This is a genomic window from Telluria sp. PB2R4 (genome assembly GCF_059685695.1).
The window spans coordinates 230,687-288,357 of sequence record NZ_JCASIC010000001.1; the positions used below are offsets into that span (position 1 = coordinate 230,687).

45 protein-coding genes and 2 pseudogenes (2 of these 47 running past the window's edge) are annotated in these 57,671 nt (G+C 65.8%); 25 read left to right on the forward strand and 22 right to left on the reverse strand.

Features of this window, described 5'->3' with window-relative positions; all coding sequences use genetic code 11:
- The 7 genes and pseudogenes from AC56LU_RS01035 to AC56LU_RS01065 all read right to left on the reverse strand — a co-directional run.
- A pseudogene (locus tag AC56LU_RS01035) lies at positions 1-167 on the reverse strand (IS3 family transposase) (its annotated part extends 40 nt beyond the left edge of the window); the annotation flags it as partial.
- A gap of 242 nt (positions 168-409) precedes the next feature.
- A complete protein-coding gene (gene pcp, locus AC56LU_RS01040; protein WP_497173730.1) occupies positions 410-1,060 on the reverse strand; it encodes a pyroglutamyl-peptidase I in 651 nt (216 codons plus the stop codon).
- Positions 1,061-2,527: 1,467 nt separating this feature from the next.
- Positions 2,528-3,283 (reverse strand): FadR/GntR family transcriptional regulator, encoded by a 756-nt coding sequence (locus AC56LU_RS01045; protein WP_497173731.1) that lies wholly within the window; start codon positions 3,281-3,283, stop codon positions 2,528-2,530.
- A 31-nt stretch (positions 3,284-3,314) separates the two neighbouring features.
- The gene (locus tag AC56LU_RS01050; protein ID WP_497173732.1) at positions 3,315-4,658 is read right to left on the reverse strand and encodes an MFS transporter; all 1,344 of its coding nucleotides are present in this window, start codon (positions 4,656-4,658) and stop codon (positions 3,315-3,317) included.
- Positions 4,655-5,731 carry an alpha/beta fold hydrolase gene (locus AC56LU_RS01055; protein WP_497173733.1) on the reverse strand — a complete coding sequence of 359 codons (1,077 nt, stop codon included), beginning with the start codon at positions 5,729-5,731 and terminating at the stop codon, positions 4,655-4,657. Before AC56LU_RS01055 ends, AC56LU_RS01050 begins: the two co-directional genes overlap by 4 nt.
- 11 nt (positions 5,732-5,742) lie before the next feature.
- Positions 5,743-7,959 carry a TonB-dependent receptor gene (locus tag AC56LU_RS01060; RefSeq protein WP_497173734.1) on the reverse strand — a complete coding sequence of 739 codons (2,217 nt, stop codon included), beginning with the start codon at positions 7,957-7,959 and terminating at the stop codon, positions 5,743-5,745.
- A gap of 74 nt (positions 7,960-8,033) precedes the next feature.
- Positions 8,034-9,512 (reverse strand): FAD-binding oxidoreductase, encoded by a 1,479-nt coding sequence (locus tag AC56LU_RS01065; RefSeq protein WP_497173735.1) that lies wholly within the window; start codon positions 9,510-9,512, stop codon positions 8,034-8,036.
- Positions 9,513-9,690: 178 nt separating this feature from the next.
- Between AC56LU_RS01065 and AC56LU_RS01070 the strand changes: the two genes are divergently transcribed.
- On the forward strand, positions 9,691-10,434 hold the full coding sequence (locus AC56LU_RS01070) for an alpha/beta fold hydrolase (RefSeq protein ID WP_497173736.1): 744 nt from the start codon (positions 9,691-9,693) through the stop codon (positions 10,432-10,434).
- Positions 10,435-10,467: 33 nt separating this feature from the next.
- On the opposite strand, the gene AC56LU_RS01075 is transcribed toward AC56LU_RS01070, so the two are convergent.
- Positions 10,468-13,929, reverse strand: coding sequence for an indolepyruvate ferredoxin oxidoreductase family protein (locus tag AC56LU_RS01075; protein ID WP_497173737.1), 3,462 nt, complete (start codon positions 13,927-13,929; stop codon positions 10,468-10,470).
- Between the two features lie 137 nt (positions 13,930-14,066).
- Here AC56LU_RS01075 and AC56LU_RS01080 point away from each other — a divergent pair, with 137 nt between their 5' ends.
- Positions 14,067-14,537 carry an Lrp/AsnC family transcriptional regulator gene (locus AC56LU_RS01080; RefSeq protein WP_497173738.1) on the forward strand — a complete coding sequence of 157 codons (471 nt, stop codon included), beginning with the start codon at positions 14,067-14,069 and terminating at the stop codon, positions 14,535-14,537.
- Here AC56LU_RS01080 and dalD read toward each other — a convergent pair.
- A complete protein-coding gene (gene dalD, locus AC56LU_RS01085) occupies positions 14,500-15,909 on the reverse strand; it encodes a D-arabinitol 4-dehydrogenase (RefSeq protein ID WP_497173739.1) in 1,410 nt (469 codons plus the stop codon). The genes AC56LU_RS01080 and dalD overlap by 38 nt on opposite strands.
- A gap of 113 nt (positions 15,910-16,022) precedes the next feature.
- Between dalD and AC56LU_RS01090 the strand changes: the two genes are divergently transcribed.
- The 6 genes from AC56LU_RS01090 to cueR all read left to right on the forward strand — a co-directional run bounded on the left by AC56LU_RS01090 (position 16,023) and on the right by cueR (position 23,077).
- Entirely contained in the window at positions 16,023-16,667 is a 645-nt protein-coding gene (locus AC56LU_RS01090; RefSeq protein WP_497173740.1) for a TetR/AcrR family transcriptional regulator, read from the forward strand.
- Positions 16,660-17,538 carry an alpha/beta hydrolase gene (locus AC56LU_RS01095; protein WP_497173741.1) on the forward strand — a complete coding sequence of 293 codons (879 nt, stop codon included), beginning with the start codon at positions 16,660-16,662 and terminating at the stop codon, positions 17,536-17,538. Before AC56LU_RS01090 ends, AC56LU_RS01095 begins: the two co-directional genes overlap by 8 nt.
- Complete coding sequence (locus tag AC56LU_RS01100; RefSeq protein ID WP_497173742.1) at positions 17,535-18,548, forward strand: carbohydrate kinase family protein; 1,014 nt, start codon at positions 17,535-17,537, stop codon at positions 18,546-18,548. Before AC56LU_RS01095 ends, AC56LU_RS01100 begins: the two co-directional genes overlap by 4 nt.
- A 4-nt stretch (positions 18,549-18,552) precedes the next feature.
- Positions 18,553-19,719 (forward strand): FMN-dependent L-lactate dehydrogenase LldD, encoded by a 1,167-nt coding sequence (gene lldD, locus AC56LU_RS01105; protein ID WP_497173743.1) that lies wholly within the window; start codon positions 18,553-18,555, stop codon positions 19,717-19,719.
- A 398-nt stretch (positions 19,720-20,117) separates the two neighbouring features.
- Positions 20,118-22,595 carry a heavy metal translocating P-type ATPase gene (locus AC56LU_RS01110; RefSeq protein WP_497173744.1) on the forward strand — a complete coding sequence of 826 codons (2,478 nt, stop codon included), beginning with the start codon at positions 20,118-20,120 and terminating at the stop codon, positions 22,593-22,595.
- Positions 22,596-22,615: 20 nt separating this feature from the next.
- Positions 22,616-23,077 (forward strand): Cu(I)-responsive transcriptional regulator, encoded by a 462-nt coding sequence (gene cueR / locus AC56LU_RS01115; RefSeq protein ID WP_497173745.1) that lies wholly within the window; start codon positions 22,616-22,618, stop codon positions 23,075-23,077.
- Between the two features lie 73 nt (positions 23,078-23,150).
- On the opposite strand, the gene AC56LU_RS01120 is transcribed toward cueR, so the two are convergent.
- From AC56LU_RS01120 to AC56LU_RS01135, 4 genes and pseudogenes are all read right to left on the reverse strand, one after another.
- Positions 23,151-23,345, reverse strand: a complete 195-nt coding sequence (locus AC56LU_RS01120) for a heavy-metal-associated domain-containing protein (RefSeq protein ID WP_497173746.1) — start codon at positions 23,343-23,345, stop codon at positions 23,151-23,153.
- A 113-nt stretch (positions 23,346-23,458) separates the two neighbouring features.
- Positions 23,459-24,556 (reverse strand): annotated as a pseudogene (ftsZ, locus tag AC56LU_RS01125) (cell division protein FtsZ); the annotation flags it as partial.
- A complete protein-coding gene (locus tag AC56LU_RS01130) occupies positions 24,528-24,788 on the reverse strand; it encodes a hypothetical protein (RefSeq protein WP_497173747.1) in 261 nt (86 codons plus the stop codon). The pseudogene ftsZ and the gene AC56LU_RS01130, both read right to left, overlap by 29 nt.
- Positions 24,789-24,852: 64 nt before the next feature.
- Positions 24,853-26,490, reverse strand: coding sequence for a glycoside hydrolase family 43 protein (locus tag AC56LU_RS01135; RefSeq protein WP_497173748.1), 1,638 nt, complete (start codon positions 26,488-26,490; stop codon positions 24,853-24,855).
- Between the two features lie 484 nt (positions 26,491-26,974).
- On the opposite strand from AC56LU_RS01135, the gene trhA reads away from it, so the two are divergent.
- From trhA to paeA, 5 genes are all read left to right on the forward strand, one after another.
- On the forward strand, positions 26,975-27,592 hold the full coding sequence (gene trhA, locus AC56LU_RS01140; protein WP_497173749.1) for a PAQR family membrane homeostasis protein TrhA: 618 nt from the start codon (positions 26,975-26,977) through the stop codon (positions 27,590-27,592).
- A 251-nt stretch (positions 27,593-27,843) separates the two neighbouring features.
- Positions 27,844-28,467, forward strand: coding sequence for a phasin family protein (locus AC56LU_RS01145; protein WP_497173750.1), 624 nt, complete (start codon positions 27,844-27,846; stop codon positions 28,465-28,467).
- 288 nt (positions 28,468-28,755) lie between these two features.
- On the forward strand, positions 28,756-29,349 hold the full coding sequence (locus AC56LU_RS01150; RefSeq protein WP_497173751.1) for a hypothetical protein: 594 nt from the start codon (positions 28,756-28,758) through the stop codon (positions 29,347-29,349).
- Positions 29,350-29,520: 171 nt separating this feature from the next.
- Positions 29,521-30,384, forward strand: a complete 864-nt coding sequence (locus AC56LU_RS01155; protein WP_497173752.1) for an ADP-polyphosphate phosphotransferase — start codon at positions 29,521-29,523, stop codon at positions 30,382-30,384.
- Positions 30,385-30,478: 94 nt separating this feature from the next.
- Complete coding sequence (gene paeA, locus AC56LU_RS01160) at positions 30,479-31,801, forward strand: polyamine export protein PaeA (protein ID WP_497173753.1); 1,323 nt, start codon at positions 30,479-30,481, stop codon at positions 31,799-31,801.
- On the opposite strand, the gene AC56LU_RS01165 is transcribed toward paeA, so the two are convergent.
- The 6 genes from AC56LU_RS01165 to AC56LU_RS01190 form a co-directional block, all read right to left on the reverse strand.
- Positions 31,780-32,358, reverse strand: coding sequence for a cytochrome b (locus tag AC56LU_RS01165; RefSeq protein WP_497173754.1), 579 nt, complete (start codon positions 32,356-32,358; stop codon positions 31,780-31,782). The genes paeA and AC56LU_RS01165 overlap by 22 nt on opposite strands.
- 83 nt (positions 32,359-32,441) lie before the next feature.
- Entirely contained in the window at positions 32,442-33,008 is a 567-nt protein-coding gene (locus AC56LU_RS01170; protein ID WP_497173755.1) for a YceI family protein, read from the reverse strand.
- Between the two features lie 246 nt (positions 33,009-33,254).
- Positions 33,255-33,854, reverse strand: coding sequence for an NAD(P)H:quinone oxidoreductase (wrbA, locus tag AC56LU_RS01175; RefSeq protein WP_497173756.1), 600 nt, complete (start codon positions 33,852-33,854; stop codon positions 33,255-33,257).
- A gap of 130 nt (positions 33,855-33,984) precedes the next feature.
- Positions 33,985-34,638, reverse strand: a complete 654-nt coding sequence (locus AC56LU_RS01180; RefSeq protein WP_497173757.1) for a DUF1294 domain-containing protein — start codon at positions 34,636-34,638, stop codon at positions 33,985-33,987.
- 110 nt (positions 34,639-34,748) lie between these two features.
- Positions 34,749-36,443: a PQQ-dependent sugar dehydrogenase gene (locus AC56LU_RS01185; RefSeq protein WP_497173758.1), complete on the reverse strand. Its 1,695-nt coding sequence runs from the start codon at positions 36,441-36,443 to the stop codon at positions 34,749-34,751.
- 8 nt (positions 36,444-36,451) lie between these two features.
- The gene (locus AC56LU_RS01190) at positions 36,452-39,550 is read right to left on the reverse strand and encodes a glycoside hydrolase family 2 TIM barrel-domain containing protein (RefSeq protein ID WP_497173759.1); all 3,099 of its coding nucleotides are present in this window, start codon (positions 39,548-39,550) and stop codon (positions 36,452-36,454) included.
- A gap of 190 nt (positions 39,551-39,740) precedes the next feature.
- Between AC56LU_RS01190 and AC56LU_RS01195 the strand changes: the two genes are divergently transcribed.
- On the forward strand, positions 39,741-40,706 hold the full coding sequence (locus AC56LU_RS01195; RefSeq protein ID WP_497173760.1) for a Bug family tripartite tricarboxylate transporter substrate binding protein: 966 nt from the start codon (positions 39,741-39,743) through the stop codon (positions 40,704-40,706).
- Positions 40,707-40,718: 12 nt separating this feature from the next.
- Here the strand turns inward: AC56LU_RS01195 and AC56LU_RS01200 are convergent, their stop codons facing one another.
- Entirely contained in the window at positions 40,719-41,522 is an 804-nt protein-coding gene (locus AC56LU_RS01200; protein WP_497173761.1) for a ThuA domain-containing protein, read from the reverse strand.
- 180 nt (positions 41,523-41,702) lie between these two features.
- On the opposite strand from AC56LU_RS01200, the gene AC56LU_RS01205 reads away from it, so the two are divergent.
- Together AC56LU_RS01205 and yddG are read left to right on the forward strand one after the other, a co-directional pair.
- Positions 41,703-42,998, forward strand: a complete 1,296-nt coding sequence (locus AC56LU_RS01205) for a glycoside hydrolase family 28 protein (protein WP_497173762.1) — start codon at positions 41,703-41,705, stop codon at positions 42,996-42,998.
- A 13-nt stretch (positions 42,999-43,011) separates the two neighbouring features.
- The gene (gene yddG, locus AC56LU_RS01210; RefSeq protein WP_497173763.1) at positions 43,012-43,905 is read left to right on the forward strand and encodes an aromatic amino acid DMT transporter YddG; all 894 of its coding nucleotides are present in this window, start codon (positions 43,012-43,014) and stop codon (positions 43,903-43,905) included.
- 3 nt (positions 43,906-43,908) lie between these two features.
- On the opposite strand, the gene AC56LU_RS01215 is transcribed toward yddG, so the two are convergent.
- Positions 43,909-44,067, reverse strand: a complete 159-nt coding sequence (locus AC56LU_RS01215; protein WP_497173764.1) for a hypothetical protein — start codon at positions 44,065-44,067, stop codon at positions 43,909-43,911.
- A gap of 254 nt (positions 44,068-44,321) precedes the next feature.
- Here AC56LU_RS01215 and AC56LU_RS01220 point away from each other — a divergent pair, with 254 nt between their 5' ends.
- Together AC56LU_RS01220 and AC56LU_RS01225 are read left to right on the forward strand one after the other, a co-directional pair.
- Positions 44,322-45,827, forward strand: coding sequence for a family 43 glycosylhydrolase (locus AC56LU_RS01220; protein WP_497173765.1), 1,506 nt, complete (start codon positions 44,322-44,324; stop codon positions 45,825-45,827).
- A 71-nt stretch (positions 45,828-45,898) separates the two neighbouring features.
- Positions 45,899-48,115 (forward strand): NADP-dependent malic enzyme, encoded by a 2,217-nt coding sequence (locus tag AC56LU_RS01225; protein WP_497173766.1) that lies wholly within the window; start codon positions 45,899-45,901, stop codon positions 48,113-48,115.
- A 1-nt stretch (position 48,116) separates the two neighbouring features.
- Here AC56LU_RS01225 and AC56LU_RS01230 read toward each other — a convergent pair whose 3' ends face one another.
- Entirely contained in the window at positions 48,117-48,956 is an 840-nt protein-coding gene (locus AC56LU_RS01230; RefSeq protein ID WP_497173767.1) for an alpha/beta fold hydrolase, read from the reverse strand.
- Positions 48,957-49,086: 130 nt separating this feature from the next.
- Between AC56LU_RS01230 and AC56LU_RS01235 the strand changes: the two genes are divergently transcribed.
- From AC56LU_RS01235 to AC56LU_RS01265, 7 genes are all read left to right on the forward strand, one after another.
- The gene (locus AC56LU_RS01235) at positions 49,087-49,908 is read left to right on the forward strand and encodes a LysR substrate-binding domain-containing protein (RefSeq protein ID WP_497174201.1); all 822 of its coding nucleotides are present in this window, start codon (positions 49,087-49,089) and stop codon (positions 49,906-49,908) included.
- Between the two features lie 146 nt (positions 49,909-50,054).
- The gene (locus tag AC56LU_RS01240) at positions 50,055-52,952 is read left to right on the forward strand and encodes a TonB-dependent receptor (protein ID WP_497173768.1); all 2,898 of its coding nucleotides are present in this window, start codon (positions 50,055-50,057) and stop codon (positions 52,950-52,952) included.
- An 84-nt stretch (positions 52,953-53,036) separates the two neighbouring features.
- The gene (locus tag AC56LU_RS01245) at positions 53,037-54,389 is read left to right on the forward strand and encodes an MFS transporter (protein WP_497173769.1); all 1,353 of its coding nucleotides are present in this window, start codon (positions 53,037-53,039) and stop codon (positions 54,387-54,389) included.
- Between the two features lie 42 nt (positions 54,390-54,431).
- Positions 54,432-55,382, forward strand: coding sequence for a glycoside hydrolase family 43 protein (locus AC56LU_RS01250; protein WP_497173770.1), 951 nt, complete (start codon positions 54,432-54,434; stop codon positions 55,380-55,382).
- Between the two features lie 12 nt (positions 55,383-55,394).
- The gene (locus AC56LU_RS01255; protein ID WP_497173771.1) at positions 55,395-56,483 is read left to right on the forward strand and encodes an aldose epimerase family protein; all 1,089 of its coding nucleotides are present in this window, start codon (positions 55,395-55,397) and stop codon (positions 56,481-56,483) included.
- Positions 56,480-57,367, forward strand: a complete 888-nt coding sequence (locus tag AC56LU_RS01260; protein ID WP_497173772.1) for an SMP-30/gluconolactonase/LRE family protein — start codon at positions 56,480-56,482, stop codon at positions 57,365-57,367. The genes AC56LU_RS01255 and AC56LU_RS01260 overlap by 4 nt, the downstream gene beginning before the upstream one ends.
- Before the next feature lie 151 nt (positions 57,368-57,518).
- Positions 57,519-57,671 carry the beginning of an IlvD/Edd family dehydratase gene (locus AC56LU_RS01265; protein WP_497173773.1) on the forward strand. Its footprint extends 1,590 nt past the window's final position, so 153 of the gene's 1,743 nt are visible here — the first part of the coding sequence; its start codon is at positions 57,519-57,521; the stop codon falls past the right edge of the window.

Below are 57,671 nucleotides of genomic sequence, written 5' to 3' on the forward strand. Positions count from 1 at the left end.
CGCATGACGTCACGCAGGCGGGCCGTAGGCATCAAGCACTCCATAGTGCAGCGGCCCACCTCAGTTCCCTCACGTCGAAGTTGGCGCCATACTTTGTCGGCACCTTAATCCTGCAGGTTTGCTTGCCAAACTCGCTCAATGTTGACGCTCAGCACTTCGTCAAGCTGGCACGGCATGCTTGATGACTTAGGGGAATACTCGGGTTGCTTCTTCATCGCTCCGTTCTCCAAAACAATGGAGCTTCTACAAAATCCGGGGGGGCGATTCAGGCATCGATGCTGTGTCTTGCCATCACATTATGTAGGAACGTGAAAACGTCCGGAACGAGCGCATTGGTAGTTCATGTTGAACATTATCAAGGCTTTGGTTGGTAAGATCATTATCTTTCACCGCTGGCATCAAGCATCGATTAGTGAGTGGCACCGCCGCTTTCGACGACATCATGTTCCTGTGCCAGCGCAACCGTTACCGCTATTTCAATACTTGCAACGATATCTTCCAGTCTCATCGACACCGGCTTGTCTGGATGCGCAGCGGCTTGTTCTGGGAACAGCGGCACATGGATGAAACCTGCCTTCAAGCCGCGTTCCGCCACGTGATTCATTAGGCCGTAGAACACGTGATTGCAGACAAAGGTACCGGCTGTCTGTGAGACACCTGCCACGAGTCCGCGCCCGCGCAACGCGCGCACGATAGCCTTAATGGGCAAGGTAGAAAAATATGCTGCCGGACCGCCGGCCACGACCGGAATATCGACGGGCTGCCGACCAGCGTTATCGCGGATAGACGCATCGTCCACGTTGATCGCAACGCGCTCTACCGAAATGCCGGGACGCCCACTAGCTTGTCCGACCACAATGACGAGATCCGGATTATGTTGGTCCACCGCGCGTGTGAGAGTCTCGATAGCTTCCCCAAACACACAGGGCAGCTTGAGCACCTTCGTTTGGTAGCCCTCATCCGTGCTGCGCCCGAACAGGCGTACCGCCTCCCAGGCCGGGTTAATGGCCGCGTGATTGAACGGCTCGAAGCCGGCAAGCAGCACTGTCTTGTTCTTCATTTGTTAATTAGGTAGCTCAACTGGACAATTTTCGCCGCCGTCTACGGCAGCTTGATTTGTATCCCGACGCGGATCGAGCGTCTTTGCGTGAATGTCTTTATGCTGTCCAATTGCAAATCGGGGGGCTTTTTAGCTGCCGAACTTGATGGAGTGTTTCGGTAGCTTCCAAGCCTGGTAAAGGCAAGGATAACAGTGGGTGAATTTTGTTATCAGTACGAAAATCGTGATTCTAGCCCGAGTGTGTCGACTACAATTTCAGTACAGTCGTGCTATGGCAGCTGTACTGGACGACTAGTTGGATCTCACGCCACCAATGTTAAGTAGGCATCAAAGACTGCTGCAATGGATTTTACAGATTCGACTAAAAATGCACTGACGGGATAACGCTACCTTACTTAGCGTATGGTAAGTGGGGATTGTCTGAAAACCGAGACGGTGGGATCGAGCTAATGGTGCAAACGGCCCTAGCGAAAACATCTAATCCGCTATCGTACTGCCGGCACGTTCAAGACCGTCCGGATCGTGTCCCATGAGGTAGGAGCGCGGAGTGCGTACAGATTTGAAAATCGCAATTTTTCGCAGAAGAGCTGGTGGACACCGCAGGACCCGGATGCACCGATTCCTGATGCTTTTTAGATTTACAGGCGTGGCCTTTTCCCAGTCCGGCAGGGAGGTAACCATATCCGAGTTTATCAAGCTCAACGCACTGAGATGCATGGGCGTGATCCCCCCGACTACGATCCGGTTTTCGACGAAAATAAACCTCGTCAAAGCCGTCGTAGCCGCACTACCTCCACCCAAAAAACAAGGCATTGCGCGTTACTGGGTGGTGATGATACCTTTGCTCAAGGCTGTACTAATACTCAACGTAGCGCCAACTTGTCGTGTGGGTAGGAGTGTGGGTAATCGATAAAATCGACATTCTTCATAGGAGAGATGGCGGACACCGTCGGATCCGTACAACGAGGTCGCCGGAAGCCTGTCGGCAGGTGCTCCTAGCGATTTGGCACGCTGGACAGTTGACGTTATGGCCAAGCGGTAGCTCTTCACTTGTCATGGTATCGTTCATGGTATTGATGGACATCCATGCCAAAAGCAAGAGTAGAATCAAAGCGTTAGCTCATCTATTGATGATCGAGTGGGAGTTAATCGCGCCGTTCAGTATTCGGAAAGCCAAACGATTTTGAAAAAATACGCTCTCATTTCAGGGGCGTTTTATTCGAGGGCGAAGACAGGAAGATACAGGGAAACGGGCTCAAAGGCATCTTGGGGTATCGCCTAGCGCTGTCTGGCCCGTTACTATCGTTATAAAGCAGATGCACGTTGCTAAACTCCATTGAACCTAGCCCGGCTCTCAATAGGAAAAACCGGCTTCGGAGACGGGAGCTGAGCATGGGGGAATGCCCTCCCACGGCGCCACAGTCTACCTGACCTCAGCGATCGCTCGACAACGCGACTAGCCCTTGATTAACTGTTGACGGCGGTTGCCGGGACGTCCCGTGCCTCGCCGCTTTCGCGCCGCGCCACATGGACGATCGAGATGTCGAAGTGGTAGGTCATGGCCGAAACAGCCCCCATGGCGTCGCCGGAGCAGATGCGGTCGACCACGGCTTCGTGCGCGTCGATCACGCGCGTCAGTTCGCTCTCGCTGCGGCGGTCGTCGAAGTGGATGCTGGACGACGCCTCGACCGGCGTGCGCAGCGCGGCCAGCAGGATGCTGTTGAGCGGATTGCCGCTGGCTTCCGCGATCACGGTGTGGATCGCGGTGTCGCAGGCGACCCGGCGGGCATGGTCGGAGCCCGCCGAGCGCATCTGCGCCACCAGCTCGCGCAGCTGCTGGCGCTGCTCGGGCGTGGCGTAGCGCGCCGCCAGCTGGGCTGTCTGCAGCTCGATCGCGCGCCGGGTTTCGATGACGTGCGCCACGCTCACCTGGGCGGTGGTGAGTGCATAGTCGAACACCTGGGCCAGCACGTGCGGGTCGATGGCCTTCAGTCGCGGCTTGCGCCCGCCCTCGATTTCCAGGATCCCGAGGGCGGCCAGCGTGCGGTAGGCTTCGCGCACGCTGCCGCGGCTGACCTTCAGCTCCAGCCCGATCTGCACTTCGCTTGGCACCATGTCGCCGGGCCGCAGCTGCTCGCGGTTGACGAGCGCCAGCAGGTGGCGAGCCACCTGGGCCGACAGGGTGGGGCGTTCGAGCGAGTGGAGCGGGGCGAGCTGGTTCATCGTTGCAGCCTAACTATTATGGCAAGCGCTGTCAAACGGCAGCGGGTAAGGCCGGGTAGACCTTGCCGATGCGGCGCGACAGGGTCCAGAAGAACAGCCCGGTGAAGATGTTGATCAGCGCGACCAGGGTCATCGACAGGCGCAGGCCGCTGACATCGCCGTTCGAGGCGAACGCGTCGCTCAGCACGCCGACCAGCACCGGTCCGAGCCCCTGGCCGATGACGACACCGACCACGCCGATGATCGCCACCGCCGTCGCACGGGCCTGGGGCGAGACCAGATCCTGCACGGTGCCGAACACGGGTCCGGCGAGGGTCCCGGCCGACAGGAAGGCCAGGCAGAGCAGGCCCATGGCGGCGATCGGGTTCGGCACATAGAAGCTGCCGATCAGGGGCAGCAGCACGCCCCAGCTGATGAAGGCCGAGTAGCGCGCTCCCCAGGTACGCGAGCCTTTCGCGTATTTCACCGTGAGCTGGCCGCCGACCAGGGCGCCGATACCGCTGGACAGGCCGATCGCCAGGCCGAGCCCCAGGCCGATCGCCATCGGGCTCATGGCGAAGGCACGCTCGAAGTAGCTCGGCAGCCAGGACGCCACCGCGCCGGCCAGGCCGACGAATGCAAAGGCGAACACCAGCATGAAGAAGCAGCGCAGGTCGCCCAGCTGGGTCCAGACGCTCGGTTTGCCACCAGCTTCCAGGGCGGAGGGCGGCGGCTGGTCCACGCGCAGCGGCTCGCGCACGGTGAAGTGGAAGATCAAGGCCATGACCATGCCGGCCACGCCCAGGATGATGAAGCCCATGCGCCAGCCGACGGTCTGCACCAGGATGCCGCCGCCCAGCATCCCGCCCAGCATGCCGAGGTAAACGCCCGAGAAGTGGGCGCCGTAGGCGCGCCCGCGCAGCTCGCGCGGGTAGTAGTCTCCCAGCATCGAGTGCGACGCAGGCACGCAGCCGGCTTCGCCCACGCCCACGCCGATGCGCGCGGCCAGCAGGAACATGAAACTGGTGGCCATGCCGGAGATGCCGGTCATGAAGGTCCAGACCACGAAGCTGAGGAAGATGATCCACTTGCGGTTGCCGCGGTCGGCCATGCGCGCCAGCGGGATCGACACCAGGCCGCCCAGCAGCGCGAAGGCCAGGCCCGTCATCAGGCCGAGCTGGGTGTCGCTGAGCAGGAATTCCTTCTTGATCGGCTCCATGAACATGGAGATCACGACCTTGTCGACCGAGCACATGAAGCCCACCACGGCGAGCGCCACCAGCACATAGGTGCGGTAGGCGTCGCTGAACTGGCGGGGCGCGGCCGGCACGTCGCCGGCCGGCAGGACGGGGGCGTCCATCGTATCGGTCATCGCCGTATTCATCGTGGACTTCATGCGGCCACCTCGGTTTTCAGTGCGTTGAATCCGGACGGCGCCCAGGCTGCGGGGTCCGTGTCCATGAAGCGGCGCAGGTCGTCGGCCCACAGCGCGGCGTCGGCGCCGGAGGCGAAGTGCCCCTTTTCGCTGTCCAGTTCCACGTAGGACCAGCTGCCGGTATGCGGCAATGCCGCCACCTTGCGCGCCAATGCGGGCGAGAACATCGGGTCGGTGCGCGAGATCACGTACATCACCGGCGCGCGGATGGCGCCGAGCTGCGCGCGCACGTCGAAGGTCTCGGCGGCGCGCATCAGCACCACCAGCGACATCGGGTCGAACGCCTCCGCCCATTCGCGCGCCAGGCGGTCGACTTCCTGGGCGCGCGCGGTCGGATCGGGAATGCGCTGCTGCAGTTCGACTTCGACGCCATACTTGTTCAGGGTATCGGTGCGCATCGCCACGAGGGTGTCGAACATGGCGTCACGGTCGCCCGCGACCCACGCTTCCCAGCCGGGCGTAGCTGACAGCGACGCGAGGATCGCGTCCGCGGTGCCGGGCGCGCCCGGGTGCCATGGCGCGCCGACGGCCGCGGCCACCCGCTCGACCATGTCGGGGTAGCTCACCGCCCACTGGAAGGACTGGTAGGCGCCGAAGGACGGCCCGACCACGGCCGCCAGCTTGCGCACGCCGAGCGCATCGAGCAGCGCCTTCTGCACACGGATGATGTCTTCCGCGGTAATTGCGGGGAAGTCGGTGCCGTAGGGGCGCCCGGTGGCCGGATCGATGCTGGCCGGCCCGGTCGAGCCGTAGCAGGAACCCAGCATGTTCGGGCACACCACGAAGTAGCGCTCGGTGTCGATCGGCTTGCCCGGGCCCACCAGTTCGCTCCACGAGCCTTCGGCCACGTTGGCGTCGCGGTCCAGCATCGTGGGGCCGGTGGTGTAGCCGTGCAGGACCAGTACCGCATTGGTCCCGTCGGCGTTGAGCCGGCCCATGCTGCGGTAGGCGGTGGTGGGCGCGGGGAGGACCGCGCCGCCGGCCAGGACCAGGTCCGGGCCGGTGTGGTAGTGCAGGATGGCGTCGTCGTGCATGGCGGTTCCGATCAGAAGCGGTAGCTCAGGTCCGCGCCGAAGGTGCGCGGCGCGATGTAGGCGCCGCCGAACGGGCTGCCGGTTGGGGCGAGGCTCTGCGACTTGAGGTAGGTGATGCCGTCGTCGTCGGTCAGGTTCTTGCCGTAGAAGGCCAGGCGCCAGTTGCCGTTCTCGATGCCGGCGCTCAGGTTCACGGTGGTGTAGGACGGCACGTCCTTGGCGGCGCGCTGGCTGAAGTCGGAGCGGCGCTCGCCGGTGTAGTTGACGGTGCCGCCGGCGTAGCCGGTCCAGCCTGCGGTGACCGGGAACTGGTAGTTGGCGCCGATCGAGGCGGTCGTTTTCGGCACGAACGGCAGGCGGTCGCCATCCAGGCCGCCGGCGGCCGGTGCGTTCTCGGTCAGCTCCGCTTGGGTGTAGCCGAGCGAGCCGCGCAGCGACAGGCCCTTGACCGGGAAATAGGACAGGGCCAGTTCGGCGCCGCGGCTGCGCGCCGAGCCGCCATTGACCAGGAAGTTGAAGCCGGCGGCGCTGGTCTGGATCTGGATGCCGTCCCAATCGGTCGAGAACAGGGCCGCCTCGATCGACAGGCGGCCTTCGTCGATCACCGACTTGTAGCCGATTTCATAGCTGGTCAGGGTGTCCGGCGCGAAGGTCAGGGGCGCGAGCGTGGCTGAGGTCGGAGGCACGGCGTTCGGGCCGCCCGGACGGAAGCCGGTCGCCACGCGCGCATACATCGCGGTGGTCGCGGACGGCTTGTAGCGGGCGGTGGCCAGGTAGGTGGTCTTGCTTTCCTCGGAACCGGAATCGAAGATCACCGGGGTCGGGCCCACCAGCAGGCCGCTGTAGTTCTGGGCATAGACCTGTTTGTCGCGGCCGTGGCGGATACCGGCCAGCACGTCGAACTGCGGCGTGATGGCGTAGGTGGCGTTGGCGAACACCGAGTACTCCTTGTACTTGCTGTCGATCGAGGCCTTGACGATGCTCGGCAGCGGGATATCGGCGCCAGTCGTGGTCGAGAACGGGCGGAAGCCGGGAATGCGGTTGCCGCTGTCTTCGTTGGTGTAATACAGGCCGCCTTCGTATTCGAGACGGTCGTCGAAGGCGGTCGAGCGCAGGCGCAGTTCCTGCGACACCCGGTGGGTGTTGGTGTACTGGGTCGAGGCGATGCCCAGGTTCGGAATCCCGAAGGCCGCGCCCAGCGCGACGCCGTAGCCGAAGCTGCCGTCCGCTCCCTGCGCGGCATCGACGTTCTGCACCGTGGTCGAGGACACCAGCTCGAAGTCGCCGAGCTGGCCGTTGAGGGTGATGTTGCCGACTTCCAGGCTGGCGGAGGACAGCTCGTCGGTGAAGCGCTTCTGGGTCAGCTCGCCGTGCAGCGGGCGCAGGGACATGGGGTCAAGGTCGACGATGGTGTTGCCGGTGGATTTCACCTTCTGCGTCAGCGCGAAGGCGCTCAGCTTCCAGTCGTTGTTGACCAGCCAGTTGAAGGCGATGCGGCCGCCTTCGACCTTGGCTTCGTTGACGTCCTTGCGGCCGCTGGTCTGGTCAATGTAGCCGGCATCGGTGCGGCTGAACGCCGACACGCGCAGCGCCATGTCCTGCTCGCCGAACGGGATGTTCAGCGCGGCGCGGGCATTCTTGCCATTGCCGCCGCCTTTCACGGAATTGGCGCCCAGGGTGACGCTGCCGCGCATGCTCCTGAAGTCGGGCGGGGATGTCACGTAGCGCACCAGGCCGCCCATGGCGCCGGCGCCGTACAGGGTGCCTTGCGGGCCCTTCAGGATCTCGACGCGCTGCAGTTCGGCCGGGTCGATGTCCGGGGTGACCGCGCTGCCGGCGGCGTAGGCGTTCACCGAGCCGATCGGCGCTTCGTCGATGTAGAAGGCGGTGGTGGACGCCGGCTGGTTCACGCCCGTACTGATGCCGCGCAGCGTCACTTGCGTGAAGCCCTGGCGGTACGAGGACAGCGACATGCCCGGCACCTGGGCCACGTAGTCTTCCAGGCGGACCTTGCCGTCCTTGGCCAGCTGCTCGGTCTTGACCGAGGTGACCGAGGCCGGCACGTCGATCGCCGCCTGCGCGCGCTTTTGCGCGGTGACGATGACCTTGTCGATGCCGTCGTCGCTCTGTGGCTGCTGCTGGGCCGAAGCGGGTAGGGCGGCCAGCGCGCACAGGAGCGAGACGGCGGCGGCGGTGGCGGTACGGGCAAAGCGCGGTGCGTGGTGCATGAGTGTCTCCAATTTTATGGATCTATATAGTTATGGTGTTACCTGGTACTGCGGTGTTACCGGGTTTGTAGCGTTCAACCGACACTTGCACATGGATACGATCTTGCGACATGCAAGCGCAATTTGAACGCGTGGGCAGGGGACCTGCCCACCCTACGAAAGATTTTTCCAGGGTTGAGGATCCCGTTCGGGTCCCACGCCTGCTTGATCGACTGCATCAGGCCGACGACCTCGCCGCCATATTCGAGCAGCAGCTTGGATTTCTTGCCCATGCCGATCCCGTGCTCGCCGGTGCAGGTGCCGCCGACCGAAAGGGCGCGGTCCACCATCGCCGCGTACACGCGGTCGACGGCCGCATGTTCTTCCGGGTTGTCCGGCATCGGCATGAACAGCACGTGGAAGTTGCCGTCGCCGACGTGGCCGAGGATCGGGGCGACCAGGCCCTCGGCATCGATCATGGCGCGCGCTTCGGCCACGCTCTGGGCCAGCGCCGACATCGGCACGCAGATGTCGGCCACCACGCTCACGCAGCCCGGGCGCAGGGCCAGGGCGGCGAAATAGGCCAGGTGGCGCGCATGCCACAGGCGCGAGCGGTCTTCGGGGCGCGTCGCCCATTCGAAATTGGTGCAGCCATAACCGGCGCAGACTTCCTGCGCCAGTTCGGCCTGCTCCTTGACCGCCAGCGGGGTGCCGTGGAATTCCAGGAACAGGGTCGGCAGCTCGGCCAGGCCCAGGTGCGAGTGCTGGTTGCAGGCGCGTACCTGGTGCTCGTCGAGGAATTCGATGCGCGCAAACGGCACGCCCGACATCGACAATTCGGTGACCGCATCGACCGCCGCTTCGAGGCTGGGAAAGGCGCAGCTGGCCGCGGCCACTTCGGCCGGCAGCGGATGCAGGCGCAGGGTGATTTCGGTGATGATGCCCAGCGTGCCTTCGGAGCCGGTGAGCAGGTGCACCAGGTCGTAGCCGGCCGAGGATTTGCGGGCGCGGCTGCCGATCCGCACCAGGCGGCCGTCGGCCAGCGCCACTTCCAGGCACTGGACGTTGTGCGCCATCGAGCCGTAGCGCAGGGTGGTGGTGCCGGAGGCGCGGGTCGAGACCATGCCGCCGATGGTGGCGTTGGCGCCGGGGTCGACCGGGAAGAACAGGCCGGTGCCCTTCAGGTGGGCGTTGAGGGCCTCGCGGGTGATGCCCGGCTGGACCACGCAATCGGTGTCTTCGGCATTGATGGCGATGACCGCGTCCATGCGCGACATGTCGATGCACACGCCGCCGAACGGCGCGCTGACGTGCCCTTCCAGCGAGCTGCCGGCGCCGAAGGCAATGACCGGCACGCGGTTCTGGTTGCACAGGGCCAGGATCGCACAGACTTCCTGCTTGTCGAGCGGCCAGACGACGACGTCCGGGGCCATGCTGGTGGCCAGGCCTTCGCCGCGCGCATGCTGTTCGCGTACGGCTTGCACGACGCTGACCCGGTCGCCGTAGCGTTCGCGCAGCGGCGCGATGACAGACTCCACGGGGCCGAACGGGGTAAAAGGGTGTCTCGAAGTCATTCTGCGTCCTTAATGAGGATCTGTTCGTCAGTATGGTCCGAGAATACGCCGAGCTGTTAAACCTATCAAACATGTTTAACACGTGGCGGCGAAGATACAGGGTGCGAGGGGTGATTTAGCCTCGGTATCACCCGACCTGTATGATATGTTTTTCATATAAAACAAATGGGGAGACACCATGCATACCGACCAACCCGCCGTCATCCTCGTCCACGGGGCTACCATGAACGGACGCTCCTGGGATCCGGTGCGCCGCCTGATCGACCCGCGCCTGCGCGTGCTCACGCCCGACTTGCCAGGCCACGGCGCGCGCCAGCACGAGGCCTATACGCTGCAGGGCGGAATCGATACGGTGGTCGCGGCGGCGCGCGAACTGGGCGACGCGCCTTTCATCGTGGCGGGCGACTCGCTCGGCAGCTACACGTCCCAGGCGGCGGCCGCGGCGCTGCCCCAGGACCGGCTCAAGGGCCTGGTGCTGGGTGGGGCCAGCCACGAGTTCCGCGGCGCGCCGGTGTTTCCCTACCTGGTCAAGTCCCTGAGCTTCCACGTCATGCTGGCCCTGTTCGGCGAACGCAAGCTGGTCGAGGGCAAGATTCCCGCCACCTTGCGCGAATTCGGCATGAACGACCTGGATGCCGACGCCGCAGTGGCGGCCGGGATCAGCCTGAAGGTGTTTCCGCAGGCCGTCGCGGCCCTGCGCGGCGTGGACTTTCGCAGCAAGCTCGCCGCGATCACCCAGCCGACCCTGTTCATCAACGGCGACGACGATACCGACCACGTACGCGGCGAGGCGCGCTATGTCGCCGCCGCCCAGCAGGGCAGCGTTGCGCGCCTGCCTGATTGCGAGCACGGCGTGAGCCTGCGCCGCAGTGCCGATTACGCCGAACTGCTCAACGGCTTCGCGCGCCGGGTCCTGCCGTAGGACCCGGCCGCCGCCTCGGGTGCCTCAGGTGCCTCAGGTGCCCGTGCGCAGGCTGGCCTGGGGCGCTGCCAGCAACTCCGCCTGTTTGTTCCAGTAGGCCTGCATCGCTGCTTCCTTGACTGGCCCGAAACCGCGAACCTCCTGCGGCAACTGCGCCAGCAGCAGCGCCTGCGCCAGTCCATCGCGATCGAGCGTGGCGCAGGTGCTGGCGATGACTGCCAGGTAGTCTTCGGCGAGGCGCCGTTCCGCGCGGCGCTCGTCGGTGTGGCCGAAGGGATCGAAGCGGCCGCCACGCAGGAACTTCAGGCGCGCCAGCAGCGTAAAGGCCGGCAGGATCCAGGGACCGAACTTGCGCTTTTTCGGGCGGCCCGTGGCCGGGTCGATGCGCGAGAGCAGCGGCGGCGCCAGCCACAGCGAGATCCTGCGCGTGTCCGAGAACTGCGCTGCCAGCGAAGCCTTGAATTCGGCGCTGCCGTACAGGCGCGCCACTTCGTACTCGTCCTTGTAGGCCATCAGGCGGTAGGCGTTCTCCGCCACGCTGCGGGCGAAAGCCTCGCTGGCAGGCGCAATGCGTGCCTCGGCGCCGCGGGCCAGCTCCACCAGCGTGCGGTAGCGCGCCGCATAGGCATCGTCCTGGTAGGCCGCCAGCTCGGCCGCGCGTGCGGCAAGCAGTTCGTCCAGGCTCTGCGGGGCCGCCGGGGCGCCGGGTGTGCTTGCCTCAAGCAGTGCGGCCGGGTCGGCCGCGGCGATCCGTCCCCAGGCAAAGGCCCGCTTGTTCAGCGCCACCGCAGCGCCATTGAGTTCGATCGCCTGCTCGATCGCCGCCTGCGACAGCGGCACCAGCCCGCGCTGCCAGGCATAGCCCAGCATCAGGGTGTGCGCGGTCACGGTGTCGCCGAACAGCGACTGGGCCAGGCTGCTTGCGGACACGCCATGGAAAGCGTTCGGCATGCAGTGCTGGCGCACCCGGTCGAGCATCAGGCTGGTCGGCTGGGTGGCGTCGCGCTGGCGCACCACGGCGGAAGTCGGGGTCTGGTCGGTGTTGACGATGCTGGCGGTGCGCGTGGGCGAGAGCCGCGCCAGGTTGTCGCTTGCGGCGGCGACAACGATGTCCGCGCCGAGCAGCAAATCGGCCGCGCCCGGCCCGACCCGCACCGCGCCGATCTGCTGCGCCGTGGCGGCGATACGCACCTGGCTGACCACGGCGCCGTTCTTCTGCGCCAGGCCGGTGAAATCGAGCACGGTGGCAGCCTTGCCCTCGAGGTGGGCGGCAGCGCCCAGCAAGGCGCCCATGGTCAGCACGCCGCTGCCGCCGATGCCGGTGACGACCACGTTGAAGCTGTCGGCAAGTGCCGGCAGCCGTGGGAGCGGCAGGGTTGGAACCAGGCGCGCCTCCAGCGTGCGCAGGCGCGCATCGTCTGGTTTACGCAGGCGCGCGCCTTCGATCTCGATGAAGCTCGGGCAGAAGCCCTTGGCGCAGGAGACATCCTTGTTGCAGGCGCTCTGGTTGATCTTGCGCTTGCGCCCGTAATCGGTTTCCAGCGGTTCGATCGCGATGCAGTTCGACTGTACCGAGCAGTCGCCGCAGCCCTCGCAGACGCGTTCGTTGATGAAGATGCGCTTGTCCGGATCCGGCAACTGCCCGCGCTTGCGGCGGCGGCGCTTTTCGGACGCGCAGGTCTGCTCATAGACGATGGCGCTCACGCCCGCGACGGTCCGCAGTTCGCGCTGGACCGCGTCGAGCGTGCTGCGCTCGTGCACCGTGACCCCCGGCGCCAGGTCCGTGGCATCGCGCCAACGGGCGGGATTCTCCGACACCAGGGCGATGCGAACCACCCCTTCCGCATGCAGCTGGCGCGTGATGCGCGCCGGATCGATGGCGCCCTCGGCCGCCTGGCCGCCGGTCATCGCCACGGCGTCGTTGTACAGGATCTTGTAGGTGATATTGGCCTTGGCGGCCACGGCGGCGCGGATGGCCAGCAGGCCGGAGTGCTGGTAGGTGCCGTCACCCAGGTTCTGGAACAGGTGCCCGGTGGTGGAGAAGGGCGCCGCGCCGAGCCACTGCGCGCCTTCGCCGCCCATCTGCGAGAAGGTGGTGGTCTTGAGCTCGGGCTGCGCCAGCGCCATCACATGGCAGCCGATGCCGCCGCCGCTGCGCGAACCTTCCGGCGTGCGGGTCGAGGTGTTGTGCGGACAGCCGGAGCAGAAGTAGGGGGCGCGGATCGGGATCACCGCCCCCGGCCTGGCCGCGCGCGGCCGGTCGATCGCGGCCAGGCGCTCGCGCAGCAGCGGCAGCGCGTCGCCGAAGCGCGCGGCCAGGGCGCGCGCCACGATCAGCGGCGTGAATTCGGAAACCTCGGGCAGCACGGGGCCGTCCTTGGCACCCTTACCGCTGACGCGCGGCCGCGCCGCGCCTTCCAGGCCATACAGCGCGTCCTTCAGCTGCGCCTCGACATTGCTGCGTTTTTCTTCCACCACCAGCACTTCCTCGTGGCCGCCGGCAAAGGCGCAGGCGCCGTCGGTTTCGAGCGGCCAGCTCATGGCCACTTTATAGACCGAGATACCCATCGCGGCCACCTCGTCCGTGGACAAGCCCAGGTCTGCGAACGCCTGCATCAGGTCCTGGTGCGCCTTGCCCACCGTGACGATGCCGAAGCGCCGCTGCGCCGCCTCCACGACCGTGCGGTCGATGCGGTTGGCGCGCGCCCACGCCCGCGCGGCCGGCAGCCGTTCGTCGATCAGGCGGCGCTCCAGTTCGGCGCGCTGGCCGGGCCAGGCCAGCTTCGGATCCCAGTTGTAGCCATGGTCAGGCGCCGGACCCGCCGGCGCCACGAACACGGGCGCATCCGGCAGGTCGAAGGTGGCGGCGGTTTCCACCACTTCGGCGATGGTCTTCAGTCCCACCCACAGCCCGCAATAGCGCGACAGGGCAATGCCCGCCAGGCCCAGCTCGATGACTTCGCGCACGCTGGCCGGCTGCAGGACCGGCATCGAGGCCGCATGATAGATGCCGTCGGTCTGGTGCGGATACATCGAGGACTGCGCCGCGTGGTCGTCGCCCGATACGGCCAGCACGCCGCCCAGCGGCGAGGTGCCGAGCATGTTCGCGGTGCGGAACACGTCGCCGGTACGGTCCACGCCCGGGCCCTTGCCGTACCAGATGCCGAACACGCCGTCCACGCGCCCCGGCCCGAAGGCGGTATGCATCTGCGCGCCCCACAGCGCGGTGGCGGCAAGGTCCTCGTTCAGGCCCGGCTGGAACACGATGTCGTGGGCGGCGAGATCGTCCTGCGCCTTCCACAACTGCTGGTCGTAGGCGCCCAGCGGCGAGCCGCGGTAGCCCGATACCAGGCCGGCCGTCGAGAGACCGTTGGCGCGGTCGAGGCGGCGCTGCAGCATGGGCAGCAGTACCAGCGCCTGTATCCCCGTGAGGAATACCTGGCCCTGCGCCTGCTGGTAGATGCTGGCGCGCGGCGCCTTGCGTGAAAGTTCCATCGTCTGTCCCCGTAATGCTTGTTGTCGAATGAGAGAAATTTTAGAAGCAAGGGCGGAGCGATTGGGACTGAAAACGGTTAGACTTGTGCTCTTCTTTAGAGCTTATTGCTACACCCGGATAGAAACAGTAGGCGGATATGACCAAGGAAATCGACATCGACAGGATCGACCGTAAAATCCTGCGCCAGCTCGCGCAGGACGGCCGCATCGCGTGGAGCGAACTGGCCGACCTGGTCGGCCTGTCGCTCACGCCCACCCTGCGCCGGGTGCGCCGGCTGGAGGAAGCAGGGTATATCCAGGGCTATGTGGCCAAGCTGGATGAGGCCCGGCTGGCGGGCCGCATGAGCGTGCTGGTCGCGGTGACCTTGACCTCGCAGTCGGAGGAAACGCTGGCCCGCTTCGAAGAAGCCATCGTCGCCGCGCCCGAGGTGATGAGCTGCTTCCTGATGACGGGCGACGCCGACTACAGCCTGCGCGTGGTGGTGCCGGACCTGGAGACCTATCACCAGTTCCTGACGCGCACGCTCACCCGCATCCCGGGCGTGGCCCACATCAAGTCCGGCTTCGCCCTCAGGACGGTGCTGAACCGGGCATCGGCGCTGGTTTGAGCGCCACCCTGTCCTGGGCCGCGCGCACGGCCTGCACCAGCACGGGTGAACCGGCCAGCTCGCCCCACACTGCCGGCTCCGCACAGAAAGCCGCCACCAGGTCGCCGGCGCCGCACACACGCTGCACGAATCCCTCGTCGAGCGCTGCGTCGCGGTAGTCGGCCTGCACCAGGCCCGCCCGCCAGCGGCACAGGAAAGCCAGGTACAGCGCCGGCAGCGGCGCCACCGCCTCCAGCCCGAGGCCCCGCGCCATGCGTTCGCGGATGGTCGGCACGATAAAGCCCGGCAGCTTGGCCAGGCTGTCGGCCAGCACCCGGTCCACGGTGTCGCGCACGGCGTCGCCGGCGAAGCGCGCGATCACGGCATCGCGGTAGGCTTCCAGGTCCACCGGACTCGGACGCAGGCAATCGAACACGGCGCCGGTCACGTAATCGTGTACCAGGGCGCGGATGCGCGCATCGCGCATGCCTTCATGGATGGTTCTAAAGCCCAGCAGGGCCCCGGCCCAGGCGATGCAGCTATGGCTCGCGTTCAGGATGCGGATCTTGGCTTCTTCGAACGGCGCCACCGATTCCACCATGCGCGCACCCACACCTTGCCAGTCCGGGCGGCCGTTGCAGAAGTCGTCTTCGATCACCCATTCGATATAGGATTCGCTCATCACCGCGGCGGGATCGTCGCGCCCCGTGGCGGCCAGCACACGGGCGCGCAGTTCCGGCGTCGCACGGGGCGTGATGCGGTCCACCATGGAATTCGGAAAGCGGGTGTGCCGTTCCATCCACGCCAGGAGATCGGCTTCGCCCGCCAGCGTGAGGAACCGGCGCAAGCCCTGGCGCACCCGGTCGCCGTTGTGACGCAGGTTGTCGCAGCACAGCAGGGTCACCGGGCCCGTATCGGCGGCGCGGCGCGCGCGCAGGATCGCGGCCAGCACGCTGTAAATGGTGGCACCCGGTTTGCCATTGCGCGCTTGCGCCAGGCTGTCCTGCAGGTCTTGCGAGGACAGGTCCAGCTGGCCGTCCGCCCCCAGGAAGTAGCCGGCTTCGGTGACGGTGAACGAGATGATGCGCGTGGCGGCATCGGCGCCGGCGGCGAGCACTGCGTCCAATGCCGGTTCATGGGCGAGGACGGCCGAGATGGCGCGGATGGTGCGGTAGGCATAGGCGCCATCGGGTGTGACGGTTTCCAGCGTATAGGCGCAACCCTGGGCCCGCATCGCCTCACCGGGATCGAGCGGATCGGGACGGATGTTCGCCGCGACGATGGTCCACCCGGCCTGGTCACGATCGATCAGCTCCTGCAGGTAGGCGGCCTGGTGCGCGCGGTGGAAGGCGCCCAGGCCAAGGTGAAGGATGACGCTGTCGTGTGCTTGCATGGGTTGCAGGGTCCTGTTGGATAGGTATGGAAGTTTTTCTTGTGATTCGGCGATATATCTGCCAATCTACTACAAACCTGTATGACAGGTTGTAAAAAATGAGGAGACAAGCCGTGGATCTAATCCGGGATTCCAGGAGCAAGTCGGAAACGACCCGCGCAGCGATCATCGAGCACGCGCTTGGCGTGGCCAGCCACGACGGTCTGGAAGCGCTGACGCTCGGCACATTGGCCGATTCCATGAAGATGAGCAAGAGCGGCGTGTTCAGCCGCGTCGGCTCGCGCGAGACCCTGCAGCTGGCCGTCCTGGCGAACTACCGCCAGCGCTTCGAAGCCGAGGTCTTGCATCCGTCGCAGCGCATGGCGCCCGGCCTGCCGCGCCTGCGGCGCCTGTTCGACATGAGCCTGAAGCAGGTCGAATCCGGGCAGGCCACCAATTCCGCGGGCTGCTTCTATATCAGCTGCGCCGCCGAATACGACGACCGGCCGGGCGCGGTGCGCCATGCGCTCACCGACAGCGTCAACGCCTGGCGCGATGCGTTCGAAGAGGGTGCGCGCCAGGCGGTGCTGCTGGAGCACCTGGCCGGCGACCTGGACCCGGGCCAGCTGGTCTTCGAAATCTACGCCTTGCTGCTCGCCGCCCAGCACGACACCCGCCTGCTCGAGCAGCGCAGCGCCACGGCGCGGGCCCGGGCCGGCTTCGAACGCCTGCTGGCGCGCTGCGGCGCGCAGCCCCGCGGAGAACCCAGCCATGCCTGACTCGCCGCTGCACCAGATGCTGCGGGACGCCATGCCCGGCATGCCCGAATGCGACCTGCCGCGTTTCGCGGCAGCGCTGACGGTCGACGAACCGTATGCCGCGCCGCCAGTCGACGCCGCCGTGCCGGAAGGCCGTTTGCTCGCGCGCCGGCACCGCTCCACGCAGGTCTACCCCGGCGTCGAACGCGCCTACACGCTCTACGTGCCGGTCCAGTACGACGCCAGCGAGGAAGCCAGTCTGATGGTGTTCCAGGACGGCAGCCGCTACCTCGGTCCGGAAGCGAATGCCGCGCGCGTGCTGGACGCCATGATCGCCGACGGCGGCATGCCGCCCACCATCGCCGTGTTTGCCGAGCCGGGCGAGCAGGGCCCCGGCCTGCCGCTGTATGGCGGCAGCGGCAACCGCAGCGTCGAATACGATGCCATCGGCGACGCCTATGTGCGCTTCCTGCTCGAAGAACTGCTGCCGGAAGCGTTGGCCGGCTACCGCGTCTCGAGCGACCCCGCGCAGCGCGCGATCGCCGGTATCAGTTCGGGCGGGCACTGCGCCTTCAATGCCGCCTGGGAGCGCCCGGACGCTTTTGGCAAGGTGCTCACGCACTGCGGCAGTTTCGTCGACATCCGCGGTGGGCGCGCCTGCGCGAGCCGCGTGCGGCGCGAGCCGGTCAAACCCTTGCGCGTGTTCCTGCAAAGCGGCGCGCACGACCTCGACATCCTGTACGGCAGCTGGCTGTTGGCCAACCGCGAGATGGCCGCGGCGTTCGCCTACCGCGGCTACGACCATCGATTCGTGGAAGGCGAGGGCGGGCATTCGCTCAGGCACGGCGGCGCGATCCTGGCCGAGACCCTGCGCTGGCTGTGGCGCCCATGAGCGGCGCGCTGCACGGCTTGCCCGTGTTCGTTGCCGCTGGCGAGGCGCTGACCGACCTGGTCACGACCGGCGCCGACAGCTGGCGCAGCCACCCGGGCGGCGCGGTATGGAACGCCGCGCGCGCCATGGCCCACATGGGCGTGCCGAGCGCCTTTGCCGGCGCGGTCAGTGCCGACCTGTTCGGCGCGGCGCTGGAAGAGGCCAGCCGCGAGGCCGGGCTGGACGCGCGTTTCATGCAGGTGCTGGCAAAGCCGCCGTTGCTGGCGATCGTCCATGCGCTCGACCCGCCCAGCTATTTTTTCGTAGGGGCCGACAGCGCCGACCTGCATTTCGACCCTGCGTTGCTGCCGGCGGGATGGATGGCGGCGGTGCAGTGGGCCCACTTCGGCGGCATCAGCCTGGCCCGTGAACCCCTGGCATCCACCCTGCTGGCGCTGGCGCGGCAGCTGAAGAAACGCGGCGTGCGCATCAGCTACGACCCGAATTTCCGCCAGCTGATGAACGAGCGCTACGACCCGACGCTAACGGCGATGGCCGCGCTGGCCGACCTGATCAAGGTGGCCGACGACGATCTGCGGGGCTTGTTCCGCTGTGACGACGCCGACGCCGCCTTTGCGCGGCTGCGGGACATGCAGCCGCAGGCCCTGTTCCTGTTTACCCGCGGCGCGGCGGGGGCCTCGTTGTTCCAGGGACGCGACGCGTGGACCGCGCGCCCGCCGGCGATCGAGGTCATCGATACGGTCGGCGCCGGCGACGCCAGCCTGGCCGGGCTGCTGGCCAGCCTGATGCTGCACCCGGGCCGGACTGGCGAAGAACACCTGGCGCGCGCGGTGGCGGCAGGTGCGGCCGCCTGCATGCTTGCAGGCGCCGCGCCGGTCACGCAGGAGCAGGTGGAAAGCCTGGCCAGGCGCACCGAGGTCAGTGCCGACCCGCCGCTGCCGGCCAGCCCGTTCGCAGACAATGCACACCAAACCACTTATCCAGGCAAGGCTGCCGGCCTTGCAGACTGATCCCATGCTCATTTCATCCGCTACCGATTTCCGCGCTGCGGCGCAGCGCGTCCTGCCGCCTTTCCTGTTCCATTACATCGACGGCGGCGCCGGTGCGGAGGAGACGATGCGTGCCAACGTCGATGACCTGCAAGCCGTCAAGCTTCGCCAGCGCGTACTGCGCGGCTCGGAGGCGCTCGACCTGGGCGTCGAGTGGTTCGGCCAGCGTTATGACTTGCCGATCGCGCTCGCCCCGGTCGGACTGACCGGCATGTATGCGCGGCGCGGCGAAGTGCAGGCCGTGCGTGCAGCGGACCGCTGCAACATCCCCTTTATCCAGTCGACGATGTCGGTGTGTTCGCTGGCCGAAGTCGCGGCCCAGGCCGCGAAACCGCAGTGGTTCCAGCTATATGTGCTGAAGGACCGCGGCTTCATGCGCGACGTCATGCAGCGCGCCAGCGACCTCGGCGCGTCGACCCTGGTGTTCACGGTCGACACGCCATTGCCGGGCGCGCGCTACCGCGACGCGCACAGCGGCATGAGCGGCCCGAATGCCGGCATGCGGCGCGTTTTCCAGGCCATGCTGCGTCCACGCTGGGCGCTCGATGTGGGTCTGTTGGGCCGCCCCCACGACCTCGGCAACATTTCGGCCTACCTCGGCGGCGCCACCGGACTCCAGGACTTCATGGGCTGGATCGGCGCCAACTTCGATCCGGGGATCAGTTGGGAGGATCTCCAGTGGATCCGCGACGAGTGGAAAGGAAACCTGGTTATCAAGGGCATTCTCGATGTGGACGATGCGCGCGATGCGCTGGCGTTCGGCGCCGATGGGATCGTCGTGTCGAACCATGGAGGACGGCAGCTCGATGGCGCCCTGTCGACAGCCCGGGCGCTGCCGTCGATCGCCGCCGCCGTCAAAGGCCGGATGACCGTCTTCGTCGACGGCGGCGTCCGTACCGGCACCGATATATTCCGCATGCTCGCGCTGGGTGCCGACGGCATCCTGATCGGCCGCGCCTTCGTCTACGCGCTGGCGGCGCAAGGGCAGGCCGGGGTCGAACGCCTGCTGGCGATCATGGAGAAGGACATCCGCACCAACATGGTGCTGACCGGCGTGACGACACTACACGACATCGGGCCGGATTTGCTGGCGGCAGGCGCAATCCCTCCTTGTCACGGAACCGGCTCCTGAACCGAGCCCGATGACGCAAGGCCGGAGCTTCGTCCCGTATGCGGCGGGCGCGCTGTTCTTCGCCGTCGCCATGGTCTTTACCCATACCTTCGCCTTCGGTTTGCTGCCGTCGCTCGATCCGAGCGGACGCGCGCCGTTATCCGGCCGCGAACGCGTCCGAAGTCGATACCGAATCGTTTGCATAGTGGTACCGGGAAACGGTACGGAATTGGCCGGACACGGCAGCGTCGCGATGGAAGTCATGGCTGGCCACACGGTCAGCCTGCCTCCGCTGAACAGGGCTTCCAGGGCCTGCGCTCACCTTGCGAGCTGACAAACCGCCAACCCTCGCTTGACATTCCAACGATGGTAAGGTGTAGCCTGTCTGTATGTGGAAAATAATGTACAGGGAGGTAAAGATGAGTAGCCCAGGCAACAGCGCCACGCCGGTCAGCCTGCCGATCGAAGGCATGACCTGCGCCTCGTGCGTCGGCCGCGTGGAAGCGGCGTTGCGCAAGGTCGCCGGGGTCGGCAGCGTTGCCGTCAACCTCGCCACGGAACGGGCCGAAGTCCGTCCCGGCGGCGATGCGCCGCTCGACCGCGCCGCCCTGGTCAAGGCCATCGAGAACGCCGGCTACGACGTGCCCGCCCAGACCATCGAACTGGGCATCGAGGGCATGAGCTGCGCGTCCTGCGTCGGCCGCGTCGAACGCGCCCTGCAGGCCGTGCCGGGCGTGCTGGAGGCCAGCGTCAACCTGGCCACCGAGCGCGCCACGGTGCGCGGGGTGGCGGCGCCGGAAGCGCTGCTGGCGGCGGTCGACAAGGCCGGCTACGACGCCCGGACGCTCGACGCCATGGTGCGCGGCGACGACGCTGCCGACGACAGGAAGGAACAGGAGAGGCTGGCGCTCAAGCGCGACCTGCTGCTGGCGAGCGCGCTCGCGCTGCCGGTGTTCGTGCTGGAGATGGGCGCGCACCTGGTTCCTGCCATGCACCACTGGGTGATGGAGAACATCGGCCGCGGCCCGAGCTGGATGCTGCAGTTCGTGCTGACCACGCTGGTCCTGCTGCTGCCCGGCAGGCGCTTCTACACCAAGGGCTTCCCGGCGCTGCTGCGGCTGGCGCCGGACATGAACTCGCTGGTCGCGGTCGGTACATTGGCCGCGTATGCCTATTCGGTGGTGGCCACCTTCCTGCCGGGCCTGCTCCCGGCCGGCACCATCAACGTCTACTACGAAGCGGCGGCCGTGATCGTCGCCTTGATCCTGCTGGGACGCTTCCTGGAAGCCCAGGCCAGGGGCCGCACCTCGCAGGCGATCCAGCGCCTGGTCGGCCTGCAGGTCAAGGTGGCCCGCGTGCTGCGCGACCGCCGCGTGGCCGAGGTGCCGGTCGGCGAGCTCGCCCTCGGGGACCTCGTCGAGGTGCGGCCGGGCGAACGGATCCCGGTCGACGGCGAAGTTACCGGCGGCGACAGCTACGTCGACGAATCGATGATCACCGGCGAGCCGGTCCCGGTGCGCAAGACCGCAGGCAGCGCCGCGGTGGGCGGCACCGTCAACCAGAACGGCGCGCTGACCCTGCGCGCCACGGCCGTCGGCGGGCAGACGGTGCTGGCCCAGATCATCCGCCTGGTCGAGCAGGCGCAGGGTTCGAAGCTGCCGATCCAGGCCGTGGTCGACAAGGTCACCATGTGGTTCGTGCCGGCGGTGATGACCGCGGCCCTGCTGACCTTCCTGGCCTGGCTGGCCTTCGGTCCGTCGCCGGCGCTGACGTTCGCCCTGGTGAACGCGGTGGCGGTCCTGATCATCGCCTGCCCGTGCGCGATGGGGCTGGCGACGCCGACCTCGATCATGGTCGGCACCGGCCGCGGCGCCGAACTGGGCGTGCTGTTCCGCAAGGGCGAGGCGCTGCAGCTGCTCAAGGATGCGCGCGTGGTCGCCCTGGACAAGACCGGCACACTCACCGAGGGGCGGCCGGCCCTGACCGATCTCGAAGTGGCGCCCGGCTTCGAGCGCGCGCAGGTGCTGGCCCATATTGCCGCGGTCGAGTCGCGCTCGGAGCACCCGATCGCGCGCGCGATCGTCGAGGCCGCCGAGCGCGAGGGGATCGCCGTGCCGGCGCCCGCCGCCTTCGATTCGGTGACCGGCATGGGCGTGCGCGCCGACGTGGACGGCCTGGTCGTCGAGGTCGGCGCCGACCGCTACATGCGTTCGCTGGGACATGGGGTGGACGGCTTCGCGGCAACCGCCGAACGGCTGGCCCGGGAAGGCAAGTCGCCGCTGTACGCGGCAATCGGCGGGCGCCTGGCTGCGATCGTCGCGGTGGCCGACCCGGTCAAGACCGGCACGCCGGCCGCGATCGGGGCGCTGCACGGGCTCGGATTGAAGGTGGCCATGATTACCGGCGACAACGAGCGTACCGCCAGGGCGATCGCGGCACGCCTGGGCATCGACGAGGTGGTGGCTGAAGTGCTGCCCGCAGGGAAGGTCGAGGCGGTGCAGCGCTTGCGGAGCGCGCACGGACGCGTCGCTTACGTGGGCGACGGCATCAATGATGCGCCGGCGCTGGCCGAGGCCGACGTCGGCCTGGCGATCGGCACCGGCACCGACGTGGCGATGGAAGCGGCCGACGTCGTACTGATGTCCGGCAGCCTGCAGGGAGTGCCGAACGCGATCGCGCTGTCGAAGGCGACCATCGGGAACATTCGCCAGAACCTGTTCTGGGCCTTCGCCTACAACACGGCCCTGATCCCTGTGGCGGCAGGCTTGCTGTATCCATCCCATGGCATCCTGCTGTCGCCGGTATTCGCGGCCGGCGCCATGGCCCTGTCCAGCGTCTTCGTGCTCGGCAATGCCCTGCGCCTGCGCGGCTTCCGGGCGCCGATGGCGAACGCCTGAACTGAAACGAGGAGAATCGCATGAATATCGGCGAAGCGGCGAAAGCGTCTGGCGTGTCCGCCAAGATGATCCGCTACTACGAGGAAAACGGCCTGATCCCGCCGGCGGCCCGCAGCGAGGCCGGCTACCGTGGCTATGGCCAGAACGACGTGCATCGCCTGCGCTTCATCCGGCGCGCGCGCGACCTTGGCTTCTCGATGGCCGAGATTGGCGAGTTGCTGGGCCTGTGGAGTGACCGGACGCGCCAGAGCGCCGACGTCAAGCGCCTGGCCCAAGGGCATATCGACGACCTGGAACAACGCATCGGCAAGCTGCGCGAGATGGCCGACACCCTGCGCGGGCTGATCGGCTGCTGCGCCGGCGACGAGCGGCCCGACTGCCCGATCCTGGCCCGCCTGGAGCAGGACGAAGAAGCCGCACCAGTCGCACCGGCAGAGCGCGGCGCCGGGCGCTTGCGCGGCAGGGATCGGGCGCCGACCTAGCACGCATGAAAAAAGGGCGTTTCCTGGGAAGCGCCCCTGTTGTTGCGTGGATCAGGCGTGATGCACAGCCGCCTTATTGCGCGCTCGGCGGGAAACCGGCATCGGCCAGTGCTGTTTCCAGCTGCGCGCGGGTGGCGGACGACACGACTTCCACGCTGCGCTTGGGGGGATCGGCGGTCACCTTTGCCGCGGCGTCGATCGCCTGGATCGCCCTGGTGACGCCGCGTGCGCAGCCGCCGCAGGTCATGTTTTCGATATGGAATCGCATGTCAACCTCCTTGGACTTGTTCAGGCTTCCAGCATAAGCCTTCCAACGATGGGAAGGTCAAGCGCTTTTCGAGTCCATGACCGGGGGCGGCGTCAGGAAGCAAGCCCTTACGGCGCCGTCTGCCGCGGCGCCGGACCCACGCGCGCGTCCTGCTGGAGCGACGCCGGACGGCTTGCCGCCGCAACCCCGCCCTGGCGCAGGATCGGCTGCACCAGCGCGGCCGCGCGCGTGCCCGGCGTGCGCCGTCCCACGGCAAAATCGCTGGGTCGGTTCAGGCCGGTGGCCACCACCGTGACCCGCATGGCGTCGCCCAGGCTGTCGTCGAACACCGCGCCGAACTTGATGATGGCGTCGTCGCTGGTCTGGGTGCAGATCGTGTTCATCACCAGCTTGGTTTCGCGCAGCCGCAGGGTCTCTTCGGATGCGGAGATATTGACCAGCACCCCGCGCGCGGCGCGCAGGTTGGAGCCATCGAGCAGCGGGCAGGCGATCGCTTCTTCGGCCGCCTTGACGGCGCGGTCGTCGCCGGCGTGCTGGGCCGAGCCCATCATCGCCATGCCGGTCTGGCGCATCACCGTGCGGACGTCCTCGAAGTCGACGTTCACCATGCCGGGCACGGTGATGATTTCGGCGATGCCGGTGACCGCCTTGCACAGCACCTCGTCGGCGGCGGCGAACGCGCTCTTCTGGGTGATGTCGTCGCCCAGCACTTCCTCGAGACGGCTGTTGAGGACGATGACAAGCGAGTCGACGCAGCGTGCCAGGGTCGCGATGCCTTCCTCGGCCACGCGCATGCGGCGCGGCCCTTCGAACTCGAACGGTTTCGACACCACGCCCACGGTCAGGATGCCAAGCTCGCGCGCCACTTCGGCGACCACGGGGGCGGCGCCGGTGCCGGTGCCGCCGCCCATGCCGGCCGTAATGAAGACCATGTCGGCGCCCTTGAGCGCGTCGGCAATGACGGCGCGTTCGCGCATCGCGCTTTCGCGCCCGATCACCGGGTCGCTGCCGGCGCCGAGGCCGCCCTCGCCGAGCTGGATGCGTTTTTCGGTCTTGTTGTTCGAGAGTGCCTGCGCGTCGGTATTCGCACAGATGAAGTCGAAGGAGGCCAGGCCGGACGAGGCCATGTGGCTGACGGCGTTACCACCGGCGCCGCCGACACCGATCACCTTGATGACCGTTTCAGGATGGGGAAAGATTGATTCGGACAAGGAGTACTCCGTTTGAAAAAGATGACTGTCGGCGCGCCACGCCATGGCCGGGCTGTTTGCCGCCGCCGGCGTCGGCCGCCGCCGAGCCCATAAGACTATAGGCAAGCGTGCGCACGCGAAAGACTGTAATCGTTTCAAACGAAAGCATTTGTAAGAAGGGGTGCAGGCGTATTTCTTTTGCCTTAAAGCGCCAGTCCCTGCCTGCGCAGCTCATTATCTTGATTGACAGCATTTATTATTGCAGAGTCGATTCATATGTTCGCTTTCTTTCAACGACATCGAGGCAGGCGCGCGCTTCAGCGGGTCACCCGGAAGTAGTCGATGTCGAGGTAGGCGCCGGATGCCCTTGGCGCGTCGCTGACGCTATACAGCCCCATCTGCGCGCCCACCCAGTGCCCCTTGGTGGCGGCGAAAGGCGTGCCGGCCGGTTTGAATTCCTTGCCGTCCACGCTGTACAGGAACTGCGCCTGTGCGCCTTCGGCCATCACCATGCGCAGGGTAAGCGCGTGTGGCGCCCTGGCCATCAGCACGGCGTCGCTTTCGCTGCAGCGTGGCCTGAACGGTGTACAGGTGGTGTACACAAGCTGCAGGTCGCCTGCCTGCTTGCGCAGCCCGAGGGCGGCATAGCTCTGGCCGTTCAGGACCAGGCCCGCGCGATCCCCGTCTTCCGCCCGGTGCAGTTCGAGGCGGGTCTCGAGCGTAAACGTGGTAGCGGGCAGCTTCTGCGAGAGGATGTTCGGCGCTGCGCGCAGGAAGCCTCTGGATTCCGGCGTGGCGACCACTGGCAGGCGCAGGTGCCCGGGACGCGCGGTGAGCGAATACCAGCCGGTTTGCGGGTTGGCATGCCACTGCCACTGCAGGCCAAGCGTCTTGCCGCCGAATTCATCGCTGGTGGGCGGCACCGCGACCGGCTGGCCGGCCACCGGCTTGGTCCAGCTGGACACCGGGTTTCCCACCCCCGGCTTCGGGCCGGGCTTGCCGATGATCGGCCAGCCATCGACCCAGGCCATGGGATTCAGGTGCGTCACGCGGCCGTAGGCCTTGCGGTCCTGGAAGTGCACGAACCAGTCCTTGCCATCCTGCGCGCGCAGCCAGGCGCCCTGGTGCGGGCCGTTGATCGTGGTGTCGCCTTGCTCCATCACGATGCGGTCTTCGTAGGGGCCGCCGATGCTGCGCGAGCGGAACACCGATTGCCAGCCTTCCTCGACCCCGCCGGCAGGGGCAAACACGTAGTACCAGCCCGCATGCTTGTACATCTTGGGACCTTCGAGGGTGCGGTAGCCGGGCAGCTTGTTACCGTCGATGATGACCTTGCCCTCGGTATCCAGCAGGCGCTTGCCGTCCGGGGACATGCTGCGCAGGGTCAGGACGTTGTTGAAGCCGGCGCGGCTCTTGGCCCAGGCGTGCACCAGCCAGGCCTTGCCGTCCTCGTCCCACAGCGGGGCCGGGTCGATGATGCCTTTGCCCGGCAACAGCAGGTGGGGTTCGCTCCAAGGGCCTGCGAAATCCCGGGCCGTGATGAGGTAGACGCCATGGTCCGGATCCGGGTAGAAGATCCAGAACTTGCCGTCGTGATGGCGCAGCGAGGGCGCCCACACGCCCGCGCCGGTGCGCGGCGTGGCGAAGTGCGCGGCCGGTACCAGCCGGGGCAGGGCGTGCCCGACCAGCGTCCAGTTGACCATGTCCTTCGACTGCAGCAGCGGCAGGCCGGGCGCGCTGTTGAAGCTGGAGGCGGTCATGTAGTAGGTGTCGCCCACGCGCACGGCGTCGGGGTCCGAGTAGTCGGCATTGAGGATCGGATTCCGGTAGCTGCCGTTGCCCAGGTCCGCGACCCAGGCATCGCTGCGCGGCGCGGCATGGCCGGCGCAGGCCAGCAGGGAAAGAAGAAGGGTGGCGCCGGCATGGCGCGGCGTCCGGAGCATGGTGGTTTTCATGTCGAATGGAGTGGGGTGATCGATGCAGGCTGCGGTTGATTCATGGGCGACGGACACCCTGTGCGTCCCATGTCGTTGGTGGGCTGGTAATTATTATGAGTAGGTTAGCAGAACGAATTTGGTCTGGCCAATCATTCTAAGTGGTCTGAAAGAAGCGGGTCGGCCTGCCGGTTCCAGTGGTGTCTCTGCACTGGCAATAAAGGCTTACACTATTTCTCGTGAACGCAGGGTGATTAAGGCCATCGAAACTTCCGCCGGACCCGACACAGGGCAAGCACCCGGGATCCTGGAAGGGCGCGCCATATTTGTTTCCCGGCACTGGAGATCGCAGCCGGCCAGAACCTTGATCGAGTCCGCGATGGCCGACTGCCGGTGTCCTACCCGGCGCTGGCCGGTAGCGACGGGGGATAGGCTACAGTCGAACGCTGCCGTTTGTCCTTTCCTGGTCGGCACCGGCATCGGTTGGACTGCATGGGATTGGCACATGTATCACGGTGAACGGTTCAACAGCATCTCGCATGCCGTGGGCGCGGTCTTCGCAGCCTGCGGCGGTGTGCTCCTGATCGTCGTGGCAGCGCGCAGCGGCGACCCGTGGAAGATCGTGGGTTGCAGCGTCTACGCGGCCATGCTGCTGATCCTGTACCTGACTTCCACGCTCTACCACAGCCTGCGTGGTGCGGCCAAGGATGTGCTGCGAAAGATGGACCATTGCGCCATCTATCTCCTGATCGCAGGTACTTATACTCCGTTCACCTTGGTCACGCTGCGCGGGACCGTCGGTTGGACCATGTTCGCCGTCGTGTGGACGCTGGCGCTTGTGGGCGTCCTCCAGGAAGTCTGGTACGCCAAGGGGACGCGCATTCTGTCGCTCGTCATCTATCTGGTAATGGGCTGGCTCGCCCTCGCCTGTATCGGGCCCCTGGTGGATGCGTTCGGCCGCGCCGGCTTTGCCTGGCTGGCCGCAGGCGGGCTGTTCTATACGTTCGGCATCGCTTTTTATGCCACCGACCACAAGCTGCGTCATGGCCATGGGATCTGGCACCTGTTCGTCATCGCCGGCAGTACCTGCCACTATATCGCCATTCTGTTCCACGTTGCCTGAGACTAGGTGGTGAGGGCCGCAGCGAGGCTGTTCTCAGAGCAGAATATTGCCGCCTACTATTACACAAAAATACATGCTCACACCGACCGCACGTACGCGAAAAATAGCGCATAGTGTGAAGGTCAACACGATCTCCACCGGTCGTTCTCTCCCAGACGGCATCTGCCGTGCTGCCCTGTTCGCCAGATAGTTCAACGCATTGCGTCCGGCGTGCCGCTTCTCCATTCTTTACTTACTTTACAAGGTACTTCATGTATCCATTCGCCCAATCCGTCAGTCCCGCCGTGCGTTCGCATGTCGACGCCAATACCGCATTCCTGAACGAACTTTCGCAAGCCATGTCGCGCTCCTTCCAGCAGATCTGTCAGCTGAACATGCAGCTGGGCCAGACCCTGCTCGAGGAGGCTGCCAGCACTACCCAGCGTATGCTGAGCAGCGGGCGGCCGACCGACGCACTGTCGGCAGCGGCGTCGTGTGCCCAGCCCGCCGCCGACAAGCTGCGTGCCTATCAGCAGCAGCTGTCGCACATCGCCGCCTCGACCCAGGTCGACCTGACCCGCGTCACCGAGCACCATGTGCAGGAGACGTCCCGTACCGCACGCGCGCTCGCTGACGACGTGACCCGCGCCACGGCCGAGGAAACCAACACCAGCTTGCGCCAGCACGAGGAAACCCTCAAGCAGTCACGCGAAGCATTCATGCGCGAGGCCGAGCGCGGCGCCAAGGCCGGCGCCCAGTTCCAGGGCAACCTGCAAAGCAGCACCGAGGGCGCGGATGGAAAGTTTGGCGGCCAGCCTGGCTCCAAGGCCCCCGGCAACATGCAGGGCGGAGGCAGCACCCAGGCCGGCAACAAGGTCTCGTCCCCGGCGCGCTGATCTTTTTTACTCACCCAGGCCCTGCGGGGCCGTTGCTTCACTGGAGCCCATCATGAGCAAGAATCAAGACGCGAAGCGATCCACGAAAAAAGAGCCGGTCAAGACGCCGAAGGAGAAAAAGGCCGACAAGAAAGTCAAGAAGGCCGAGAAGATGCGACAATGACAGCTATTCCTGTGAGACAAGCATCTGGCCGTGACGTGCCCGGACGCGTCGAAGGAAGCCCGTGAGCCGTTGATCGTTCCTTTGGTTGATCGACGGCGTCGTTGTTTACTGCCGATTTCAATGGAATGATCCCTTTCACCTTCAACGACATCGAGGTAGGCGCGCGCCTGGTCGAGGCCCTCGCACGCCAGGCGACGTCCCTGCGCGGCATGCCGATCGTGTACGGCGACCTGCTGACGCTGGCGCGCTCCCTGCATCCGAGGGACGAGGTGCTGGCGCGTGCGGTACCGGTGGGCCTTGGTCCCAAGCTGCGCTTCGTGCAAGGCTTTTGCGCCGCGCATGGCTATCCGAACCTGGCGTCCCTCGCGGTGGACAGGCAGAGCTTGCGGCCGTGGTCCGGCCATGGGGACGACTGGGAAGCCGAGCAGCGCGCCGTCGGCGGCTTCGACTGGAGCACCGCGGGCGGCCAGCTTCCCGGCTACGTGGACGCGATGCGCGCCAAGGTGCCGGCACGCTTCAAGCCGCGCAAGGAAAGGCCGGCGGACGTGGCCTGGTATGCCTATTTTTGTTCGCACCGGGCGGTCTGCGAGAAGCTCACGCCGGAAGACAAGACCGAGATCATCAACCAGCTGATGGCCGGGCTCGACCCCGAAACGGCGCTGGGGCGCGTGCTGGCCGCGAAGCAGGAATTCGGCAGCGCGCCGGCCGGGGAGAAATGACGCCGTCCTGGCGCAGCACATCGTGCTGGTCCGAGTCCTGGGTATTGTCGCGCTCGGCGGCGCCGCGCACGGGCTGCTGGCGCTACAATCGGGCGATGGATCGCGCAAGCCGTCACCATTGCCGGGGCAGGACAAGCGCGGAGTCCGACAGCTTTTTTGAGGCGGGCGCAGATGAAGATCGACGTACAGCGTTTTTGCGTGAGCGGAGCGCGCAGCATCGGGCTCGAAACGCTGCCGACCGAGGTCGACCCGGTGTACCGCACCAGGCAGCACTACCGCGATATACTCGCGCGCCATGTTGCCCGGCTCAGTGCACGGCAGCAGGTCCTGTTTGCCTCGAACAGCCATGCGGTCCTGCTGATCTTCCAGGCGATGGATGCGGCGGGAAAGGACGGCGCCATCCGGCACGTGATGTCGGGCGTGAATCCCCAGGGTTGCCAGGTGCACAGCTACCAGCATCCGGCCCCGAGGGAACTGCGCCACGATTTTCTCTGGCGCACCACGCTCGACCTTCCGGAACGCGGCCAGATCGGCATCTTCAACCGGTCTTATTATGAGGAGGTGCTGATCGCCCGCGTCCACCCCGAGATCCTGCGCAGCGAAGGATTGCCCCGGACCTGCGACGAGACGGTCTGGCCCGAGCGCTACCGCTCGATCCGCAACCTGGAGCGTCATCTTCATGCAAACGGCACCCGCATCATCAAGTTCTTCCTCCATCTCTCACCGGAAGAACAGCGCAAGCGCCTGCTCAAGCGGATCGACGATCCGAAAAAGAACTGGAAGTTCAGCCTGGCAGACGTCCGGGAACGTGAATTCTGGGGCGACTACATGCGCGCCTACGAGGAATGCATCAACCGCACCAGCACCCGCGACTCACCCTGGTACGTGGTGCCGGCCGACGACAAGAAGAACGCCCGGCTGATCGTCTCGCAAATCGTCCTCGACGCACTCGACGCGCTGGCGCTCCGGTATCCACGCGCGGATGCGCAACAGCGCGCGGCACTGCAGGCAATCCGCCGGCGCCTGGACACCTGAGGACGCCTCGTCCGGCTTTCGTTGCCAGAAATAATTGTCAAACGTATACTCGGGTCCCATGGCGGCGCGTTGCCGTCGTCGAACAGGGTGTCCCGTGAGCTTGTTTCAACATATCGTCCTGATGATCCTGCTGGTGCTGGCCGCCGGCTTCCTGTCGCTTACGGAGATCGCCTTTGCCGGCGCGCGCAAGATCAAGCTCAAGCTCCTGGCCGAGGCCGGCGACGAGCGCGCCCTGAAGGTGATCGCGCTGCAGACGCAGTCGGCGGAGTTCTTCGCCGCTTCCCAGATCGGCCTGAACGCGATCGCCATCCTGGGCGGCATCCTGGGCGAGGGCGCGCTGCGGCCCTTCTTCATCGACTGGGTGGCGCGCGTGTATGCCGGCCCGGCGCTCGAGAACATCGGCTTCGCGCTGTCCTTCCTGTTCGTCACCTGCCTGTTCATCCTGTTCGCGGACCTGATGCCCAAGCGTCTGGCCATGATCGCACCCGAGCGCATCGCCGTCGCGGTGATCAAGCCGGTGCAGCTGTACATCCGGATATGCAAGCCGCTGGCATGGGCGCTGAACCTGGTGGCCAACCTGATCTTCCGCATCTTCAAGATCGATACCACGCGCGAAGACAGCATCACTTTCGACGAGATCTCGGCCGCGGTCGAAGCGGGCGCCCAGGCCGGCGTGCTGCAGAAGCAGGAACAGCACTTCATCGAGAATGTGTTCGAACTCGAGTCGCGCTCGGTGGCCTCGGCCATGACGAACCGCGACAGCATCGTCTACTTCACCCTGACCGAGAACGAAGCGAGCATCCGCCAGAAAGTGGCCGGGTACTCGAAATTCCCCGTGTGCGACGGCAGCATCGACCGGGTGATCGGCTACGTCGATACACGCGACATCCTGGTGCGGCTGCTGAACAAGCAGTCGGTGTTCCAGCTGAACGAATCGAGCGTGCGCACCATCCTGATCATTCCCGACACGCTGACGCTGTCCGAGCTGCTCGACAAGTTCCGCGCCACCAAGGAAACCTTCGCGGTGGTGATCAACGAATATGCCCTGGTGATGGGCGTGATCACCCTGAGCGACATCATGCTGACCGTGATGGGCAGCTGGGGCAGTCCGCTCGACCAGGACGACCAGATCATGCAGCGCGAGGACGGTTCATGGCTGATCGACGGCAGCACGCCGGTCGGCGACGTCAAGCGCCTCGTCGGACTCGAGAGCCTGCCGGACGAGGAAAACTACGAGACCGCGGCCGGCTTCATGATGTACATGCTGCGCAAGGTTCCCAAGCGGACCGACAGCGTCGAATACCAGGGGGTCAAGTTCGAGGTGCTGGATGTGGACCACTACCGGATCGACCAGCTGCTGGTGAGGATCCTGCCGCCCGCGCATGCCGAGACTGCTCACGAAGGCAGCTTGAGGTAAACCCCGGGCTGCGCCGACAGGCCCTGCTTGGTTTCCCGGCTGACGTCGTCAGCCAGCACTTCCATTTCGCCCGCTTCGATGGCCGCGAGGCCGAGCTTCGCGACATCCAGCGGAAGGGTCTTTGGTACTTCCAACCCGCGCGTCAGGGGCGGCATCGTGGCGCAGGTGGTGGTAACCGACCCCAGGCGCCTTTGTCCCGGCCCGGCAGCATGCTGTCCAGCACACCGTCCCGGTCGTGGAAATGGTGCTTCAGCGCGGCGGCGGCGTGCCCGAGCACCAGCAGGCCGACGCTCCACGAAAGCCATGGAGGAAGGAAGGGCCGGGACGGGATGCTTCCAGCGCCATACGATGCGCAGCACGGTCAGGAACACCACGGTGCTGGCAAGGGCCTTGTGCAGGATGGTCAGCTCGTGGTGAGCATTGAGCGCGTCGCGGAAATGCACGGCAATGAAGCCGATGATCCAGGCGGCGATCCAGATCATGGCCATCAGCCAGTGCTGGAACTTGGACAGCGGATGATATCCGTGCGTGTCGATCGGGCTGGCGGGATAGCGCATGGCAGGGCGAAAGCGGATGGGAGGCGGAAAAGCGTGCCGATGCCGGCGCCGATCAAGGCGCCGCCGCATCGGGCGCTGCCGGCTTACTGCTTGACGGCTTCGACGGCGATCGTCAGGGTGACGTCGTCGCCGACATGCGGTGCGTATTTGCCGGCATTGAACTCGCTGCGCTTGATCCTGGCGACCGCGTTGGCGCCGCAGGCATCCTTCTTGAGCATCGGATGCGGCATGCAGTGGAAGGAGGTGACTTCGAGGCGAACAGGCTTCGAGACACCCTTGATGGTGAGCGTGCCGTCGACCGACGCCAGCTTGTCGCCGGCGAAGTTCAGTTTGCTCGACTTGTAGGCGATGGTCGGATATTTTTTGGTATCCAGGAAGTCTTCGGCCTGGATGTGCTCGTTAAACAGGGGGAAGCCGGTGTTCACGCTGGTGGTGTCGATGGTGACGTCGATCGAACCGCTCTTGGCGGCGCGGTCGAGCACGATCGTGCCGGTGGTCTTGTCGAAACGGCTGACCTGGTTCGAGTAGCCGAAATGGCTGTACTCGAAACGCGGGAAGCTGTGGGAGCCATCGATGACATAGGTTTCCGGTGCGGCAAGCGCAGCGGTCGAAACGGCGGCCGATAACAGCAGAAGAGCGATTTTTTTCATGATGAATCCTTGGTGCTGGGAGAGGGAAACCGGCATGCCGAACGGGGCGCCGGAACAAGGATCACAGTATGCCGGGATTGCCGGCTGGGAAAAAACGGAAAATTTACCATTCTATGTTCGAATTTTTCGAACATAGACTCGACAGCATGATGTGAAGCGGTGGAATAAAAGACCTGGCCCGCGGACGGGCCAGGAAACGCCGACCCCGGAGACGTGGGGGGAAGCGTCGACGAATCCGCGTTCCTGCTACTCCGCAAGCTTGGCGGCGGTCCGGGCGACCAGCTCGCCCTGGTGGCGCGCGCCGTCCAGTTCGTTGCTGCTCGGCTGGCGCTGCCCCTGACCGCCGGCGATGGTGCTGGCGCCGTAGTGGCTGCAGCCGCTGATGTCGTCGAGCGTCATCTGGCCGCCGAAGCTGTAGGGCAGGCCGACGACCACCATCCCGAAGTGCAGCAGGTTGGTGATGATCGAGAACTGCGTGGTCTCCTGTCCGCCGTGCTGGGTGGCGCTCGAGGTGAAGGCGGCGCCCACCTTGCCGTGCAGGGCGCCGCGCGCCCACAGCGCGCCGGTCTGGTCGAGGAAGGCCGCCATCTGCGAGGGCATGCGGCCATAGCGGGTCGGCGCGCCGATGACGATGGCATCGTAGTCGGGCAATTCGTCGACAGTGGCAATCGGTGCCTGCTGGTCGAGCTTGAAGTGGGCGCCGCGGGCAATCGTCTCGGGCACCGTTTCGGTTACCCGCTTGATGTCGACGCTCGCACCGCCAGCGCGTGCGCCTTCGGCGATCGCCCCGGCCATCTGCTCGATGTGGCCATAGGTCGAGTAATACAGAACCAGTACCTTCGTCATGTTTGCCTCCCTTCAGGTGAGGAATGTATTCTACGAAGGCCGGCATATGGCGGCGAGTGAATCGGTGTGAAGCCTTGTGAATGCGGCCAGGTCCTGCGCCAGATGGTCCGAGCGGACCGGGCGCGATCTGTCAGCCCGCGTCCAGGCCGAGCAGGGCGTGGACGGTACGCGCGCCCGCAGGAGTCAGGAACCAGAACAGCGCGGCGCAATTGATGGCAACCGTCCACCAGTACGCAATCTGGAAACTCCGCTTTGCCGACTTGTGCCGCAACAGTGCCTGCGCCAACAGGGCGCCCGGCCAGCCGCCCGCCAGGCCGAACAGGTGCAGGGTGCTTTCCGGCGTCCTGCGCCGGTCCTCGCGCGCCGCCGCCTTGTCGATCGCATATGCCACGAACGCGAAGCAGCTCATCCCGACGTAAATGAAGAAGACCAGCAGGGGCAGCACGCCCCTCGCTGCCAGCAGCGCGAGCATTCCGAGGAAACCGGCCGCCACCAGTATCGAACGCCCCCGCGGACTGCTTTCTGCGATACGCGAAGCGGCGGTACGCGAAGCGGTGGCGCGCACGAAGCGCACGTTCGCGGCGCGTGCCTGCCCTTTGTCGTTCGTGCCCAGCTCGTAGTTGACCAGGTCGCCCTCGGCGGGGCGCGCGCCTTGTCGCGCAAACGTCTTGGCATGGACGAAGACCGCCGCGCCACCGCCATTGGGCGTGATGAAACCAAAGCCCTGCTCATCCTTCCAATGCGTGATTTTTCCTGCAAAACGGGGGCGTTGGCGCTGACGCATGCGGATGCTTCCTGTGCTGTAGACAGGAAGCAGTGTAGTGCTGATTTTACTGCTGAGCAACTCTCGGCAGGGCGCCGCGCCGGCGATCCGGCGGGTGTGAACTCCCGGGTTTATCCGCCCCTGGCGGGATAGACCCGCCAGATTTCGCCGGTCACGTCGTCGACCACCAGCAAGGAGCCGTCATCCTGCATTTCCACCCACGACGGCCGTCCCCAGACCTCCTTGTCGCTGACGACGAAACCGGTCATGAAGTCCTGGTACTTCCCCGTCGGTATGCCGTTCTTCATGAACACGCGCACCACCTTGGAGCCGGTGCGCGTCGCGCGGTTCCATGAGCCGTGCAGCGCCAGGAACATCTCGCCATCGTATTCCGGCGCGAAGGCGGCGGGGGCGGCCGGGCTGCGCTGGTACAGCACCATGCCTAGCGGGGCCGAATGGGCGGTCAGCAGCAGGTCGGGGGTGATGACCTTGCCCTTGAGGTCGGGCCGGCGCCCCTTCAGGCGCGGGTCTTCGTTGTTGCCGATGTAGTACCACGGCCAGCCGTAGAAGCCGCCATCCTTCACCCGGGTGAGGTAGTCCGGCGGCAGGTTATCGCCCAGCAGGTCCCGCTCGTTGACGCTGCAGTAAAGATCGCCGCTGCGCGGGTGGCGGTACATGCCGACACAGTTGCGCAGCCCTGTGGCAAACGTCCGCTTGCCGCTGCCGTCGGGATTGAAGGACAGGACCACGCCGCGGTCCAGTTCTTCGTCCCAGGCGGCGCCGACGCCGTGGAGGCGTTCCCATTCGGGAAGCGGAACCGGCGGGCGCGGGGCGATCTGCTCGCCGATATTCGATGCCGAGCCGATCGAGACGTACATGGTCTTGCTGTCGCTGGAAAAGACCAGCGTACGGGTGGTGTGCGCACCCGGCGCCGCCACCAGGTGCGGCACCACCACTTCGGGCGCGGCGCTGGCCACCAGGTCGCCGTTCTTGTAGGGGAAGCGCACGATCGAGTTCACATACGCGACGTACAGGTACTGCGGGTTCGGGCCGACCGGCCAGAAGGCGAAGCCGAACGGACGATTGAGGTCGGAGGCGAAGGTGCTGACCGTGTCGGCGGTCTCCCCGGTCGACGAGCGCAACACCTTGATCACCCGGCGCGACATCGAGCCGAGGAAGATGTCGCCGTTGGGCGCCTTGGCCATGATGCGTCCGCGGTCCGGATCCGTCGCCCACAGATTGACCTTGAAGCCCGTTGGTACCGATGGCAGAACATTGGGCGGACGCGGCACGGTGGTGGGTGGATTGCCGGCGCTGCCGGTGGCGAACGGTTTGGCCAGGCTGCTGGCGCGCAGCTCATGGATGCGGCCGGGATGGTCGTCGCTCCAGTGCTCACCCGCAGGAGCGATGGCGGCCGCCGCGGTCTTGGGCGCAGCTGCGGTTCCGCGCACCGTTGCCAGATAGCCGATGAGGGCCCGGCGGTCGTTCGGGTTCGGGACGTTGACCGGCATCGTGGTGCCGGGTGCATACCCGCCGGGGTCCTTCAGGAAGAGATCCAGCTCAGCGGCGCTCCAGCGCTTGCCGGCTGCGCCGGCCGCACCCAGTGCCTTCGAGTAGCCGAATCCCGGTACGCCCGCGACCCGTCGTCCCAGCACATTGAACAGTCCCGGCCCCGACAAGGCCGCGGTGTCGGGCGTCACGGTATGGCACATGGCACAGTTCGACGTGAACAGCTTCTTACCTGCAGCGGCATCGGGGGCGGGCGCCGCGTGCACGCCGGCAGCAATGAAGAGCGTCAGCAAGGTGATTGTTCGGAGGTGGCGCATGGGAGTCGTCATTGGTCGTAGCTGTGATAAAAAGGCCTGAACACAACCGGGGTGATACCGGGTGCCCCGAACCAGCGGGCCAGCGCCGGGGACCAGGCACCTGTGACGGGTGCAAGGGTGAACGCGCCGGCGATGCGGACCGGCTTGGTGAGCAGGATCGTGGTCTCCGGCGCCGTACCCTTGTTTCCCAGGCCGCCGATCAGCGCGTTATGGCTCAGGAGGGTGCGGTCTGCGTCGCGCTCCACCGCGATGTCGGCCGCCGGCATGGCAAACGCGAAGCCGGCGCCGTCCGCGCCGGTCAGCAGGGCGACTTCGGTGGCGCGCCGGTTACCCTGGAAGTGCAGGTCGTCCCGGTGCAGATGGTAGAGGCCGAACTCGTTGAGCCTGTCCTTGCCCGGGTAGCCGGCGTAGGGACCCTGGCCGATCCAGCGGAAGTCCTCGCTACCTGCCGGCGCCATCACCGACAGTCCGGCTTCGGACAGCGCGCCCTGCGCATTGACCGGAACGAAATCGTAACTGACGGCGATTGCGCCGCCGGGGCCGATGTCCAGCACGAACCCGCCCCGCAGACCCTCGCCGCGCGCTGCGCCGGGCCGCGATGTCGTGGCGGCGCCGGCGCCTTGCACCAGATCGTCGGGGACGGCGGCGGGCGCCGCCCGGGTGGCGACCTGGGGCGCCGCCGCCGCGATGGCGGCATCGTCCTGCAGGGGATAGTGACCCGACACCGTAACCCTGACCCTGTCCCCAACCCGCCGCACCTCGACCTCCGCGCCTTCCAGCCTGCGCAGGACCGACGACAGCCACAGGCCTGATCTGGCCGAACCGAGCGCCTCGGCCATGGTCGGCTTGCGACCGCCGTGCGGGACGATGCCGGCAACCAGCAGCTTGCCAGCCCGGTCGCGGATCGTCACCTCGCCGGTCGCGCGCTGGACCGTCAGCACCCATGCGGGAAGCGCCACGCTGACCTGCTGCGCGCTTTCCGTCACGACCGGCGCGCCCGCCACGCCTTGGGCGGTGGCGAGCAGCCGCTCGGCCGCGCGCTGCTCCGCGCCATTCAGGCTCAGGCGCAGCACGCGCTCGTTGACCTGCATGCCATCTTCATCGACCGCGCGCAACGCCAGGGCCAGCACGTCGGCATCCGCATCCGCCGGAATATCCACCGGAATCCGCAGCGTCTCGCGGGTGCGGGACGCGGCCTGCAGCGCGACCTGGCCTGCCTGGATGTCCTTGCCATTGCGCTGCAGGCTCCATTGCAGCGTGAAGCCGGCGAGCGATCGAAAGTCGTGACGGTTCTCGACCGTGACCGCGATCGTCCCGGGCCCCGGCTGGACGGCGGCGCTGCGCTCAAGCAGCTGCACCGGCGCGTACACCTTGCGCATCTGCCAGTAGTCCACCTGCGGCGTGCGGTCGGCATAGGTCAGGCCATCGGCGCCGTCCAGGCCATTGGTATCGTAATAGCGCTGGGGGTCGATCCAGGCCACCTGGGTGCGCTTTTCCCTGTCCACGGGCGTCGCGCTGGTCCGCAGGATGCCCTGGTCGTGGAAGTGCCAGATCGACCCGCCCGCAAAGTTCCGACTCGCCTGTATCAGGTCCCACTGGTCCTGCATGCGGTCGGTGGCCAGGCCGAGCGCGTGGGCATACTCGGTCAGGATCGCCGGCCGCTTGAGCTTTTCGGTATAGCCCTTGAGGGTGGCATTGCTCGGATAGTGCGGGGCATGGATGTCGACGAAGGCCGGGATGCGCTCGTGGTTGGCGGCAAAGTAGCTGCCGATCTTCGGAATGGTGACGGGGCGGGTGGGGTCCAGCTGCTTGGCGAGCCGGGCCGCCTCGAGTTCGGCGTCGTTGATCGGGTTCTCGTTCCCGATGCTCCAGATCAGCACCGAAGGCCGGTTCTTGTCGCGCATGATCGTGGGCGCCACGCGCGCCAGGATATTCTCGCGGTATTCCGGCTTGTCCAGGTTCTTCTCGCCGTGGCCGATCGACACCTCGTCCATCACGTAGATGCCCATTTCGTCGCAGAGTTCGAGCAGGCGCGGATGCGGCGGATAGTGCGAGGTACGCAGGTAGTTGACGTTGGCCCGCTTCATCAGGGCGAGGTCCTGGCGCATCTGGGCTTCGGTGACGGCGCGGCCGGTGCGCGGTTCGAGATCGTGGTGGTTGACGCCGCGCAGCTTGATCGGGCGGCCGTTCAGCAGCAGCACGCCGTCCTCGATGCGCACTTCGCGCAGGCCGATCCGCTCCTCGACCGTCTGCAGCGTCTTGCCGTCCTTGGAGACGGTCAGTTGCAGCCGGTACAGCGACGGGGTCTCGGCGCTCCAGAGCCTGGGCGCGTCCACCCGGATCGACGCGGCGTGACGCTTGCCGGCTGTGCGGCGCAAGCGGACGTTACCGACGGTGCGGCCGTCGGGCCCGACCAGCCTGGCATGGACGCTTCCTTGCGCGGTACTCAAGGCCACGTCGAGCGCCAGTTCGGCTGCGCCCCCGGCCAGCCTGGTGCTGGCGGTGTAGTCCTGCAGGTGGGTCGGCGGCACGGCAAACAGCGTGACGTCGCGGTAGATGCCGGACAGGGACCAGTCGTCGTTCAGGTCGAATTCCACGCCATGCGGGCGGGTAAGGACGCGCACCGCCACCACGTTGTTGGCCTTGCGCCCGTGGCGCAGGACATCGCTCACATCGAACGTGTGCCGGTTGAAGGCGCTCGCCGTCGACGCACCCGCCTTCTTGCCGTTGACCCAGATCTCATAGCCATAGGCGACGCCCTCGAAGCGCAGGAAGATTTTCCGTCCCTGCCAGTTGGAGGGAAGCTGGAAACTTCTCCGGTACAGGCCCTGTCCCTCCTTCAGGTGGTCTCCATACACCGGCTCGGCGAAACCGTGCAGCTCCCAGTTGGCAGGCACCGGGATCGTCGGCCAGTTTGAAGCGTCGAAGTGCGGGGAGGCAAAGCCGGCATCGGCGCCCGGCGCCGGCCCTGGCTGGTACTTGAACGACCACTGGCCGTTGAGCGTTTGCCGGAAGACCGCATCGCTGGAAGGGTAGGCGGATGCGGCATGGGCTGCTGCGAGGGCCTGCAGCAGCAAGGCCAGGATAGTAATGGTGGATCGGACCATGATCGGATGTGTCTGCGGTGGCGTCGGCAGCGCCGATTTTCCCCCCAACCATGTCGCAGCGCGTGCCGGAATGCGGATCAGCAAGAAAAAATCAGGCGCGTGAGCAGTTCGGCCCGCTGAGGGGCTCTATCCTTTTTCCCGGGCCGGTTTCCATGTGTGGTTTAATCGCCTACACCTGAGGAGACCGAGAATGAATGCGAAAAGGCTGCTGCTGGGACTGTGCGTGGGGATGTCGGTCGCGCTGGGCGTGCAGGCCGCCTATCCGGAGCGGCCGATCACCATCGTCGTGCCCTTCCCGGCGGGAGGATCGACCGATGCGATTGCCCGCGCGGTCGGTGCGAAGCTTGCGCTGCGCCTGGGCCAGCCTGTGATCGTCGACAACCGCCCGGGGGCGACCGGCGCCATCGGGGCCGGCATGGTCAAGCGCGCCGCACCGGACGGCTACACCGTGATGGCTGCATCGATCGGCGTGTATGCCATGAACCAGTGGCTGCAGAAGAAGCTGCCCTACGACCCAGCCAGGGATTTCGACTTGCTGACGGTGGCGGTGCAGGCGCCGAACGTGCTGGTGGTGCATCCGGCGGTGCCAGTCAATACGGTGCCTGAGCTGATCGCCTACCTGAAGAAGAAGCCAGGCAAGCTGGCTTTTGCGTCGTCCGGAAACGGCAGTTCCGACCACCTGACGGCTGAACTGTTCTGGCAGAAGAGCGGCACCAGCGGCCTGCATGTGCCCTACAAGGGTGGCGGGCCGGCGATCACCGACCTGCTGGGCGGGCAGACCTCGGCCTCGTTCGTCAACGTGAATACCGCACTGCCTCACATCCGGTCGGGCAGGTTGAAGGCGCTGGCCGTGACCGCCGGGCGCCGCTCTCCCGTCCTGCCCAAGGTGCCGACGCTGGCCGAGTCCGGCGTGCCTGGCGTCGACGTCTATTCGTGGCAGGCGTTCGCGGCACCGAAAGGCTTGCCGACGGCGGTGAAAGCGAAGCTGCACGGCGCGATCGTCGCCGCCTTGAGGGAGCTCGACGTGCGCGACAAGCTGGTCGAACAGGGCTTCGACATCGTGGCGAATTCGCCGGAGCAGTTCGCGGCCTTCCAGCTGGTCGAGCAGGAGCGCTGGAGGAAGGTCATCGTGGGCGGCAAGATCAGCGCGAACTGACGGGCGTCCTGGTCACAGCCTCCCGACCGCCCACAGCACGCCGCGCGCGACCAGGTCGAGGTAGCGCGGGTCATCCATCACCGCCATGTTGTGCGCCAGCGTGGTACTGAACACGCGCGTGCGCTTCGGCCCATAGGTGTGGGTCCAGGCCACGGTATACAGCTTGGCGCGGTCCGCTTCGATGCCGGACTCCGGCTGCACGCCGGTCAGCACGGGCGTCACGCCGAAGCTGGTCAGGTTGTTGTACAGCTCGTCCTTGCCGGTCGTGTAGGGGATGAAGCCTTTTGCGACAGGGTGATCGTTGCCTGCGAGCGCCAGCCGGATCGGCGCTTGCGGTCCGTGGCCGCTCGACTGGATGCCCGTGAATTCGAACCAGCGCGCATTCGCGTCGCCCGCCTTCACTGGCTGCTTCCAGTTGCCGGAGCGGTAGGAGTGCATGGCGCAATGCAGGTTCACCGCCGGAATCCCCTTGATGTGCGGCGCCAGTACCGCGTCGAGTGCTTGCGCGCTGTCCTCGTCGGCCGCGCATTCGTTGTGGATCACCACATCGTAGCCGTCCGCATAATGCGGGTTGCCGTAGATCGGCAGGGCGGGGCGGGTGGCCTTCTCGCCAGGCTTGGGATCATAGTAGACGTGGCTGACCTGCGCGGGCATCCGTTCCTTGAGCGCCCGCTCAAGCACGTCGCGCTGCTGCGGATAGTCGTGGCAGCAGCCGCCGCTGACGATCAGCACCTTGATGGGTTGACTGGGCTCGGCCTGGGCCGGGGGCAGGACGGAAAGGGAAAGCGCAAGCGCTGCGGTGATCGTGTTCAGCATGTCGCCTCAGGATGGTTGTCGATGCGGGCAGGAGGAATATAGGCGATAAGCGAGGCATCGCGACATGGTCGGCGCGCCAACTGGAAAACAATCAAGAATCTGATTATCCTTGCAGAAGCCGGGGATCGACGGGCGTTTTTCGTCTATATCTATGCGTCGATCCGAACTGAGGGAACAAGCATGCAAAACCGATTCACCCTGCGCCGCGCCATCACGCTGTCGATGCTGACCGCTCCTTTGCTGGGACGTCCGCTGCCGGCGCTGGCGGCCTTGAAGCACTTCGCCATCACCGATTTCGGCGCCGTCGCCGACGGCGCCACGGTCAATACCGAGGCCATCCAGAAGACCATCGAACACGCTGCCGCGCAGGGCGGCGGCACCGTCGTGGTGCCGGCCGGCGTGTTCGTCAGCGGCGCGCTGTTCCTGAAGCCGAAAGTGAACCTGCACCTGGAGCAGGGCGCCGTGTTGCGCTGCTCGACGGACCTGAAGCATTTCCCGGCCGGCCGCACCCGCATCGAAGGACATTTCGCCCCCAACTTCAATCCGGCCCTGATCAATGCGAACGGTTGCGACGGTTTGCGGCTCAGCGGCGCCGGCACGCTCGATGGCGCCGGCCGGCCGATCTGGGACATGTTCTGGAAGCTGCGCAATGCCGCGCCCGACCCGCACAATTTCAAGAACATCGGCATCCCGCGCGCCCGGCTGGCGCTGATCGAGCGCTCGAACGGGGTTACGGTCGAGGGCCTCACCTTCAAGGATTCGCAATTCTGGAACCTGCACCTGTACCGCTGCCAGCAGGTCACGGTGCGCAATGCCCGCTTCGTCGTGCCCGATGATTACCACCAGGCCCCCAGCTCCGACGGCATCGACCTGGACAGCTGCCAGCACGTGCTGGTCGAGGGCTGCTTCTTCTCGGTGACCGACGACTGCATCGCCGCCAAGGGGTCGAAAGGCCCCCTGGCCATGGAAGACAAGGACAGCCCGCCCGTGATCGATGTGCGGGTCCGCAACTGCGAGTTCCGGCGCGGCCACCACATGCTGGCCCTCGGCAGCGAGGCGACCCTGGTGCGCGACGTCCTGATCGAGGACTGCCGGGTGACGGGCAAGGTGGACAGCCTGGCAGTGTTCAAGCTGCGGCCGGATACGCCGCAGCACTACGAGAACATCCATTTCCGGAACATCACGGTCGATTCGTCCGGCGGCCAGATCGTGACGATCCAGCCCTGGACGCAGTACTTCGACCTGAAGGGCGCGGCGCCGCCGAAGTCGATCGTGCGCAACATCAGCCTGGTTGGCATCCGCGGGCGCCTCAAGGCCTTCGGCACCATCAAGCCGAACCCGGGCCAGACCACGATCAGCGATATCCTGCTGAAGGACTTCGACGTGAAACTCGACCAGCCGAAGCTGGATACGGCGGACGTCGGCAAGCTGCGGCTGGAGAACGTGGTCGTCAACGGCAAGCAGGTGAGCGCATAGCCGGGGTCCCATCATGAATCGGGCAACCCTGGTCGGGCTGCTGGCGGTGCTGCTGTGGAGCTCGATCGTCGGGCTGATCCGCAGCGTCAGCGAGCACCTGGGCCCCACCGGCGGCGCGGCCCTGATGTACAGCCTGGCCTCGGTGTTCCTGCTGCTGTCGGTCGGCCACGTGAAGCTGCGCGAATTCCCGCGCCGCTACCTGGTCTGGGGCAGCCTGCTGTTCGTGAGCTACGAGCTGTGCCTGTCGCTCTCGATCGGCTATGCCCACAGTGCACGGCAGGCGATCGAGGTGGGCATGGTGAACTACCTGTGGCCGACCTTGACCATCCTCGCCGCCATCCTGTTCAACCGGCAGCCGGCCAACTTCCTCATCGTCCCCGGCTTCCTGCTGTCGATCGTCGGCATCTGCCGGGTGCTGGGCGGCGAGGACGGCATCGACCTGGGCGGCATGCTGGCCAACGTGCGCGACAACCCGCTCAGCTATGGCCTGGCCTTGGCCGGGGCACTGATCTGGGCGGCGTACTGCACGGTCACGGCGCGCATCGCGGACGGCAAGAACGGCGTCACCCTGTTCTTCATCCTGGTGTCGGCCAGCCTGTGGGGCAAATACCTGCTCGAAGGGGGCGGCACCATGAGGTTCAGCGTCGAGGCTGTCGTCTACCTGGTGCTGGCCGCCGGCGCCATGGGCTTCGGCTACGCCGCCTGGAACGTCGGCATCCTTCGCGGCAACGTGACGGTGCTGGCCGGCGCCTCCTACTTCATTCCGGTGTTGTCGGCGGCACTGTCGAGCCTGCTGCTGCGCACGCCCTTGTCCCTGGCCTTCTGGCAGGGTGCGGCCATGGTGGTGGGCGGCGCGGTGCTGTGCTGGGCGGCGACCCGGGCGAAAGCTGCCGTAGCCGTGGCTTGAGGATCAGACCTCATCCGAGATCAGTCCCTCCGGCAGGATCTCCTTGTAGGCGGGGATCATCGAAAACTCGTCGCCGAGAATGAACTGCTCGATTCCGGTCTGCTCGCCAGGCTGCACGGCGTGTCCTCGCGTGTCTTCGTGTTCGTAGGGGTTCGTGAACATGTGTGCTCCATATGGGTTGATTGAACCCAGCATAGCGGCCGATGGTGCGGTGCACAATCCGGATATCGCTTTGTATTTTGTAGTCTTTCCCCTACCTGATAGTCTTGGTTTGTTGCGCATGCACCGGCAGCGGCGGGGGGCATGCAAGCGATGCCGAACGATCAAGTTGACGAGCATTTGCCCCATCCCGGTATCGAGGCCATCTTGCCGGCGCCAAGCCGTCGCATAATTGCGGATTTGCTGCGGACCACACCATGCGATTCGTTCCGAAGACCGTCCTTGCCATTTTCCTCGCTGCTGCAGTCCTCCACACCGCGCACGCCGCCGGGCAGACCATCCGCAACGGCGAGTTCTGGAAGGACAGTTCGGGCACGCCGATCTATTCGCAGGGCGGCGGCATCCTGAAAGTCGGCGCCAGGTATTACTGGTATGGCGTGAAGTACGCCGAGGCAGTCAGCTATGCCAAAGCACCAGGGGCGTACACCGACAAGCCGCACTTCGTCTCCGTCACCGCCTACTCGTCGAGCGACCTGGTGAACTGGCGCTTCGAAGGCGATGTCCTGACGCCGGCGGGCCTGGGCGAGCACGTCGACCCGAATGCCTGGCTTGGCCGCATGGGCGTGGTGTACAACAAGTCGACCCGCAAGTACGTCTTGCTGACGCAGTACGGCAGCAAGGCCACAGGTAGCGGCGTGCTGTTCGCCACGGCCGACAGTCCGGGCGGACCCTTCGTGTTCAAGCGCCTGCAGGCGCGCATCGGCCGGGTGGCTTCGCCGACCTCGGGGGACCAGACGGTGTTCACCGACGACGATGGCCAGCCCTACCTCGTCTTCAGCAACAACGGCGACCGGCGCCAGATGTATGTGGCGCCCCTGCGCACGGCGGATTTCCTCAACGTCGAGCCGGCCACCAACATCCATCAAGCCCCGGGCGGCGGCCGCGAAGGCAATGCGATGTTCAAGTACCAGGGCTTGTACTATTTCTGCTCCTCCGACCTGCACGGCTGGAACGCTTCGCGCAGCTATTGCATGACCGCCTCCAGCATCACCGGACCCTATACGCCCGAGAAGCTGATTACCGGCACCGACGCCGATTTCTCGCATGTGTCCCAGAACGGTTTCTTCATCCCGGTGCACGGGACGGCCGGCACCACCATCCTGTACGCCGGCGATCGCTGGAGCAATTTCGCCGGCAATGGCCATGGCTACAACATCTGGGTGCCCTTATCGTTCGATGGCGCCGCGCCGGTGTTCAATTCGCTCAGCGAATTCCGGCTCGACGCCGCGCGCGGCACCTGGACGGTCGGCAAGGGCAACAATTACATCCTCAACCCGTCCTTCGAAGCCGACCGGGTGCGCCAGAGCAGCGTGGCCGGCTGGGTCAGCAGCTGGACCAGCCTCAAGGGCGACGCGCCACTCATGAACACGCTGGACGGGCGCACCGGAAAATGGGCGCTCTCGCTGCGGCACGCGGGCCAGACGATGGGCAGCGCCGTCCAGCAAGTGAGCGTGCCGAATGGCGTCTACACGCTGCGCGCCTGGGTCAAGAGCAGCGGCGGGCAGGGTCTTGCGCGGCTGTACGCGGCCGGGCATGGCGGGGCCGAGGTCTCCCATGCCTTGCACGCGCCGATGGCGCAATGGACTGAGGTAATCTTGCCGGGAATCCGGGTGACGACCGGGGGCGTACAGATCGGCGTGTATTCGGAAGGAAGGGACGGACACTGGCTCGCCATGGACGATGTCAGCCTGGTGCGGGAATGAATTGCCCGATGCCAGCCGAAAAGATTGCCAGCGACTACACTACACACCACGATAGTTAAACGGGAGACAGCATGAGCACTGAAAGCAGCCTCAGCGGCAACGACGACAGCCAACTGCGCGCCGACGCACTCGACTACCACCGCTCGCCAGTGCGCGGCAAGATCGAGGTCGTGGCCACCAAGCCCCTATCCAACCAGCGCGACCTGTCGCTGGCCTACTCGCCGGGCGTGGCCTATGCCTGCGAGGAAATCGCGGCCGATCCCGCCATGGCGGCCGAGTACACGTCGCGCGGCAACCTGGTGGCCGTCATCACCAACGGCACCGCGGTGCTCGGCCTGGGCAATATCGGACCGCTGGCGTCCAAGCCCGTCATGGAAGGCAAGGGCTGCCTGTTCAAGAAATTCGCCGGCGTCGACGTGTTCGACCTGGAACTGGCCGAGAACGACCCGGACAAGCTGGTCGAGGCCATCGCCATGCTCGAGCCGACGGTCGGCGGCATCAACCTCGAGGACATCAAGGCGCCCGAGTGCTTCTATATCGAGAAGAAGCTGCGCGAGCGGATGAATATCCCGGTCTTCCACGACGACCAGCACGGCACCGCCATCATCTCCAGCGCGGCACTGATGAATGCCTTGAAAGTGGTGGGCAAGGACATCGGCGCCATCAAGCTGGCCGCTTCCGGCGCCGGCGCGGCGGCCATCGCCTGCCTCGACATGATGGTGAGCCTGGGCGTGAAGCAGGAAAACATTTTTGTCACGGATTCGAAGGGCGTGATCTGGCAGGGCCGCGAAGCGAACATGGAAGCCAACAAGGCGCGCTATGCGCAGGCGACCGATGCCCGCACGCTGGCCGATATCATGGAGGGCGCCGACGTGTTCCTGGGCTGCTCGACCGCCGGCGTCCTGAGCGCCGACATGGTCAAGACCATGGCTGCGCGCCCGGTCATCCTGGCCCTGGCCAATCCGGAACCGGAGATCCGTCCCGAGGTGGCGCGCGCCGCCCGGCCCGACTGCATCGTCGCCACCGGCCGTTCCGACTACCCGAACCAGGTGAACAACGTCTTGTGCTTCCCCTACATCTTCCGCGGCGCCCTGGACTGCGGCGCCACCCGCATCACCGACGAGATGAAGCTGGCCTGCGTCGGCGCGATCGCGCGCCTGGCCGAGGCCGAGGCCAACGATACCGTGGCCGAAGCCTACGCCGGCCAGGACCTGAGCTTCGGCCCCGACTACATCATTCCGAAGCCGTTTGATCCGCGCCTGATGGCGGCCATCGCGCCGGCGGTTGCCGCCGCGGCCGCAAGCTCCGGCGTGGCGACGCGTCCGATCGACGACATGGACGCCTACCGCGCGCGCCTGGGCGAGATGATCTACCACACCGGCTTCTTCATGAAGCCGGTGTTTGCCAAGGCCAAGGCGACGCTGCGCCGGGTCGCCTACGCCGAAGGCAGCGACGGACGCGTGCTGAGGGCGGTGCAGACCGTGGTGGACGAAGGCCTGGCCCGGCCGGTGCTGATCGGCAGCGCGGCGGCGGTGGAGGCGGCGGTGAAGCAGTCGGGCCTGCGCCTGACCCGTGATGTCGACTACGTGCTGGCCGAGCCGGACGGCGGCGACGCCACCCTGCACGGCACGCGCCTGCTGCAGTCGGGCGAGGTCGATGCCCTTGTTTGCGGCATGGCGGGCAGCTACGACAGCCACCTGGCGCACGTGCGCGAGGTGATCGGCACCGCGCCGGGCAGCACGGTGCTGGCCGCGATGAATGCGCTGGTGCTGGACAAGATGACCCTGTTCATCACCGACACCTACGTCAACGACGATCCGTCGGCGCAGGAGCTGGCCGACATCACGCGCCTGGCCGCGACCGAATTGCGCCACTTCGGGCTGCAGCCCAAGGCGGCGCTGCTGTCGCATTCGATCTTCGGTTCCTCCGAGCGCCCGTCGGCGCGCAAGATGCGAGAAGCACGCGCGCTGCTGGCGCACAGCGCGCCCGAGCTGGCGCTGATCGGCGAGGTGCACGGCGACGCCGCCTTGTCCGAGGAGATCCGGCGCTTGTACCAGCCGGCAGGGGAGGGTACGGGCGGCTTTGCCGGCAGCGCCAACCTGCTGGTGATGCCATCGCTCGACGCCGCCAACATCCTGTTCAACGTGCTGAAGGTAGCGGCGGGCAAGGGCGTGACGGTCGGCCCGATCCTGCTGGGCGCGGCCAAGCCGGTGCATATCCTGAGCCCGAGTGCGACCGTGCGCCGCATCGTCAACATGACGGCACTGGCGGTGGCAGGGGTACGCTGATTTACTGCGGCCGGATGCCGACGAAGGCGTGCAGCAGCCGGTTGAACGCCGCCGCATGCGTGACGTTCATCCCGTGCGAGGCGCCCGCAATCGTGCGCTTGTCCACGTGGGGCATCCAGCCGGCCAGCTTTTCCACGTTGTCGCGGTAGCTGCGTGGGCTGCGTTCCCCTTCGATGAGCAGGGTCCGGCACCTCACGCCGCTTGCCGCGGCGCGGGTATAGGCCGGCAGGGGATCGCTGAACTGCTTCGGCAGCGTGGCGGCATTGTCGATCGCCATCGTGCGAAAACTCTTGGGGCTCTTGCGCCAGATGCCCGGCATGCTGACCGCATCGACGAACAATTCCAGCCCGGTCTCGATGTCCCCGTGACCGATCAGGCTTGCCACCTTGCCGCGCAGGGCGTCCGCCGCGCCCGCGTCGCCGCTCGCGGGGCCGGCAGGATCGGCCAGCGTCAGGGTCTTGACCAGCGCCGGATGCTCGCGTGCCACGTTGAAGGCGACACTGGCGCCGCGCGAATGCCCGACCAGGTGGACCGGGCCGGCGTTCATCGCGGCGACGAACCCGGCCAGTTCGGCGACGTGGGCCTCCCAGCTGAACGTGCTCCGCATGGGGACGTCGCCGCCCGGCCAATAGTGACTCAGGCTCACCGACACGCACAGGAAGTGCTTCGACAGCACCTCGGCCTGGCTATGCCAGTAGCGCAAGTCGCACAGTGAGCCATGCACGAACAACAGCGGCTCCCCGGCCCCCAGCGCGACGTAGGGAATGCGCACGCCGGACGGGGTATCGGCAAAAGACAACTCGGGGACGGCGAAGATGCGGGGATCGGCTGCAGCGTTCATGATGGGCTCCTTTCCGACACTATGCACGATGGCGTACCTTAAGAAAATCGCATAATATTGAAGGCATCTATCAACTTTTCTGATGCCTTATCAGCTCCCCGTGAAAGCACTCGACCTGGATGTCCTGGCGATGATCGTCGCCGTGGCCGATACCGGCAACATCAGCCGCGCGGCCGAGGTCGTGCACCGCTCGCAATCGGCGGTCAGCATGCAGATCAAGACCCTCGAGACGGCACTCGGCAAGCCGCTCTTCGTGCGCAGCTCGCGCAGCGTGACGCCGACCCAGGACGGCGAAGTGCTGTTGAGCTACGCGCGGCGCATGCTGGCGCTGCGCGACGAGGCCTGGGCCGCGGTGGTCCGCCCCGATGTCACCGGCCGGGTGGTGCTGGGCGTGCCCGACGACTATGCGTCTTCCCTGCTGCCGCCGATCCTCAAGAAGTTTTCGGCCACCTACCCGAAGGTCGAGATCCAGGTGGTCGGGCTGCCGAGCGTGGCGCTCGCACCCATGGTCAAGGATGGAAGGGTCGACCTGGTCTGCGCCACGCGCGTCAAGGGCCTGTCGGGAGAGTTCGTCCGCTTCGAGCCGATGGTCTGGGCGGCCTCGCCGGGCGCCCCCGAGATCTGGCAGGAGCGGCCGCTGCCGATCGCCGTTTTCCTGCCCGGCAGTGTGGCGCGGGAAAACGCCATCCGCAGCCTGGAGCGGGCAGGAATCCCTTACCGGACCTCCTACGAGAGCCCCAGCCTGATGGGACTGCTCAGCATGGTCCAGGCGGGCCTGGCGATCGTGCCGCTGGCACGCTGCGCGGTGCCGGCCCATCTGAGCCTGCTGGGCGCGGCGCAGGGATTGCCGGAGATCGATGCGCTGGAAGTGATCCTCGCGCGCAGCAGCACATCGCGCCGTCCGCCCTGCGACTTCATGGCCGAACAGATCATGTCGGAACTGCGGCGCTGACGCTATTGCCGATACATAAATCGGTATCGCACCGAGCAAAAATTTGATTGGATCGATCTCACTTCACCGCCTACCATCAATGTCGAGCTTGTAATAACAGCAAAGCCGCGAGACAGCGGTCATAACGAAAACGACACAGGAGACGTATGAAACGCACCTCATTCGGCCGCGCCGCGGCTGGTACCCGTCACGCCTTCACGCTCCGCGCAACGGTGGCTGCACTCGCCGGCGTGGGCCTGATCAGCAGCGCCACGGTTGGCGCCCAGGAAATCTCCCCCGCCGCGGCGGCCGACGCGGCGGACCCGGGCGAGACGCAGACCGTGGTCGTCACGGGCGTCAAGGCCTCGCTCATCAAGAGCCTGGCGATCAAGCGCATCAGCGACCAGGTCGTGGAATCGGTGGTGGCCGAAGACATCGGCAAGCTCCCCGATAACAACGTCGTCGAAGCGCTGCAGCGCGTGACGGGCATCCAGGTCACCAACCGCGCCGGTGGCGAAGTCGGCGCCTTGTCCATCCGTGGCCTGCCCGACGTCCAGACCACCTGGAACGGCCGCAATATCTTTACCGCGTCGGGCACCCAGGTCGCGCTCCAGGACATTCCCTCGACCCTGGTGCGCCAGATCGACGTCTACAAGACGCGCGATGCCAGCCAGCTGGAAACCGGCATTGCAGGCCAGATCGACGTCAAGTCGCTGCGACCCTTCGATTTCAAGGGGCCGCAAGTGTCGATACTGGCGCGTGAGACCTATCTGGATCCTGCCAAAAAGTGGAACCCGCAGCTCAGCGCCATGTTCAGCAACCGCTGGGAAACCGGCATCGGCGAAGTCGGCGCCCTGGTCAACCTGGCGGCTGCCAAGACGAAATACCGCAATGAAAGCGTGACGCCGGGCGCCATGGTGCCGTTCACCAGCCCGAATGCCGCCGAAGTGCCGGCCGGTTACACGCCCTTGCAGCGCATCTTCGACAACGCGGTCTGGGCGCCCGGCACCCGTACCGGCTTGCCGACGGCAGCGGGTTCGACGCTGAATTTCAACGGCAAGGCGCATCCTTATTACCTGGCGCGCGACGCCGTCTTCCAGAGCGACGTCGAGGGCGAACGCAAGCGTCCTGCCGCGAATATCGCCTTGCAGTGGAAGCCGAACAGCAGTTCGGTCTACACTTTCGAATCGATGTACAACGGTTATCGCGACAAGGCCTTCAACCAGCTGCTGTTCAGCTTCGTCGACTGGTGGGGCGATCTCGGCAGCAACCCTGCGGGGACGATCACGACCTTCCCGGGAACGAACATCATCAAGACCCGCAAGGTCAATAACGTCTATGGCTTCAACAGCGGCGACTACACCACGTCGAAAACCGATTCCTTCGTCTATGCCCTGAACGGCAAGTGGGATATCGGCGATCGCCTGAGGCTGGACGGCGATCTGTCGTACCAGACGAGCGAATTCGACACGCAATTCACCGCCACCCGGATCGACCGCGTCGCACCTTCCATCGACGTCGATTTCAATGCCGGCGGCGATACGGCATTCCGCTTCAACAACAATGCCGACCTGGCCGACCCGAGCAAGTGGAATGTGGCGGAGTTCTACGATAACGCCAACCGCAACAAGGGCAGCGCCGCGACGGCTACCCTGGCGGGTGTCTTCGATGCCGACTGGGGTGCCCTGCAGACGCTCAACTTCGGCGTGCGCCATGACGTACGCAAGGCCTCGGAGGCGAACCGGACGCAATCGGCCTTCCTGGGCCGCAACCTCGCCTCGCTTGGGCCGCAGTATGCCATTACCAACTCCAACTTCGGCACCGACATCTCGGACGTTCCGCGCTCCTGGGTGGAGCCGAATGCCTACTACATCCGCGACCATTTGGACGAGTGGCGCAAGCTCTATAACTCGGTCAACAGCAACTTCCTGACCACGGATAAACTGAGCCTGCAGAAGACCTTCGAGATCGAGGAAAAGACCAGCAACCTCTACCTGATGGGGAATTTCCAGAGCGAGCTGTTGGGCAAGCGCCTGCGCGCCAATGTCGGCGTGCGCTACACCAAGGTCGATACCGACATGACCTTCTACAAGGTCGATGCCAGCACAAAGGCGGTCACGCCGTCCGGCGCCAGCAAGTCGACCAGCAAGTTCCTGCCGAGCCTGACGCTGACCTACGACGCGACCAAGGACGTCGTGACGCGCTTCAACTTCGGTAAAACCCTGCGCCGCCCGAACTTCGGCGACCTGAATCCTGTCCTGCAACTCGGCGACGACGTGTCGCGGGTGGGTTATGGCTCGGGCACCGGCGGCAATCCGGACCTGAAGCCGACGCAATCGACGAACTTCGATCTGACGGGCGAGTGGTATTTCCAGAAAGACAGCGCACTCTACGGCACGGTGTTCAAGCGCAAGATCGATGGCCTGGTCGTGCCCCTGCGCCGCAAGATCCACGTCGACCCGGCGGACGACCCGTTCCGCAACTCGACCTCGGGGGGCGACCATACCAACGGCTACGACTACGTCATCAACTCGCCGGTCAACGCCTCCGACGGCACCATCAAGGGCGTCGAGCTCGGCTTGATCTACTTCCCGAAATGGCTGCCGGGCCCGCTGGAAGGACTGGGCTTCCAGGGCAGTTTCACCAAACTCAGCTCGTCGCAGAACGTGCCCGAGGCGAATAGCGCCGGCGAGATCATCGCCCAGCTCGAGACGCCGTTCTTTGGCGTGTCCGACCGCTCGTACAACGCCACCCTGGCCTACGAAAAGGGACCGCTCAGCGCGCGCCTGTCCTATGTCTGGCGCTCCGCATTCCTGGCCGCCAACGAAGCCGCCTTGTTCGCCAATCCGATCGGTATCTGGCGTCATCCGGAAAAGAGCGTGGACATGCAGATCTCCTACAAGATCAGCGACAGGATGTCGGTCGATATCGCCGCCATCAACCTGACCAACGAGATGCAGCGGCAGTACTACCACTTCGGCAGCGCGGGTAACCAGGAGCTGACCAACTTCGGTACGGTCCAGGTTGGACGTTCGGCCTCGGTCGCCTTGCGCTGGAAGATGTAACCATCCGGGCAGCAGCGCAGTAGAAGAGGGCACTGCACGGTCTCGGCCGGCAGTGCCCCGGTCGTTCGCAAGGGAAGGCGCAACATGCACACTCAAAAACTCTCCACCCTCGAAAAAGCGGGTTTCGGCGCCGGCGACATGGCGCTCAACGTGGTGATCTCGTCGATGATGCTGATCATTACTTTCTTCTATACAGACATTTACGGACTGAAGACAAGCGACCTGGCACTGCTGTTCGTGGCCGTGAAGGTAGTGGGGGCCGTCGCCGACCTGGCGATGGGGCAGGTGACCGACAGCGTCCTGACCCGCTGGGGACGCTACCGGCCCTGGCTGCTGCTGCTCGCCGTGCCCTACGGCCTGAGCGTCTTCCTGGTCTTCACCACACCCGACTGGACCTATGACGCCAAGCTGATCTGGGCCTATTCGACCTACATCCTGATGACCCTGATGACGGCGGGTGTCGGCATTCCCTATATCTCGCTGATCAGCGGGTTGACGTCCGATCCACAGGAGCGCCTGTCGGCCAACGGCTATCGCCTGTTCTTCGCCAAGATCGGCGCCTTCATGGTAACCATCATCGTGCCGGTGCTGGCCAGCTGGTGGGACGCCGGGAACCCGGCCACGGGCTACCAGGCCGCCATGGCGGTGATGGCGGCGATGGGCGTGCTGCTGTTCCTGGTGTGCTTCTTCACCACGACCGAACGGGTGATCCACAAGGTCGAGAAGCAGCCGCTGATGGACCAGGTGCGCGTGCTGATGCAGAACGACCAGTGGCTGATCCTGTGCGCCGTGTGCGTGACCGGCACCATCGGCTACGTGATCCGCGGATCGGTGGCGATCTACTACGCCAAGTACTACCTGGGCGGCGACACGGCAACCGTGTCGGCCTTCCTGTCCACGGGCGTGGCGGCCGCCATCCTGGCCATGGTGGTGTCCACCTGGACGACCAAGTTCTACTGCAAGGTCAAGCTGTTCCGCAACAGCCAGATCGCGGTGGCCGTGATCAGCCTGCTGATCTACTTCCTGGTGCAGCCGGGCGACATGGTGCTGGCCTTCGTCCTCTACTTCATGCTGTCGCTGGTGGTCGACCTGCACGCACCGGTGTTCTGGTCGGCGATCGCCGAGACCATCGACTACGGCCAGGTCAAGACCGGCAAGCGGGTCTCGGGCTTCGCATTCGGGGGCATCTCGGTGTGCCAGAAGGCCGGCATGGCGATCGCCGGCGGCATGGTCGGCATCCTGCTGGACCACTTCCAGTACCAGCCGAACCAGGAACAGTCTGCGCTGGCGCTGCAGGGCATCGCCCTGATGCTGTCGGTGATCCCGGGCTTCTTCCACCTCCTGATGGGCCTCCTGATGTTCAAGTACCGCATCAGCGACACCTACTACGACAGCGTCAAGGCCGACATGCGCACCCACGGCTACGCCGCCAGTTAATGTCATGCACGCGTCCAACCACACGATGAACTACCGAATATCATGCAAGAAACCATGCTGAAACCCCTGATCGAACAACGCGCCGATCCCTACATCTACAAGCACACCGACGGTTATTACTACTTCACCGCCTCGGTCCCGCAATACGACCGCATCGAACTGCGCCGCGCGACCACGATCGCCGGCCTGGCCGAAGCGCAAACGGTCGACGCCTGGACCAAGCCCGACACCGGCCCCTACTGCGAGCTGGTCTGGGCCCCCGAGCTCCACTTCAACCAGGGCGCCTGGTACGTCTATTTCGCCGCGGCCCCGAGCCGCGAGATCAAGGACAAGCTGTTCCAGCACCGCATGTACGCGATCCGCAACCAGGGCGCCAATCCGTTGGAGGGCGAGTGGGAATTCATGGGCCAGGTCGACACCGGCGTCGACAGCTTCTGCCTCGACGCCACCACCTTCACCCACAAGGACCAGCTGTACTACCTGTGGGCGCAGAAGGATCACGAGATCGAAGGGAATTCCAACCTCTACATCGCCCCGATGAAGACCCCGTGGCAGATCGAGGGCAAGCCGATCATGCTGAGCAAGCCGGAGTTCGACTGGGAGACGCGCGGCTTCTGGGTCAACGAAGGGCCCTCGGTGGTGCGCCGTCACGGCAAGATCTTCATCAGCTACTCCGCCAGCGCCACCGACGAGAACTACGCGATGGGCCTGCTGTGGGCAGACGAGGACGCGAACCTGCTGGATCCGGCATCCTGGACCAAGTCGCAAGCGCCGGTGCTGCGCACCTGCTACGAACACGGCATCTACGGACCCGGCCACAACAGCTTTACCTACGCGGAGGACGGCGAGACCGTGATGCTGGTCTACCACGCGCGCACCTATACCGAGATCGTCGGCGATCCGCTCTGGAATCCGGACCGCCACACTTTTGTGAAGACGCTGCGCTGGGACGAGCGCGGCATGCCGGTGTTCGGCCGGCCGTCCACCAACTGAGGAAGCAGCCAGGTGCCAACCTCCATCACGCACTCACCCTTCGGCCAACTGGCGGACGGCCAGGCCGTCACGCAGTTCACGCTCACCAACGCGAACGGCCTGGTCGCCAGGATCATCGACTTCGGCGGCATCATCACCGAACTGCATGTGCCCGACCGCGACGGCCGCCTGGCTGACGTGGTGCTGGGCTTCGACACGCTCGAGCCCTACCTGGGCGAGCACCCGTATTTCGGCGCCCTGATCGGCCGCTTCGGCAACCGCATCGCCAGGGGCCGCTTTACCCTCGATGGCCGGGACCACGCGCTGGCGGCCAACGATGGCGAGAATCACCTGCACGGCGGGGCCGGCGGCTTCCACAAGGTCAAGTGGCAGGCCCGCGTCGAGGACGACGGCCTGCGCCTGACTTACCGCAGCGCCGATGGCGAGGAAGGCTATCCCGGCAACCTCGACGTCACCGTGACCTACCGGCTCAACGACGACAACGAACTGGTGGTGCGCTTCCATGCCGTGAGCGACCAGCCGACGCCGGTCAACCTCACCCAGCACAGCTACTTCAACCTGGCCGCGGGTGGCGACAAGGGCGGCGACATCCTGGACCATGTGCTCACCATCGACGCCGACAGTTTCGTCGCCATCGATGCGGGCTCGATCCCGCTGGGGACGCTGGCGCTGGTCACCGGCACGCCGTTTGATTTCCGCACGCCGCGCCCGATCGGCGAGCGTGTCGGCCAGCCGGACAAGCAGCTGCGCCACGGGCAGGGCTACGACCACAATTTCGTGCTCAACAAACCGAACGGCAGGATGACGCGCGCGGCCCACGTGTGCGAACCGGCGTCGGGCAGGGTGCTCGAGCTGTTCACCCAGGAGCCCGGCGTGCAGTTCTACAGCGGTAACTTCCTCGACGGTTCGCTGGCCGGCAAGGGCCGCAGCTACGGCCACCGCAGCGGCTTCTGCCTGGAACCGCAGCACTTCCCCGACTCGCCGAACCAGCCGTGCTTCCCGAACACCATCCTGCGTCCGGGCCAGGTGTACCAGACCGAATCGCGCTTCCGCTTCTCGGTGCTGGGCGGCGCAGGCGAAGCTGGAGGTGCAGAGGGATGATGCAGCCTTTCCTCGAAAACCGCCACGAACTGGGCGAATGCGTGCTGTGGTGCGAGCGCACCGGGCGCCTGCTGTGGACCGACATCCCCGCCGCCGAGCTGTGGTCGTATTCGCCGGCGAGCGGCCGCAGCACGGGCTGGCGCATGCCGGAGCGCCTGTGCTCGTTCGCGCTGACGGCCAGCGACGATCGCCTGCTGCTCGGACTGGCCTCCGGCCTGGCCTTCTTCAGCTTTTCCACCGGCGCGGTCGAGCGCATCCTCGACGTCGAAGCCGACATCCCGGCCACGCGGCTGAACGACGGCCGCTGCGACCGCCAGGGTCGCTTCGTGTTCGGCATGTTCAATCAGGATCCTGGGCCCAAGCAGGCGCTGGGCGGCTTCTACCGCCTGGATACCGACCTGCGCCTCGAACGCCTGCCGCTCCCGAACGCCGCGATCGCCAACAGCATCTGTTTCAGTCCGGACGGGCGGCGCATGTACTACGCCGATTCGGCGACCCGCACGATCCATTGCTGCGGCTACGATCCGCACAGCGGCGCGATCGGCGCCTCGCGGGTATTCGTCGGGGCGGACGCCGCTCCAGGGGAGCCGGATGGCTCCTGCATCGATGCCGACGGCTACCTGTGGAGCACCCGCTGGGGCGCCGGGCAGCTGATGCGCTTTGCCCCGGACGGGCGCCTGGACCGCGTGCTGGCGCTGGATGCGCCGCAGCCGAGCTGCCCGGCCTTCGGCGGGCCAGGCCTGTCCACCCTGTATGCGACCAGCGCTTTCCTCGGCATGGGCGCGGGCGAGCGCGCCGCCGCGCCGTTCTCGGGCGCGCTGTTTCGCATGGAGCTGGATGTGCGCGGCCTGCCGGAATCGCGTTTTCTCGGCGTGCCACGATAACTATTCCGATATCACTTTTGCGAAATAATTGATTGGAAAGTTATCTGCTTGCATTCTAGACTTGCTTCATAGCTGAACAACACGTGCTGCTCAACACCACCTTAGAGGAGGCCCCGAGTCTCCCGCAGCCGAGATAAACTGAGAGGAATGCATGTCGGAGACGAAAAAAAAGACCACGCTGCGCTCGGCCGCGTGGTTCGGGACCCAGGACAAGAACGGCTTCATGTACCGGAGCTGGATGAAGAACCAGGGTATTCCCGACCATGAATTCCAGGGCAAGCCGATCATCGGCATCTGCAATACC

Bases quoted from the DNA above. Each gene is read 5' to 3' on its own strand.
- pcp (WP_497173730.1), bottom strand. From the start codon at position 1,060: ATGAAGAACAAGACAGTGCTGCTTGCCGGCTTCGAGCCGTTCAATCAC.
- AC56LU_RS01045 (WP_497173731.1), bottom strand. From the start codon at position 3,283: ATGAACCAGCTCGCCCCGCTCCACTCGCTCGAACGCCCCACCCTGTCG.
- AC56LU_RS01050 (WP_497173732.1), bottom strand. From the start codon at position 4,658: ATGAAGTCCACGATGAATACGGCGATGACCGATACGATGGACGCCCCC.
- AC56LU_RS01055 (WP_497173733.1), bottom strand. From the start codon at position 5,731: ATGCACGACGACGCCATCCTGCACTACCACACCGGCCCGGACCTGGTC.
- AC56LU_RS01060 (WP_497173734.1), bottom strand. From the start codon at position 7,959: ATGCACCACGCACCGCGCTTTGCCCGTACCGCCACCGCCGCCGCCGTC.
- AC56LU_RS01065 (WP_497173735.1), bottom strand. From the start codon at position 9,512: ATGACTTCGAGACACCCTTTTACCCCGTTCGGCCCCGTGGAGTCTGTC.
- AC56LU_RS01070 (WP_497173736.1), top strand. From the start codon at position 9,691: ATGCATACCGACCAACCCGCCGTCATCCTCGTCCACGGGGCTACCATG.
- AC56LU_RS01075 (WP_497173737.1), bottom strand. From the start codon at position 13,929: ATGGAACTTTCACGCAAGGCGCCGCGCGCCAGCATCTACCAGCAGGCG.
- AC56LU_RS01080 (WP_497173738.1), top strand. From the start codon at position 14,067: ATGACCAAGGAAATCGACATCGACAGGATCGACCGTAAAATCCTGCGC.
- dalD (WP_497173739.1), bottom strand. From the start codon at position 15,909: ATGCAAGCACACGACAGCGTCATCCTTCACCTTGGCCTGGGCGCCTTC.
- AC56LU_RS01095 (WP_497173741.1), top strand. From the start codon at position 16,660: ATGCCTGACTCGCCGCTGCACCAGATGCTGCGGGACGCCATGCCCGGC.
- AC56LU_RS01100 (WP_497173742.1), top strand. From the start codon at position 17,535: ATGAGCGGCGCGCTGCACGGCTTGCCCGTGTTCGTTGCCGCTGGCGAG.
- lldD (WP_497173743.1), top strand. From the start codon at position 18,553: ATGCTCATTTCATCCGCTACCGATTTCCGCGCTGCGGCGCAGCGCGTC.
- AC56LU_RS01110 (WP_497173744.1), top strand. From the start codon at position 20,118: ATGAGTAGCCCAGGCAACAGCGCCACGCCGGTCAGCCTGCCGATCGAA.
- cueR (WP_497173745.1), top strand. From the start codon at position 22,616: ATGAATATCGGCGAAGCGGCGAAAGCGTCTGGCGTGTCCGCCAAGATG.
- AC56LU_RS01120 (WP_497173746.1), bottom strand. From the start codon at position 23,345: ATGCGATTCCATATCGAAAACATGACCTGCGGCGGCTGCGCACGCGGC.
- AC56LU_RS01130 (WP_497173747.1), bottom strand. From the start codon at position 24,788: ATGCTGTCAATCAAGATAATGAGCTGCGCAGGCAGGGACTGGCGCTTT.
- AC56LU_RS01135 (WP_497173748.1), bottom strand. From the start codon at position 26,490: ATGAAAACCACCATGCTCCGGACGCCGCGCCATGCCGGCGCCACCCTT.
- trhA (WP_497173749.1), top strand. From the start codon at position 26,975: ATGTATCACGGTGAACGGTTCAACAGCATCTCGCATGCCGTGGGCGCG.
- AC56LU_RS01145 (WP_497173750.1), top strand. From the start codon at position 27,844: ATGTATCCATTCGCCCAATCCGTCAGTCCCGCCGTGCGTTCGCATGTC.
- AC56LU_RS01150 (WP_497173751.1), top strand. From the start codon at position 28,756: ATGATCCCTTTCACCTTCAACGACATCGAGGTAGGCGCGCGCCTGGTC.
- AC56LU_RS01155 (WP_497173752.1), top strand. From the start codon at position 29,521: ATGAAGATCGACGTACAGCGTTTTTGCGTGAGCGGAGCGCGCAGCATC.
- AC56LU_RS01165 (WP_497173754.1), bottom strand. From the start codon at position 32,358: ATGCGCTATCCCGCCAGCCCGATCGACACGCACGGATATCATCCGCTG.
- AC56LU_RS01170 (WP_497173755.1), bottom strand. From the start codon at position 33,008: ATGAAAAAAATCGCTCTTCTGCTGTTATCGGCCGCCGTTTCGACCGCT.
- wrbA (WP_497173756.1), bottom strand. From the start codon at position 33,854: ATGACGAAGGTACTGGTTCTGTATTACTCGACCTATGGCCACATCGAG.
- AC56LU_RS01180 (WP_497173757.1), bottom strand. From the start codon at position 34,638: ATGCGTCAGCGCCAACGCCCCCGTTTTGCAGGAAAAATCACGCATTGG.
- AC56LU_RS01185 (WP_497173758.1), bottom strand. From the start codon at position 36,443: ATGCGCCACCTCCGAACAATCACCTTGCTGACGCTCTTCATTGCTGCC.
- AC56LU_RS01190 (WP_497173759.1), bottom strand. From the start codon at position 39,550: ATGGTCCGATCCACCATTACTATCCTGGCCTTGCTGCTGCAGGCCCTC.
- AC56LU_RS01195 (WP_497173760.1), top strand. From the start codon at position 39,741: ATGAATGCGAAAAGGCTGCTGCTGGGACTGTGCGTGGGGATGTCGGTC.
- AC56LU_RS01200 (WP_497173761.1), bottom strand. From the start codon at position 41,522: ATGCTGAACACGATCACCGCAGCGCTTGCGCTTTCCCTTTCCGTCCTG.
- AC56LU_RS01205 (WP_497173762.1), top strand. From the start codon at position 41,703: ATGCAAAACCGATTCACCCTGCGCCGCGCCATCACGCTGTCGATGCTG.
- yddG (WP_497173763.1), top strand. From the start codon at position 43,012: ATGAATCGGGCAACCCTGGTCGGGCTGCTGGCGGTGCTGCTGTGGAGC.
- AC56LU_RS01215 (WP_497173764.1), bottom strand. From the start codon at position 44,067: ATGTTCACGAACCCCTACGAACACGAAGACACGCGAGGACACGCCGTG.
- AC56LU_RS01220 (WP_497173765.1), top strand. From the start codon at position 44,322: ATGCGATTCGTTCCGAAGACCGTCCTTGCCATTTTCCTCGCTGCTGCA.
- AC56LU_RS01225 (WP_497173766.1), top strand. From the start codon at position 45,899: ATGAGCACTGAAAGCAGCCTCAGCGGCAACGACGACAGCCAACTGCGC.
- AC56LU_RS01230 (WP_497173767.1), bottom strand. From the start codon at position 48,956: ATGAACGCTGCAGCCGATCCCCGCATCTTCGCCGTCCCCGAGTTGTCT.
- AC56LU_RS01235 (WP_497174201.1), top strand. From the start codon at position 49,087: ATGATCGTCGCCGTGGCCGATACCGGCAACATCAGCCGCGCGGCCGAG.
- AC56LU_RS01240 (WP_497173768.1), top strand. From the start codon at position 50,055: ATGAAACGCACCTCATTCGGCCGCGCCGCGGCTGGTACCCGTCACGCC.
- AC56LU_RS01245 (WP_497173769.1), top strand. From the start codon at position 53,037: ATGCACACTCAAAAACTCTCCACCCTCGAAAAAGCGGGTTTCGGCGCC.
- AC56LU_RS01250 (WP_497173770.1), top strand. From the start codon at position 54,432: ATGCAAGAAACCATGCTGAAACCCCTGATCGAACAACGCGCCGATCCC.
- AC56LU_RS01260 (WP_497173772.1), top strand. From the start codon at position 56,480: ATGATGCAGCCTTTCCTCGAAAACCGCCACGAACTGGGCGAATGCGTG.